Below are 56,132 nucleotides of genomic sequence, written 5' to 3'. Positions count from 1 at the left end.
GGTGGAAAGGGCAAGGTGCCGCTGATGCCCGTCCACTCGATGGTCGATCGCCGCCGCAAGCTTCACGCCGAGGCGCTGGAACGTCACCCCGACTGGCCGGTGATCCCGATGGCCAGCGTGGTCGAGACCATGGCTGCGCGCCGCGCGCCGGTCGGCGCCTTTGCGAGCCGCACAACCGGCGGCAAGGCCTTCGCCGAACTCTGGCAAGCGATCGAGAAGCGCCTCGCCAAACCGCGGAAAACGGCGTCAAAGAAGACATGACCCGCCCCACGCCCCGTTCGGCCGATCTCGATCCCGATCTGGTGCTGCGCGCCTATGCGATGGGCGTATTCCCGATGGCCGAGCATCGCGACGAGGCCAGCGTCTTCTGGGTCGAGCCGCGCCAGCGCGCGATCATGCCGCTCGACGGCTTTCACCTCTCGCGCTCGCTGCGCAAGACGATCGCCGGCGACCGGTTCCGCGTCACCGCCGATGCGGCATTCGAGCAGGTGATCGCGCTCTGCGCCGAATCCGCGCCCGACCGGCCCGACACCTGGATCAACCCGGCGATCGAGAAGGTCTTTGCCGAACTGCACCGTCGCGGCTTCGCGCATTCGATCGAGACCTGGGACGGTGACCGGCTGGTCGGCGGTCTCTACGGCCTCGCGCTCGGCCGGGCCTTTTTCGGCGAATCGATGTTCAGCCGTGAGCGCGACGCGTCGAAGGTCGCGATCGCGGCGCTGGTTGCCCGGCTGCGCGTAGGTGAATTCGAACTGCTCGACTGCCAGTTCATGACGGACCACCTCGCGTCACTCGGCGCGGTGGAGGTGCCCCGCGAGACCTATCTCTCGATGCTCTCGGTCGCACTCGGCGAAGGCGCTGCAGGGCTCGCTTCGGGCGTGGCGGGGGTTTCGGCCGATTTCGGCGCGCTCGACGCCTTGGGTGCGGCGCCAGACGCGCCAGCGCCCACTTCCTCACCGCCCGTTTCCGGGAAAGTCATCGCGCAGCTCTTGACCCAGACGTCATAGACGGGGTGCTGCACGACATTGAGGGCCGGGCGCTCCTTGTAGAGCCAGCCGGAGAAGGCGCGCTTCCACTTGCCGTCGCTCTCGCGCACGTCCACCTGCGCGAAGGCGCCGGTATAGGGTTCGCTCTCCCACGGCGCGGTCTTCTCGCACGCGCGCAGCCGCAGGATCACATCGCCCGCGCGGACCGCCTGTCCCGGCTTGAGGGTGATGTCGCGAGCTTGTCCGTTGCGCTTATTGAGCAGCCCCAGCACCGCGACCCGCTCCGCCATCGGCGTCGCGCCAGCGGTCAGCGCGGCAGCATTGGTCGCGTCAGTGGTCACCACCTCTTCGCCCGGTCCGGCCTTGGGCGCGACCTCGACCGTGTCGGCGGCGGCAGTCTTGTTCTGTGGCGCGTCCCCTCCGAACCAGCCGCATCCAGCCAGCGCGAGCGGCGCCAGCGCTAGAACGGCGGGACGGAACGAGGTCATCAGGCGCCGGGCGTCCAGGCTTCGTAATCGCCGGTTGCGCCGATCCGCTTGCCGCCTACTTCCAGTGCACCCGCAGGGCGATACGCCTGGGCAGTGCCGGTCAGGTTCGGAACCGCGGGCTTCTCCCACTGACGCACCGGCGGCAATGCGCGATCGGGCACATCGTCGATCTGGTGGTGCAGCCAGCTGAACCATTCGGGCGGGACGCGGCTCGAATCGTTCGATCCCTTATAGATCACCCAGCGGCGGGTCATGCCGTGCATGTTCTGGCCGCCTTCATAATAGACATTGCCCAGCGCGTCCTCGCCGACCTGTTGCTTGCCGCGCAGGCCAACCCAGGTGCCGAAGGTGGAGCCGTTCCACCAGGTGAAGATGTTCGCGAAGATACCCATGCCCCGCGCTTTACGCGCCCAGCGCGGCGGCGGCAACGGGGGATGGAGCAGAACGAGCCATGAACATGGCAGTTGCTAGCGGCTGAGGATCAACCGAACGCCGGCATGTGCGGCGTAGCGTCCATCCCAAATAAGCGTGTACCAAGTCGCAGCGACACCTTTTTCCCATTCTGGAGAATGCCTGTCGCTACCTTTGATCACGACGCGATCGCGCGTGCGCGTGCGACGCGCCACGTCGTCGTCAGGATAGCGCTGAAGCCATTGTTCTCCCGATATGATATCGGCAGTGAGTTCCATCACGTTGCCCATGAGGTCGTGAATCCCCCAGCCGTTCGGCGGAAAGAGCCCGACGCGTACACCCCGCGGACGCGCCCAAAAGTCGTGAATGTCGGGAATCGCAATCTCGTCCGCACGCCCGACGCTGCTCCCCGCCAGCGCTTCCCGCTTAGGATCCACAGCGCTCCCCCAAGGGAAACGCGCCGACGCGTCCCCGGCTCGTGCGAACCACTCCCACTCCTTTGCGGATGGAAGCGACACGCGATAGTCTGTTCGTTCCTCCAGCCATCCAATATAGCATCGGATATCCTCGACCCCCAAGATGACGATCGGCCAATCCACGCGAAACTTGTCCAAATTGGCAGCGATAACAGCGTCGGAACGTTTCATATCTTCAGAGTCGAAACCGCCTCGATATGGCTTGGGGAGTGAACAGCGGCCAGCATCCACCGCCACAAGGTAGTTTCTCCAGGTCAGCTCGTATTTGGACACCGCCTCGATCCGCCGCATTCCGGCCGGCGCAGCAGGGACGGGGACAAAGACTGGACAATCCTTGCACGCCTGGAGCTCGGCTTCGATCCGCCGTTCCGGCCTTCCCTCCTGCGCAGCCGCAGACAAATGAAGGCTGGCTAGCAGCAACGGAAACGCAATGACGCCTTTCATGTAGCCTCACGACGAATGTAGATTTCAGCAGTCCGATAGCGAAACCGGCAACCACCATAGCGCATGGTCCACAGCCTAACGCCAGCTCACCTTATCCCCCGGCGAGATTCCCAGTTCCGCGGCCTTGCCGCCCAACACCTCCAGCACCGCTGCGACCGGCTCGCCCGATCGGACCTGCGCTTCGGACAGCGGTACCGTGTTCTCGCCGATATGCGCGATCGTGCCGTCGGCGCGGATGAAGATGATGTCGAGCGAGGTCGGCGTGTTCTTCATCCAGAAGCTCGCCTCGCGCGGGGCACCGCCGCCGGCTGGATAGGGCGCGAACAACATCCCGCCATCGGCGGGAATATCGGTGCGGTACATCAGTCCTTGCTGCTGCTCCGCCGGGGTCCGCGCGACATCGACCGTGAAGACATGCTTTGCGCTGCCGCTCTCGATGGTGACGACCGCTTTCGTACCCACCTCAACGGCAGCGGAAGCGTTATCCGCCTCGCCGCTCTTGCATCCCGGAACCAGTGCCAACGCCGTCAGCGCCAGCAACAGCGGCGCCTTACTCCACCGCTTCCACGACGACCGCAAGCGGCCCCTTGTCGCCATCGACGATGCGGGCACGAAGCGGCTGATCGGGTTCAACGTCATAAATCTCCGCCCGGCGCAGGGTTTCCATATGCACAAAGATATCGGCCGAATCACCGTCGCGCACCAGGAAACCATATCCCTTCAGCCGGTTGAACCATTTGACCGTGACCGGTTCGAACGGTCCGGCCGATTCGATCAGTTGCATCCGATCGGCCCGGTCGCCGCCGCTGTTGCGCGGCTTGGGCGGCTCCACCGCGTCGGTCAGGTCGATCGACAGAATCTCCAGCGCCTGCAACCCGCGCTCGCGGCGAAGCACGGTGCATTCGACTCGCGCGCCTTCGGGCAGGCTGCGGCGGCCATGCGGCTGAAGCACAGAGAAATGGATCAGGATATCACCCGCTGACGGGTCGTCGGCGACGAGGAAGCCGAAGCCCCGCGTCACATCGAACCATTTGACCGTTCCCGAATATTGCTCCCCCGAACAATGTTCATCGTCTGCGCCATCAGCAATCGGCAACACCGCGCCTGCCGGCACGGGTACAAATTCGCTCGACGCTCGCTGCGGGTCGATACGCATTCAGACATTCCCCCTGACCCGCAACATTAACACAGCATTTCCGGCAGATGCGAATCCTTTGTTACCAATCGGTTTCAAGCAACGGGTCCACGCATTCCCCCGGATTCATGCGTGCGATTTTCCATGCCAGATCGGGCGAATGGCCCGCCCGCACCATCGCCGCGACCTGCTTGGCAAGCTTGTCGCGGTCGGCCTGCGTCTCGGCGAAAGGACCGATCCGTCGCTTGCGGGCGAAGGCAAGCGCGGTTTCGTTCGTCCGCTCGGTGACCTGCGACGCAATGGCCTCCGCGTCCCGTTCCCGAACACCCGCGTGGCGCAGGGCATCGTTCACGCGCCGCGCACCCAGGCCGCGACGCGCCATCGCGGAAGCCTTTGATTCGGCGTAGATCCGATCGTTGACATATCCCAATTCGGCGAAGCGTTCCGCAATCGCGACAGGGTCCGCCGGCTCGCCTTCCCACCCCCGCTCTCTCACCTTCCGCGTCAGGTAACTGGCCAGTTTTCCGCGGGTCGTCGCAAACCGCTCGACATAGCGTAGCGCCAGCCGCTCGAGCGCAGCGACGTCTAGAGGGCGCGGAGGGCGGCGTTCGGGGCGCATGCGCCTTGTTTGTGCCACAGTGGCAACCGAATTTGAACGCCAGTGCGTAGCAGAGCCGCCCGCATTTCTTGATGTGGGGCCAATGTTGTCTAGATGACGGGCGGCCGCCGCGATCAGGGGCACGGATTTAGGATATGGTTTTGAACGTCAAGGATATGGTCGACGGGAACGGCGCGGTGCTGCTGCCGACCCCGACCGAAGATGCGCTTCCCCGCCGCCTCGCGGATTTCGCGACGCTGGGCGATGCGCTGGACTATGCCGCGCAGGGACTGCGCGGGCTGAATTTTCACGATGCGCGTGGCACGCTCACGCGTCCCTATCCGTTCAGCGAAATGCGCCAGGATGCGCTGGCGCAGGCGCGGCGTCTGATCGCGGCCGGTGTGAAGCCCGAGGATCGGATCGCGATGATCGCGGAGACCGGCCCCGATTTCGCGTCGCTCTTCTTCGGCGTCATCTATGCCGGCGCCTGGCCGGTGCCGCTGCCTCTGCCCACGAGCTTCGGCGGCAGCCAGCATTATATCGACCAACTCTCGGTGCAGCTCGACAGCTGCGACCCCACGATGCTGTTCTACCCAGTCGAACTCGCCGCGATGGCCGGCGAGGCCGCACGCCTCAAGGGCGTCGAAGGTATCGATTGGGAAAGCTTCGCGACTCGTGAAGCGCCCGAGGCGGAGCTGCCCCAGGCCAAGACCGACGACATCGCCTATCTTCAATACAGCAGCGGCTCGACCCGCTTCCCGCACGGTGTCGCGATCACGCACCACGCGCTGCTCAACAACCTATCGGCGCACAGCCACGGCATGAATATCCAGGATAGCGACCGCTGTGTCTCCTGGCTGCCCTGGTATCATGACATGGGTCTGGTCGGCTGCTTCCTGTCGGTCGTCGCGAACCAGGTTTCGACCGATTATCTCAAGACCGAGGATTTCGCGCGCCGCCCGCTGGCGTGGCTCGATCTCATCACCCGCAACCAGGGGACGACCCTCTCCTATTCGCCGACCTTCGGCTACGATATCTGCTCGCGCCGCATGTCGAGCCAGACCAAGGCGGCAGAGCGGTTCGACCTCTCGCGCTGGCGGGTCGCGGGCAATGGCGCGGACATGATCCGGCCAGACGTGATGCAAGCGTTCGTCGATGCCTTTGCAGATGCTGGCTTCAAGGCCTCGGCCTTCCTCCCCAGCTATGGTCTGGCCGAAGCGACGCTCGCCGTGTCGATCATGCCGCCGGGTGAAGGCATCGTCGTCGAACTGGTCGAGGAAACCCAGCTGTCGGGCGGCAACCATGGCGAGACCAGTTCATCGCGTCGTCCGCAGCGCTTCCGTGCCATCGTCAATTGCGGCAAGGCCGCAAAAGACATGAAGATCGAGATTCGCGAGGAGGACGGCACGCCGCTGCCCGAACGCGCGATCGGCAAGGTGTGGTGCAGCGGCCCGAGCCTCATGGTCGGCTATTTCCGCGATCCTGAATCGACCGCCGCCTGTCTGCAGGACGGTTGGCTCGACACCGGCGACATGGGCTATCTTTCGGACGGCTATATCTACATCGTCGGCCGGGCGAAGGACATGATCATCGTCAATGGCCGAAACCACTGGCCGCAGGACATCGAATGGGCGGTCGAACAATTGCCCGCCTTCAAGCAGGGTGACGTCGCCGCCTTCGCGATCACCACGCCGGGCGGTGAGGAAACCCCCGCCGTGCTCGTCCAGTGCCGCACCAGCGACGAGGCGGAGCGTCTCAAGCTGCGCGAGGAAATTCGCGAACGCGTACGCACCGTCACCGGCATGAACTGCGTAATCGAACTGGTGCCGCCGCGCACCTTGCCACGCACCAGCTCGGGCAAGCTCAGCCGCGCCAAGGCGCGCAATCTCTATCTCAACGGCGAGATCAAGCCCTACAGCATCGCCGCCTGAGCCTTCGAAACGGCGGCGTTGGTCGTTTTCTGCCCGATCGGGTACGAAAACGGCCAGCCCTGACCTTCACTCGCTGGCTACCCGAACCGGTAGAAAAATTTCGTGCCCCGGTTGATCACCTAACCTCTCGCTAACCCAATTTGGGTTATTTGCGACGACGTGACGAGCCAGACAACATCCCAGTTCGCCAGACCGCGCATCGATGTACGCGCGCTGCTCGGCCTGTATGACCCTGCGGACACCACCGACTGGGGTCCGATTCGCGCCGCCCAGATGAATGCAGGCAGTCAGCTCGCCCTGTTCATGCTGGCCGCGAATGTCGTCGGTGCCGCACTGATGACGCTCAATTTCGCGCCCATTTTCCCACTGTGGAAGCTCGCAAGCTGGAGCGCGCTGGTCGCGGCGGTCGGCGTCACCGTCGCCTTTCGCCGCCTCGCGGTCCGCCACCGGACGGAGCGAACGGCGACCCTCAAGGACGTCCGCGAAACCGTGCTTGACGGCATTTCGCTGGGCGCGGTCTGGTCGATCGCCCCATTGTTCTTCGGTCCCTCCGCCAATGCCGATCAAGCCGCGGCGATGTGGATCGTGCTGTCGATCCTGATGGCCGCTTCCGCGGTCGCGATGGCCGCGCTGCCACTGGCGACAATTTCCTTCCTGGCCGTTCTAGGCGGATCCGCTGCGGTCTCGCTCGCGCTTACCACCGCCCCGGCACTGGGCGCCGCCTCCCTGTTGTTCACCGTTCTGCTGATCATTGCCTGCTTCTCGCGCGGCAAGGCGCTGGTCGTGATCCGCGCCAACGAGATCGCGCTGGCCGAGCGGGACGAGACCGTCAGCCTGCTGCTGCGTGAGTTCGAGGACAAGTCCGCCGACTGGCTGTGGGAAACCGATGCGCAGCGCCGCGTTGTGCGCGCCAACCCGCGGTTCGCTGTTTCGTTGGGCGTCGACCCCAAGGCGATCAACGGCATGCCGTTCCTTCAGGTGCTCGCCGGCACCGCCTGGGAAAGCGGCAATTTCTCCCAAGGACTCCGCGAACTAGCCGAGCGGATCAAGCAGCGCGAACCGTTCCGAGACCTGCTACTCCCCGTCTACATTGACGGCGTCGAGCGGTGGTGGGAAATGACGGGATCGCCCCGCTTCAACGAGGAAGGCGGCTATGTCGGCTTCCGTGGGGTCGGCTCCGACGTCACCGAGGCGCGCGAATCGGCGAACAAGATCAGCCGCATGGCACGCTACGATCCGCTGACCGGGCTGCCCAACCGTCTGCTGATCAATGAAGCGCTGGGCACGGCGATGACCGAAGCCGAAAAATGGGGCTCGCGCTGCGCCTTCATGATGATCGATCTCGACCGGTTCAAGGCGGTTAACGACACACTTGGCCACCCGGTCGGCGACCGGCTGCTGAGCCGCGTGTCGGAGCGGCTCAAGCAGTTGATGACCGCCAATGACGTGATCGGACGGCTGGGCGGCGACGAGTTCGCCGTGGTGGTTCGCGACGCAACCGACAGCGCCGCAGTGGAACGGCTCGCGCAATCGATCATCACCGTGCTGTCGCAGCCCTATGAGGTCGATCAGCACACGCTCTTCATCGGCGCTAGCGTCGGCCTCGCAATCGGACCGCGCGACGGGCGAACCGCAGAGATGCTGATCCGCTCGGCCGATCTTGCGCTCTACCGATCCAAGGACGCGGGCGGCGGCGTCTTCCATGCCTATGAGCCCGAACTTCACGTCCAAGCCGAGGAGCGCCGTGTGCTCGAAATGGCGCTGCGCGCCGCGCTCGAGAACGATCAGTTCCACCTTCTCTATCAACCAGTGGTGCAGAGTGGCAGCGGCAAACTAACAGGGTTTGAGGCATTGCTACGCTGGACTCATCCGGAACTGGGCGCGATCTCTCCCGCCAAGTTCGTGCCGCTGGCCGAGGAAGCGCGGCTGATCGCGCCGATCGGCGAATGGGTGCTGCGCGCGGCGTGCATCGAAGCCGCGACCTGGGACGATCCGATCCGTGTCGCCGTCAACGTCAGCCCTGATCAGCTTCATAATCCGGCCTTCGCCTCCTTCGTCGCCGCCGCACTGCGCGACAGCGGGCTGCGGCCCGACCGGCTCGAGCTCGAAGTGACTGAAAGCGTCTTTATGCGCGAAGGTACTGCCGCTGTGCGCACGCTGGAGACGATCCTAGACATGGGCGTCCGCCTCAGCCTCGACGATTTCGGCACCGGCTATTCCTCACTCGGCTATTTGAGCCGCACCCGCTTCTCGTCGATCAAGGTCGACCGCAGCTTTGTCCAGGGCGCGTCCACGGGAAGCAAGGAGGCGATCGCGATCATCCGCGCCGTCGTCGCGCTCGCCGACAGCCTGGGCATGGCCACTACCGCCGAAGGTGTGGAAACCGAGGACGAGCACCGGCTGGTCCAGGCACTGGGCTGCACCAAGGTGCAGGGCTATTATTTCGGTCGCCCGCTCCCAGTGATCGAGGCACGTGGCTTGGCTATCCGCGGCTCAGACGGCACCAGCGTCGCCGCCTGATCACAGCCACAGAATATGTGGTGAAACGTCCCAAGCATCTCTCTCGGCCCGGGCCGTGTACTAGCATCTGCCTGAACACTGTGGACGCCTTAGGTGCTCTCGCGCCTGAGAGGATCGTTGCGATCTCTGACCGGTCGCTGGCTACGCGGCCGCAGAGCGAGCGGGTAGCGTCGCGCCTCGCCCGGGCATCTCGGGAGAGAGTATCCCCGCCCATTCTTTGACCCATCCGGCGGGATCGGTACAGGGCGCCGCCCGGCGTGCGATCACGCCGCGCTTGTAGCGACCGATCGACGCCGGAACGCCGACCAGATAGCCCTGGATCTTGTCGCATCCCTCGGCCAGCAGCAATTGCATCTGTGCCTCGGTCTCCACCCCTTCGGCGATGATCGACATGCCCAGCCCCTTGCCCAGCCCGATCACCGCGCGGACGATCGCGAGCGATTCGCGACTGGTCGTAAGATGTTCGATGAACGATCGGTCGATCTTTACTTCGTCGAACGGAAAAGCGCGGAAATAGGCGAGCGAGGAATAGCCCGTACCAAAATCGTCCATCGCGACACCGACGCCCAACGCCTTGATCGTGCGGAGCGCTGCCAGCGTCCCATCAGGATCGCCGACCAGCAGCCCTTCGGTCACTTCCAGATCGAGCCGCCGCGGGCTGAGCTTCGCGTCGGACAGCGCGGATACGATCATGTCCGTTATATCGGTCTGCGCGATCTGCGCGGGCGAAAGGTTGACCGAGATCTTCAACGGCTGCCGCCACCGGCCCGCCTCGCGGCACGCGCTGCGCAGCACCCATTCGCCGATCGGGGCGATCATCCCACCATCTTCCGCCAGCGGGATGAATTCCGCTGGCGGAATTTCACCATGTTCAGGATGGGTCCAGCGCAGCAACGCCTCGAAGCCAATAATCGCGCCCGTCACCAGGCAAGCGATCGGTTGATAGACTAGGCTGAGTTCGCCTCGCTGCAGCGCGAACTGCAGATCATGCTGAAGCTCAAGCCGCCGGACCAGCTGCTCGTCCATATTCGCGTCGAAAAAGCGCATCGTGCCGCGCCCCTGCGCCTTGGCGCGATACAATGCGAGGTCGGCCTTGGTGTGCAGTTCCTCCACGGAGATCGCATTCTCGGGATGAATCGCGATACCGATGCTCGCTCCGGTCCTAATCGATCGGCCCGCCACCTGCATCGGCACCGCCAATGCGTCCAGGATCGCACGCGCGAGCGATGCCGCGCGGTGCGGCTGGTCTCCACCGGGCTGGACGATCGCAAACTCATCGCCGCCCAGTCGCGCCAGCGCCTCATGCCCGGTCATGCACTCACGAATACGTCGCGTCACCTCGACCAACAGCGCGTCGCCAGTCGCATGACCGTGAACATCGTTCACCGTCTTGAACCGGTCGAGATCCAGACACAGCAAGGCAACCGGCGCCTGCTCATTTGATCGCGTCAAGGCATCGGCAAGCAGGTGGTTGAGGCTCAGCCGGTTGGCGGCGCCGGTCAAAGGGTCGTGCGCGGCCAGATGCGCGATCCGCGCCGCCGCCGCGGTCTGTTCAGACACGTCGCGGAGCACCACGAAATCGCGGTCAACACCAAGCAGCTGCCCGCGTCGGAACGCCATCTCGACATCGATCCGCTCGCCATCCCGCGCCCGCAGCTGCGTGTTGAAGAAGCCCGGCCCCAGCCGCTGAGGCGTATCGGCCGGCACTTCGGGCAACAGCGACGAAAGCTCCAACCCTTCAGGCGGGTGCACTGGATCATAGCCCGCCAGCCCCCAGAAGGTGGTGTTGGCGTCGACGACCACGTCATTCTCGAGAATCGCGAGAGCCTCCAGCGCGCTTTCGCTAAAGCTCTTGAGCCGGTCCGCCTCGTGCCGGGCGTGCCGTGCAATCCGGGCTTCGGCCAATGCGGTCACCAGCCCCACCGCCAGGATTGCCGCCGCCAGCGTCGCGATCAGCAGCGCCACCGTCTCCGATTCGATCGTGCTCGGATCGATCGTCAGCCCCGATTCAGGGTAAATCGTCACCGCCGCCATCGATCCGAAATGGATCGCGACAATCGCCGACACGAGAGCCAGCGCTGGAAGCAGCGGGACGCGTCGCCAGCGCCGTTCCGCCCAGTGGAAACCCAAATAGCTCAACACCACCCCGACCGCGACTGATCCGGCGATCAACGTGCCATCATAGGTAATCCGCCCCGTGGTCTGGAGCGCCGTCATCCCAGTCTTGTGCATCGCGGCCACACCGACGGCGAAGATCGCGGGAGCCGCCATGCGCCAAATGACGCTCTTGGCGAAGAAGGCACGCCACGCCGCCGTCGATGCAGCGACCCCGACGCCGATCGACAAAGCCGTGCGCAATGGATCATAGGCTGTGGGCAGTTGCGGCTGGTAGGCGAGCATCGCGATGAAATGGGTCGCCCAGATACCACCGCCGGAAACAAAGCCCAGCGCCGCAAGCCAGCGCACACGCCGCCGGGCGCGCATCTCGCCGATCTGGGCCGCGAGCATGAAGGCAGTCACCATCGAGAGCAGGCAGACCACCGCAGCCACGACGACAAGTCCGAAGTCATGCTCCGTCGTCAAGCAGGAAAGTACGCGCAGCACGGCCCCTCCCTAAAGAAGATTAGAGGTTAGTATCATGTCCTTATCAAGCGATGAAGACTTGAACCTACCCGATCTATTAATTGAATCCGTCGATTTCGGGCGAATCGATAGTAAAATCTGAGGAAACCAATCACACATCACAGCTTCCGCGCTCGCCGAACGAAAGGCGAAAACTTTCCGAACACTGGGTACCGGAACGTGTTCAGACGCCTGGAAAACGAATGAAAGTCGCTCGTCGAAGGCCCGTTGCTTTTGCCGAATGAGCTTGCCACGCTCGATTTCCCATTCGTGGAGATGTTATGCGCCTTGCTCTGATCGCCGTCCTGCTCGCGTCCACCGCCCCGGCCTTGGCACATGACGATCCGGCGCCGGCTCAGGCATCGAATCCAATCCCCAAGGAAGAACTGCTGAAGCCGCCCGCCGACGCGGTTCACTATGTGGTCGTGTCCGAAGCGGGCAAGCATGGCGATCAGTGGCGTTGGCAGCTTCCGGATGGCCGTACCGCCTATCGCTGGTCGCAGGAACTGCGCGGCTGGATCACCGAGATGGACCAGGTGAGCAGCATCGCTCCCGACGGCTCGATCACTGCGCTGACAGTCCGCGGTGTGACGATGTCGGGTGACGCCGCCGAAACCTTCAGGGTTCAGAATGGCCGCGCGACCTGGAAAACCGTGTCCGATTCGGGCGACGCGCCGGCAACCGGCTGGTACGTACCAGCGGGCGGCGTCGGTATCGCCGGCGCGCCGATGATCGAGAAGCTGGCAGCGGCGGGGGACGCCGGCCTTGCCTTCCTGCCCAGCGGCAAGGGCCACATGGTCTTTGGTCAGACGGTGACCATTGCCGGCCCTGCCGGGCCGAAGAGAGTCCAGCTCGCCTTCATCAAGGGCCTCTTGCCGTCGCCCGTCCCGGTCTGGCTGGACGAGAACAAGCGCTTTTTCGCAGATATCGGCCATATCTCGGTGATGCCGGCCGGCTACGAAGGCGCGCTCAGGCAGCTTCGCGACGCGCAGGAGGCGGCGACAGCGGCCGAACTCAAGGGTATTGCACAGCGCTTCCTGACATCGGCGGCAAGGGCGCCTGTGCTGTTCGACAATGTCCGGCTGTTCGACGCCGACAAGGGCGTATTCTTAACCAACCGCGCGGTGCTCGCGCGCGATGGCAAGATCGCTGCAATCGGCGCGTCAGGATCGATCAAGGCCCCCGCCGGCACACGCACCATTGATGGGCGTGGCAAGACACTCGTTCCCGGAATCTGGGACAGCCATCTGCATATCGGCGACGATTGGGATGTGCTCGCCAATGTCGCCAACGGCATCACCAGCTTCCGCAGCCCTGGCACCACTTTCGACCGTGCGGTTGACGCAACCAAGCGCCGCTCCGCCGGCACGCTCTTGATGGGCGAGCCGTTCATCTCCGCGATCATCGACAAGAAGGACCCTCTCGCGGCGCAGGGCGCCGAAGTGGTGAGCAGCGAGGCCGAAGCGATCGCCGCGGTCCGCAAGATCAAGGCGGCTGGCCTTTGGGGCGTCAAATTCTACACCTCGATGAATCCCGCCTGGATCGCTCCGGCCGCAGCCGAAGCGCACAAGCTCGGCCTTCACGTTCATGGTCATGTCCCGGCGACGATGAAGCCGAGCGAAGCCGTGGCTGCGGGCTATGACGAGCTGACTCACCTCAACTTCGTCGTAATGGAATCGATGCCGAGGGAAGTGATCGACAAGGCCAATACCCGCCAGCGGATGGAAGGGCCGGCGCGCTATTTCAAGGACGTCGATCTCGACGCGCCACTGATGACCAACTTCGTCGCCGATCTCGCCAGGCGCAAGACCATCGTCGACCCGACGATCGTCATTTTCGAAGGTTTCCTGACACAGGATGGCGGCAAGCCGCACCCAGCCTACGCACCCTATATGGGCATCATCTCGCCCGTCGTCGAACGCTCCGCCTTCACTCGCAGCGGCTATCCGCTGGTCGAGGGGCTGACGCGCGACGACTATCGCAAGAGCTATGCGAAGATGGTCCAGCTTGTCGGCAAGCTGCACAAGGCCGGCGTGCCGATCGTTGCCGGGACCGACGGCTGGGGGATCGAGTTGATCCGCGAGCTCGAAATCTATCAGCAAGCCGGCTTCACACCCGCCCAGGCGCTGCAGAGCGCGACCATCCTGCCTGCTCGTGTGGTCGGTGCCGACAAGCGCACCGGCTCGATCGCGGTCGGCAAGGAAGCTGACATGGTGCTGGTTGATGGCGATCCCTCGACCGAGATCGGTGCACTCCGCCGCGTCGTGACCGTGGTGAGCGACGGCTATGTGATGGATGGCGACGCGCTACGCCAAGCAGCGGGGTATAGCGGGCGCCCCAAGTAGGGGCCCGTACGGGCTATTGCAGGGTCTGATCCGCAAGGTTGTTCGCGTAGCGGCTCGACACCGGAAGCCGGCGGCCGCCGACCAGTGCGACCTCGACGACAGCCTTCCGGTCGCGGACGAGCACATCGATGTTTCGCCATGGGACCAGGTAGGAGCGATGGACCCGGACGAAGCCAACCTTGCGCAGCACGCGTTCCGCATTCCGCATCGTCTGGCGCCACACGACAGTGCGTTGCTCGGTGTAGAGTTCGACATAGTTTCCGGCCGCACAGGCGAACAGAATGTCAGCGGGCGGGACCGGCGGAACATCGCCCGCCGGCGCCAGATCATGCGATGCTTCCGCCGGAACCCAGACCGGATAGAGCGCCGCTCCGAGCAGCGCGACGCCGAACAGCGGCAGCCGGCTGAAAAAAGCGCGCTCCGCGCCTGATCCCAGCCAAAGCGCCGCCGCACCGCTCGCTGCATAGGCGGCGAAGGCAAGGCCCAGGCCCAGCAGGATCAACTGCGACCGCTTCCGTGCGAACCGAGCGCCATGCTCGAACATCATCGCGGCCGCGACCCACGGCCCCAACGTCGCGGCCGCCCAGCTCAGGCTCTCGATCAGTCCCGATCGCTCCTCGCTGAAGAGCATCTCTGAGAGCATGCAATAGACCGCACCCACCGGGATCAGCGCCAGCGGCAACAGCCGCCGCGCCGCCTCGCGCCACGATTCCGGGAAACGGGCAATGGTTCCGGTCATCGTCCAATCATCCTCTTCCAGGTCTATAGCATCTCAGAGCTTTGTGGTGAGGAGCAAGCGCCAATGCTGCCCGGTCACCGGCACAAGCGATCCATAGGGCGTCGCATAATAGCCCTTGCGGTCAAACATGTTCACCAGCTGTGCCCGCAAAGACACCTCGGCCCCGCCCAGCCTCAAATCATATCGCGTCCCGAGATAGCCGAAAGGCACCGCCGCCAATTCCGCCTCACTCCGGTTGTCGCGGCGCCGCGCGCCTTCGTAGAGAATATAGGTGTCGATGCTCCATCGATCGGTCAGCTTCTGCTCGAACGCGATCGTCGCGTTGAAGGCGGACACGCCGGGAGCTTCGGGCCTTACCAACCCCGCCTCCACCTGCTCCCCCGAAATCCGGGCTTGGACGATGTTGGCGCCTAGCACGACTGTCGTTGTCTTGGTTAGCTGGCCGGTCAGCGATGCCTCGATCCCGCGGTGGCGGACCGTGCCGACCGGGGCATAGACCGAGTCGGAACGCAGCCCGTAGATCGGCTTGCGGATGTCGAATCCCGCCAGAATGAAGCCCAGCCGCGACGTCACGTCGAACCGCGCACCCACCTCGTACTGCCGCGCCTCGACCGGCGGCAGCACCGCCCCGCGGTTGATCGCCGCATCGGGCGCCACCCCCGATTCCTCAAGTCCCGCGACATAGCTCGCAAAGAAATGCAGCCGCGATGTCGCGTTCCAGAGCCCCGAAGCGCTGAACAGCACCGACTTGTCACGCTGGGTCGACTGCGCCCCGCGCGTGTCGCGGAAGCTCTTCTCGTACCGGTTGCGATGCGCCCCCAGCCGCAGCTCGAGATCGTCGTCGACCGACAGCTCGTAGGTGGCGCTGAGGATGCTCTGGTCGACCTCATCCCGGCTGAGCGGCACGGTGCCGGGGAAATTCGGCCGGGCGACGGCAACCGGGTCATCCCACACGTTGAAGCTCCCGGCGGGAACCGCGATGGCGTCGGCCCGGCGCGTGACCGAATGGCGGTTGCGAAACGCCAGCCCGACACGATGCGTCGCCCCGGCCAGCGTGAAGGTCCTGAACGCCTTCACCTCAACCGAGTCCGACCGGGCATCGGCCTCGGGCGTGTGATAGAGGGTGCTCCTCACCCGCCCCGCGCCGTCGATCGACAGCACCGTCGTGTCGGTACGGGAAGCATCGCGCGTCGACCGCACCGCCGAGGCGCCGAGCAGCCACCCGCCCGAGCGATGTTCGACCAGCGCGCCGAAATTGCCGCTGGTCGAGCGCGACTCCGCCCATTCGGCGCTGTAATTGTGCCGCGTCCGCAGCGGTGGCGGCGTCGCCGCCCCATCGGGCAGAACCGCAAGATCGCCATTGTTGGTCTGCCGGCTGATCCCGCCAAAGACGCGCACCCGCGTTCCCGGCGCGAGCGACCAGCGCGCCACCGCCCCGGCCTCGTACCGCGCGCCTTCCTGCCCGGTCGACCAATTCTCCTCCGGGCTGATGAAGGTATGCGCGACAAGGCCCAGCCTGCCATCGTCGGTCACCAGGCTTCCCAGCGCCTCGACGCTGGGCGAGCCGAACCCGCGCGTTCCGGCGGTAACCGACAGCGAGCTCTTCTGCCCAGGGTCGCGCAGCCGATAGCCGACCACGCCCGTCGGCAGCGGCAGGTCGAGCGCCGTCGCGGCGATACCGACATTGATCGACGATCCCGACACCAGCGATTCCGACGGCAGCGCGGCGGGGTGAAAGTAGAAGCCGTCGATCCGCGTCGCCCCACCCGATGAGACCAGGTCGAAACCGCGCGTCTGATAGGGGCTGTAGAGGCCGACCTGGTTGATCCCGACGCTGGCGCCGAACGCGTCCTCGGCCGATGTCGCGGCGGTATCCCCGCTCGCGCGGGTTTCACCGGGAGCCTCCGCCTCCTGCGCCGCCGCGGGGGCTGATGCGGCGGCAAACAGGGTGAAGGCAATCCCGGTGAAACAAGCCTGGATGGAAGATGACATGGATGAAGCGCCTCATTGGATCTGGTGCCGGGCAGCGCTGGCGCAACGCGCTCCCCGACCGCAATCGCGGAGGTGCGGTGGGACGAATCTTGTGACGAAGGGACGAAATCGCGGCCCCGCGACGCCCCCTGAAACCCACTTGCAATGTTGGAATGCGTTTCGGAACACTGGCGGATGGGCCGTCCGTTCAACCGACGTCAGGCAAAAGAGAATGATGCCTTCCTCGCCGCGCTTCGCCGCACCGGCAATGCGCGGGAAGCGGCGCGCAGCCTAGGCCTCAACCGCACGACGATGATCAGGCGCCGCAACTGCGACGCCGCCTTGGCCGCCGAATGGGATGCGGCGCTCGCGCTGGCTCATGCCAACCTCAACGCCGCCGAGCCGGTCGAAAATCCGGACCGCGAACCCCATATCGTCCGCGCCGCTTCCGGCCACCTGCAGCTGCGTCGCGCCCAACGGCGGCGGCTGGACCGGGAGGCGGAACAGACTTTCCTCGCCGCGCTCAGCGCCACCGCCAACGTCCGCCTGTCGGCCGCGGCGACAGGGTTCACCCATTCGGCCTTCTACCATCGCCGCAAAGAGAGCCCCGCCTTCGCCCGCGAGATGCGGCTCGCGCTGGAGATGGGCTATGAACGGCTGGAACTGGCAATGCTCGAAGCCGCCGACCCCGAAAGCTATCGCGACGACGGCTGGCGCCACAACGAACCCCCGCCGATCCCGCAGCTCACCCCGAGCGAGGCCCTCCAGCTCCTTTACCTCCATCAGAAGGAAGTGCGCCTTCAGGCCGAACCGGATCACATCAAACGCCGCCGTGGCGAGAGCAGCGAAGCGCGGAGCTTCCGCCTCGGCGCGATGTACGAGGCGCAACAGCAGCGCGGCCGGGAAGCGTTCAACATCGCCGAAGCCGAACGCCGCGCGCGGGGGATACCCCATCTCTTCGGACCCAAGATCCTTCCCCCGCCCGCACTCGATCAGGTCAAGGGGTGGAGCAAGGCCGATCCGGCAAAACGACCGCAGGATCGCGAGCGGCCGATGTTCGGCGGCTGGCGGATCGGGGACTGGAAGGGGAAATGAACCGGCTGGATTCAGTCCGGCAGGACAAAGGGAGGCAGTGTCGTCGCGGCCGCGCAGTTCCCGTCCAGTCCGCGCGTGGTCCCCGTGAGAAACAGCTTCCGCCCCAGGTCGTTCACGCAGTCGTTGGTCGGGGTATGGGTGCCCGGAAGCACGATATGGATGCCATTCGGGAAATAGCGCAACGCGATCTCCCCCCAGCTCGGCGGCGTCACCGGATCGAGGTTCCCCGACACGAGGATCGCGGGGACGCGCGAGCGCAGCGGACGATAGTAATCTTGCGGGACATCCCCCTTCGGCCACACCGAACACGCGGCCATCTGGCTGCGCACGCGCTGGGCGCCGATGAAGCTCCCCGCCGTCTCCTTCGCAACCTCCTCGGGCCGAATTCTCGAGACATCCTCGGCACAGGTGAAGGAGAGCAGCAAGCCGGCGCGGATGCTCTGGGTGAACCCCCTGCTGCTCCGTAGTGCCGCCTCGGCGAACGGAACAAGGTCGCCTGCGCGCGCGCGACGCAGGAGAAGCGGCACGCGTCGTCCCGAATCGACCGAGTACAGCATCACGCGCAGCGCATCCGCGAAACCCGAAGCCCCGAGGCGAACCTCGGTCGGGAGCGCGGTCACCGGATGGGGAACACGCACACGGGCCGGTTCGGCACGCAACCGCTCAAGCACGGCCTGAAGGTCGCCGTTGATGTCGGGATAGGCCGCGCGACACCCGGCATCCGCCCGGCATTGCTCGACGAGCTGGGTAAAGGCGCGTTGCGCCGCCGCGGCATGATAGAGCGGCGCGCGGTTCTCGATGGGAACGAGGCTGAAGAGCAGAGCGGCGTGGACGCGCCGCGGGAACATCCGGATATAGGTGATGGCCGCACGCGTCCCGTACGAGCCGCCCTCCAGGTTGATCTTGCGATAGCCCAACGCCTGCCGCAGTTCGTCCAGATCCCGCATCGCGCTCATGGTCGTGTACTGGCGCAGATCGGCATGCCGCTGGAGCGCATCGCGACAGGCGGCATAACCCGCGCCGTCGGCCAGATAGCCGTTGAGATAGCCCTGAAGATCGTTGTCCGAGCCGCCAAGGTTGCAATCGAGCGCCGTCCCCTCGCCGGTTCCGCGCAGGTCCAGCAGCACGACCTCATGATTCTCGGACTGCCACCCGCCATGATAATATTGCGCCTGATCGGTTGCCGGCTGACCCGGCCCCCCGGAGAGTATGAATACCGGATCGCGCGGGCGGCTCGAGCGAGAGGGCAGGATCACCAGCCGCAGCGGGAGCATGCGCGAGCGCGCGACACCTCGGTTCTCGGGCACCAGGAAGGTGCCACAGCGCGCCTCGACCTCCACCCGCTTTCCCGATCCCGCGTCCTTGGCGATCCGGCAGGGCGCCAGCGTCAGCCGATCGGTAAATGCCGCTCCTTCGCGTCGCGGCGCCCCGGACGCCGCCGCCTGCGCCGTGCCGGTGACCAGAAGGCTGACGATCCAAACCAGCAGATGCCGCCGCATACGCCTCTCCCGTCGATTCGCAGGGTCTGAACCATGCCACAGTTTTGCAATCGCCGCGCTCGCACGGGCACCGTTCCTCACGATCGCACTTCCAGCACTCGATCAGGTCAAGGGCTGGAGCACGGGCGCCGCGGAGAAGCACAGGCAGGATCGCCAGCGTCCGATATCCGGGGGTGGCGGATCGAGATTGGAAGAAGGACTGGGGTCGCGGGGGCCGAAGCGGCTAGGCGAAGGCCGCGTCCGCTGTTCTGGCATATGACGGCGGCATCGGCGCAGGAACTCTCCGCAGATAGTGGTTCGCCGCCGGGGATCGCAGATGGCGTTCAAGCAATGCGAGAATTCTTGAACCGTTCTCGGCATCGAACTTGCGGGCGAAGAGGTCGGGGCTGCGTTGCAGCTTACCAAAGTCCCCTTCGTCATAGTCGCGGGGACGCAGCTTGATATCCCCATCCGGAACCCAATCGATCATCCGCAAGTCATCGTTCATAACGATGCCCGGATCGTCGCTGTTCATGATCACGGTCTGGAAGAACGCCTCGTCCGCAATGAAGCTGTTGCGATAAAAGGTCTTGAACCGCTCGACCCGAGGATCGTGGCAGACATACTCACAGAAGCTGCGGGTGACGGCCTTCCACTGCGTGCCGATAAAGGGGGTATCACCAGGCAGATACGGTCGTGCCACTCCCGTGGCGGTCATCGCGCCGTTCTCCTCGACGAAGAGGTGGCTGATACGGTTTAGCGTGTCCGGCCGTTCCTTGCGTTGATCGAGGGCGCGAATGAATTGCTTGCCTGGATTGGCGGCGAAGAATTCACGGACATAATTCTGGCTTTTGAGCGGGAAATCCTGACCGGACAGATTGATGTAGTGGGACCAACGGTTATCCATCTCAAGCAGGCGCGCCATGCCGCGCAATTCTGCTTCGACGAGACTATATCCGCCCCATAGCGCATCCTGCGGCTCCAGCAGATCGACCCCCTGATAGGGCTTGAGAAACGTTGAAACTTCGTCCGCCAAGGCCTTGCCGGAACTCTTGTCCACATGAACCACATATTGGTTGCCCGGCAGATAGATCGCCTTGAAGAGCTGCTTGAACTGGGCGGGGTAGCGATGAACCAGAAGGAAGTAGGCGATCATGGGGTACGTCTCTCCACATCGCCCCATCCGGCTGTCTAGGCCCGGACGCGGCGATTGCGTTTCCTGCCTCAGGAAAGCCAATCAAATGAATTTCTGATCGTAAAGAGACAACGCCGGACAGAATTCTCACTCATATGAGTAAAGCGGCGTAATTCTCATATGAGAATCACTATCGCGAATTTCAACGAGCAGAACTGCAAAACATTAGCTTCACGCCGAGATCGATCCATAGCTGACCGACTGAACAGGGGCTAATGTCGACCCCCGTTCACTCGTTGCAAAAGGACCGGCGATCGACACACTGGCCTCGACCTTCAATTTCACGAAGCCAAGACCTCACAAGATCTCAAGCGCCTGCTATTCACCCGCCCCAAGCGTCGCGATAGACCCTCAGGAAATTACCCCCGAACAGCTTCTCCAGCCGGGTCGTTGACCAGCCGCGCCGCTCCAGCGCCACGGCGAGGCGGCGGTAGCGATCGACGCTGTTATACTCGGCAACGATCGGAAACACATCCGGCCCCTCCCCCGGCGCCGCGATGCCCGCCTTGCTCCGCTCCATCGCCCAGCGGCGATTACGCTCCTTGGCCGCTTCGTCGACGAGCTGGGGCAGCACGCCGTTATCGGTGCCGATCCCGACATGGTCCTCGCCCGCGACATTGGCGACATGCTCGATATGGCGGATCAGGTCGGCACCCTTGGGCTGGCTGTCGAGCGTCAGGAACGGCATGAAATAGACGCCGACCACGCCCCCCTTGTTCGCGACCGCGCGGATCGTCTCGTCCGCCGTGTTGCGCGGATGGTCCGTCAGCGCGCGTGCGCCGCTATGGCTGATGACCGGCGGCCGTTTGGCGTGCGCCGCGGCCTCAGCCATCGTCCGCGCGCCGCCATGGCTGAGGTCGAGCAGCAATTTCTCCGCCTCGATCCGCTCGATCGTCGCGCGGCCAAGCTTGGACAGACCGGCATTGTCCGGCTCCAGCGACCCGTCCCCGCTCAAATTGCGGTTGTTGTAGGTCAGCTGGACGGTCATCACCCCGTCCTTCTTCAGCTGCGCGAAACGGTCGAGTTGCGGCCCCACCATGGTCGTATCCTGCGTCCCCAGCAGGATACCGAACTTGCCGTCGCGCTTCGCCTTCACAATATCCGCCGCGCTCCGCACGAGCAGCAGGCGATCGGGATTGGCGGCGAGATACGCCTTCTTGCCCTCGATGCTCTTTGCGTAGTCAGCCCAGGCGTCGACGACATTGCCGACGGGGAAGACGGTGTCGCGTACCATCGTCACGCCGCTGGCCAACGTCTCGGCCCATCCCCGGTCGCTCATGCGCAACACGTCGTCGGGGGCATAGGGGTCACCCATCCCGCCGAGCGCATCGATGACGATGGCACGGTCGTACCAACCGCCTGCGCGGCCTTGTGCCCGGGCTTGCCCCGCCACCGCCACAGCCGCCGCACCCAGAATCAGTGTCCGCCGATCGACCCGCATATCGCCTCCCCCGTGAATCATTCACCTGCGACATGACTAGGACCCCAGCAACGGTGTCGCCACCCCCGCACGCACCGAGCTGGCCCAAATTCTGATCGCCGAAAGCAAGAAGGCCGGAGCTTTCGCCCCGGCCTCCCGTAATCCTGCGATGTCGCGGCGCTTACTTCGAGCGCTCGACCTGGTCGAAGTCCAGCTCGACCGGGGTTGCGCGACCGAAGATCGACACGCTGACCTTGACCTTCGACTTGTCGAAGTCGAGTTCCTCGACCACGCCGTTGAAGCTCGCGAACGGGCCTTCCAGCACCTTGACCGCATCGCCGATCTCGTAATCGACCTTGATCTGCGTCTTGGGCGCGGCGGCGGCTTCCTCCTTGGTGTTGAGGATGCGCGCGGCCTCGGCCTCGCTGATCGGCTGGGGCTTGCCCGAGCTGCCGAGGAAGCCTGTCACCTTCGGCGTGTTCTTGACGAGGTGATAGACGTCATCGTTCATCGCCAACTTGGCGAGGACGTAGCCGGGGAAGAACTTGCGCTCCGACTGCACCTTCTTGCCGCGGCGAACCTCGGTCACGGTCTCGACCGGAACCTCGACCGCCTCGACCAGCGCGTCGAGGCCCAGCCGCGTCGCGTCGGACAGGATCTGATCCCGCACCTTGTTCTCGAAGCCCGAATAGGCGTGAATGATGTACCAGCGCGCCATTGGTTATCCCGTTATTGGCTCAGTTGCGTTCAGCGAGGCTGAGCAGGAAGCGGACGATCGCGTCGAACGCGCTGTCCACACCGAAGAAGAACAGGCCGAGCAGCGTCGCCATGATCAGCACCATCACGGCGGTCATCACGGTTTCCTTGCGGGTCGGCCAGACGACCTTCTTGGTCTCTGCCTGTACCTGGCGCATGAATTCGAGCGGACTGGTCTTAGCCACCTGTTGCCTCGCAAATTGGTTGCCCGGCTTCGGGACAGGGTCCGCCGCCCGGCCCCTCTTGAGAGACCCGGCGAACACCCATCACGCTGTCGGATTGGGGCTGGTATCTAGCGACTTGGGTGCGGCGGGGCAAGACCCGTGATATCCGCCTCGCAACGGCCCCCGCGACACGCAGACGAAAGCGGGCGCCCGCACGAAGGGGCGCCCGCTGCGGGCCGTTGCCGGGGAAAGGGAAACTAGGGGCTGTCCGGCGAATCGTCGCCGCTCGCCAGTTCGACAATGCCCCAGATCATGAGTCCCGCGACGATCGCGCTGATCACATAAATGCCGGCCCCGGCCCCGCTTTGGGCGTTGCTCGGCCCCGCGGTCGTCGATGCGCGATCGATCTGTGGCGAATTGGCAAGGCTGAGCGATTGCGCGGGCGCGGCGTGCACGGCGACCGCTGTTACCAGCGAAAGCGACGCTAGCAGCGTCGATAGAGATTTGAGCATGTCCTTCCTCCACTTCGATGCGCGAGGATCCGGATACCGGATCGCCTTCAGGCGCGATCAGACAGGCAGAGGTTGAACCGGCCGCGCCCACGCACGTTCCATTGCGGCAATCCGGACAGGACGAACCGGCGGGGAGATAGGGTGAAGCGTTCGCCTGTGCAGCATATTCAGTGCTGCAAAGCAAAAAAAATGGCGGCCGGAGCCGCCATTTTCCTCGACCGTGACGATCGACAACAACCTTAGTTGCTGTCCGAGTCACCGAAGATGTTGATCGCGCCGGTGATCTCGAGGATCGCGACGACAGCGATGATGCCACCGACGATGAACAGCGGGCTGATACCTTCGCCCTGAGCGTTCGACTTCGAGGCGTCGGTCGAAGCGCGGACCGGCACGTTCTTGAGGCTGAGCGACTGAGCCGCCGAAGCGTGAGCAACACCGCTCATCGCCATCGTCGAAGCTGCCACAGCAAGAGCAATCTTCTTAAACACGTTACTTCCCCTTCGGTTTGCGCAAAGGCAAGCGGCAGATAGGCGGGCGTTGAAAATTTCGCAAGCGCAATATTTCCTGTTGCGCTACCTAAAGCGCAGAAATTGTAACCAAATAATCACAAACTGGGTAGTTCATCCCTGAATCCGCTCGCCTCGTCCGCCAGTGCGGCGAATGCCGGGAGTGAAAAACTAAATCAAAGCAACCACCGCGAATCCACCAATCAGCGCCGCGAGAACGATCCAGCCGATCAGGTTCAGCCGTTCCTCAAGCACCTTCTGCACGGGTTCTCCATATTTCTTGAGCAGAAACGCGACGACGAAGAAGCGGGCGCCCCGGGTGATGGTGCAGAGGAGGATGAAGATACCAAGGGGATAATGCGACAGGCCGCTGGCGATCGTCACCAGTTTGAACGGAATCGGCGTCAGCCCCTTCACCAGGATCAGCGCCGCGCCGTACTTCTGATAGGCGGCGGTGAAATCCTCGAACGCGCCATGGCGGAAGAATTCGAGCACCTGGTGCGCGAATCCGGTCAGGAAATAGCCGATCGCATAGCCGAACAACCCGCCCAGCACCGACGCGATCGTACAGATCGTCGCGATTCGGTACGCCTGATCGCGGCGCGCCAGCACCATCGGCACCAGCATCACGTCAGGGGGAATGGGAAAAAAGCTCGATTCGGCGAACGATACCGTCGCGAGATAGCGATCGGCGTGGCGATGACCGGCAAGCCTGAGCGTCCAGTCGTACAGCGCACGGAACATGTAGGGGAGATCCTTGAAAAGGATGGCAGGGGAGCTCGGATTCGAACCGAGGGCCTTCGGTTTTGGAGACCGACGCTCTAACCAGCTGAGCTACACCCCTGTGCGGCGTTTGCCCCTAAAGTTTGATCGACGGGAAGGCAAGGGGCGTACGAACGAATCGCTGCCGCCCCATGTCATGCTGGTCCAATTCCAACATGTATCCAACAATCGGCCGCGCTCTTGCCTTTGAGGCCCCGTGGCGCTATGCGCGCCGCCTTCCAGAGCGACAGCATTGGAATTTGCGGGAGAGTGCCTCGGCATTCGTCTGTACCGCTAAACTTGAACCGGCCGGGGCGACCTGGCCAGCTAGAGAGTGAAACATGGCTAAGAAGATTACGGGCTATATCAAGCTCCAGGTGCCTGCGGGCTCCGCCAACCCCTCGCCGCCGATCGGCCCTGCCCTGGGTCAGCGCGGCGTGAACATCATGGAATTCTGCAAGGCGTTCAACGCGGCGACCGGCGAAGTGGAAAAGGGCACGCCCCTCCCCACCGTCATCACCGTCTATGCCGACCGCAGCTTCAGCTTCGAGACGAAGCAGCCGCCCGCGACCTACCTGATCAAGAAGGCCGTCGGCCTGAAGTCGGGTTCGAAGGAGCCGGGCAAGATTTCGGCAGGCAAGATCAAGCGCTCGCAGCTCGCGGAAATCGCGACCGCGAAGATGAAGGATCTGAACGCGAACGACATCGACGCCGCAACGAAGATCATCGAAGGCTCCGCTCGCGCGATGGGCCTCGAAGTGGTGGAGGGCTGATCACATGGCAAAGCTGACGAAGAAGGCGAAGGCCATGGCGACCGCGGTTGACCGCGAGAAGCTGTACGGCGTCGACGAAGCAATCGCGCTGGCGCAGAAGAACGCCACCGCCAAGTTCGACGAGACGATCGAAGTCGCGCTGAACCTGGGCGTCGACCCGCGTCACGCCGACCAGATGGTCCGTGGCGTCGTCACCCTGCCCGCCGGCACCGGCAAGACCGTGCGCGTGGGCGTGTTCGCCAAGGGCGCAAAGGCTGACGAAGCCCGCGAAGCCGGTGCGGACGTGGTCGGCGCGGAAGACCTGCTCGAGATCGTTCAGGGCGGCAAGATCGAGTTCGATCGCTGCATCGCGACCCCGGACATGATGGGCCTGGTCGGCCGTCTCGGTAAGGTGCTGGGTCCGAAGGGCCTGATGCCGAACCCGAAGCTCGGCACCGTCACCATGAACGTCGCCGAAGCCGTCAAGGCCGCCAAGGGCGGCCAGGTCGAGTATCGCGTCGAGAAGGCCGGCATCATCCATTCGGGCATCGGCAAGGCGTCGTTCTCGGCCGCAGATCTGCGTTCGAACTTCGACGCGCTGGTCGACGCGGTGGTCAAGGCCAAGCCGTCGGGCGCCAAGGGCAAGTATCTGCGCAAGGTCGCGGTCTCGTCCTCGATGGGCCCGGGCGTGAAGATCGACGTCGCCGAGGTTTCGGCGGTCTGATCTTCGCCACCAGCGAAACACGAAGAGGGCCGGGGGAAACCCCGGCCCTTTTTCTTTGCCCGCACGCGCGTGATCAACGATTCCTCACGCACCGCTCATGACGCTCATGGAACGTCGCCCCCATCCGAAGCCCGGTTCAACATCGGAGGTTCGGCCCCTTGCGCATCCTGCTCGTCAACATCCCGCATCCCGCCATCGGCAGCCGCATCCCAAGGGAACAGCTACCGCCGCTGGGCCTGCTTTCGATCGGCGGCCCGCTGATCGACGACGGCCATGTGGTCGACCTGATCGATGGCGAGTTCGGCCCGATGCCATTGCCCGAACTGGTCGAACGGATCATCGCTCACGCGCCCGAGGCGATCCTGTTCGGTCATTCCGGCTCCTCTTCCGCCCAGCCGATCATCCGCCGGGTCGCGGCCGATGTCGCCGCCGCGCTGCCTGACGCGCACATCATCTATGGCGGCGTTCACCCCACCTATTTCTGGCGCGAGATCCTGCGCGACGAACCCCATGTCGATGCCATCGTTCGCGGTGAGGGCGAGGAGACGGCGCATCGCCTGATCCGCGCGCTGGCTGAAGGGGCCCCGCTCGACGACATCCCCGGCATCGCGTTTCGCCGCGACGGCACGCCGATCGGCACGCCACCCGCGCCGGTCATCGTCGATCTCGACGCCTACCGCGTCGGCTGGGAACTGATCGACCACCACCGCTACAGCTATTGGGGCGGCAAGCGCGCGGTGGTCATCCAGTTCTCCCGCGGCTGTCCGCATCTCTGCAACTATTGCGGCCAACGCGGCTTCTGGACCCGCTGGCGTCACCGCGACCCGGTATTGCTGGCAAGGGAGATCGCCCGGCTTCACCGCGAGCACGGCGTCGAGGTGTTCAACTTCGCCGACGAGAATCCGAGCGCCGGGCGCAAACCCTGGCAGGCGTTCCTCGAGGCGCTGATCGCCGAGAGAGTATCGGTCACCCTGGTCGGCTCCACCCGTGCCGACGACATCGTGCGCGATGCCGACATCCTCCACCTCTACAAGCAGGCAGGCTTCGAACGCTTCCTCCTGGGCATGGAGAATACGGACGAGGCGACGCTGAAGCTGATCCGCAAAGGCGGATCGACCACCGCCGATCGCGAGGCGATCCGGCTGCTGCGGCGCCATGGCATCCTGTCGATGACAACCTGGGTCGCCGGATTCGACAACGAGACCAATGCCAGCATGTGGCGCGGCCTGCGCCAGATCGTCTCCTATGACCCCGATCAGATCCAGTCGCTCTATGTCACGCCGCATCGCTGGACACCCTATTATCGCCTCGCCCGCGACCGGCCGGTCATCCAGACGGACGCGACCAAATGGGACTATAAGCACCCTGTGCTCGGCGTGGCGGGGATGGCGCCGTGGCGGCTGTTCCTGTGGGTAAAGGCGATCGAGGCGATCGCCCAGCTTCGCCCGCGCGCTTTACTCCGCTGGGCTTGGCACCCGGACCCGAAGATACGGCACGCGATCCGCTGGTATTACCGCATGGGGCGGCGCGTCTGGCTGCACGAGATGATCGGCTTCCTGTTCCGTGACCGCTATCGCGCCGACGGGCGCACCGTCGCCGATCACTTCGGCGACACGCAGGATCATGAGGAGGAGGCATCGCGCCCGGCACGGTTGCGTCCGCGCGTGCCAGCCTGAACGGCCTTTCGTCCACGCCCACCGACCGTACATCCCGGCGAACTGGACAGGAACATTGAAGTCAGTGTTAACTCTCGTTCCAATCAATATTCAGGATCTTCATCGATTTGTACAAGTATGAACAGCTCATTTTCGTTCCGATTCTGCAACCGTTTCCGAACAGAAACCATAAAAATCTATCATCGATCTATCGACTCCAGCGCGTCATCCTGACATAACTCATCTTGCTCGCGATTGGAGTCGCTAGAGCATTTCAATTATGAGCCTGACGTTGCGTTCGCGTGAAACCTATATTCTGCGGAGCAAAAATATGGACAGGATGAAGCAAAGCAGCGCCGCGCTGTTGGGTGTGGCAGCATTTGTCGCAATCGGCGCGATCCCGATATTCGCCGGCAACGCCCAGGACCGGACCGTCGCAAAGGGCGTGCAGCTCAAACAGGTACAGCTGACCGAATCCCCCTTCTACGCCAGCCGCCTCACCCGGGCGTCGCCGCAGATCAAGGCGCAGGTCAGCCAGCTTCGGCAGGCCGCCGTCGCCGAGAGATGGACCTTCAACATCGGCTATACCACCGCGCTCGACCGGCCGATCGAGCAACTCACCGGCTTGAAGCTGCCCGAGCCGGCCGAACTGGAGGCAAAGGCAACGGCGCAGAACCGGTTCGCGGTCGATGCCATCGAACTCGACAACCGGTATCTGTCCGCAAAGAATATCCGGCTCGCGCTGCTGCCCTGCACCGCCGGATCGGCAACCTGCAGCTATCAGGCAAAAATGCCGCCGGTTCGCAATCAGGGCGGTTGCGGAAGCTGCTGGGCCTTCACCGCGCTGGGCGCCTATGAGGGCACCTATAATCTCCGTTTCAACGCACTGATCGACTCTTCCGAACAGCATGTCGTTTCATGTGCCGGATCGGGCAGTTGCGCGGGCGGCTGGTGGGACCCGGTCTTCAACTGGATGCTGGGTAACAAGGTCCGCAGCGAAGCGCAGACCCCCTATACGGCATCCAACGGCGTGTGCACGCCCGCCCCCACCGGCCTCTACAAGGCCGCGGCATGGGGTTTCGTCACCGTCAAGGCAGAGGTACCGAGCGTCGCCCAGCTCAAGGGCGCGCTCGTGACCCACGGCCCGCTCGCGGTCGCCGTCCGGGTCACCCCCGCCTTCCAGGCCTATACGTCGGGCGTCTTCAACCAGAACGATACAGGCTGGATTAACCACGGCGTCGTTATCGTCGGTTGGGACGATTCCAAGGGCGCCTGGCGCATTCGCAACTCCTGGGGAACCGGCTGGGGCGAAAGCGGCTATATGTGGATCAAATATGGCGCGAACAGCATCGGATATGCCGCCGCCTGGGTACGTCCCGCGCCGCAACAGCTGGTCATCAATCCGGCGCTTCTCGAGTTGGTCCGGCGCCGGCAGATTCTGATCGCGCCGACACGGTAACGGTATCGGAGAGATGATATGCATGGCACGATCGCAAGGACAGGGCGAACGCTGCTGGCGCTGGCGCCCGCTGCGTTGCTGCTCGCCACGCCGGCCTGCGCCGTGAACGGAACGGGCACGGACTCCGCGGAGAGCCAGTCGGCGGTCGTGCTGACCGAGGGCGAGGACGGCGCAACCCGCGCCGTCCCGCTTGGCGGCTCCGTCGAGATCCGCCTCAAGGCCCAGCTCGGCACGGGCTATGCGTGGACGCTCGTCAAGGCCGGGCCGGTCAGGCAACTCGGCGATCCGGTGACCAGCGGCGGCAGCCTTCCCGGCGGATGGGAGACCCAGAGTTTCCGGCTGAAGCCGACCGCCAAGGGCAAGCATATTGTCAGCTTCGCCTATGCCCGGCCGTTCGATCGCGGTGTCGCACCCGCGAAGACGGTGCGATTCACGCTGGATGTGACCTAGGCTATTCCTGCAATCGTGAAACGGAAGGGGCCGGGTACGATCCCGGCCCCTTCCGTTGGGCGCTCCCCACATGACGAATCCACGCAATATCGCTAGGGCGCGGTGGAAAGCGCCTCTCAGGACCAGAATTTCAGTGACCCACCCCGTTCATCCGATCCGCGTCGTCGCGCTGTACCAGTTCACCCCCTTTGCGGACCTTGAGCGGATCAAGGCGCCGCTGGCGCGGACCTGCCGCGCGCTGGGCGTCAAGGGCACGTTGCTGCTGGCCCGCGAGGGCATCAACGGCACGATCGCCGGGACCGACGACGGGATCGAGCAGGTTCTGGCCCATATCCGCGCCCTGCCCGGCTGCGCCGAGATCGAGATCAAGGAATCGCGCGCGCCGGAAATGCCGTTCCACCGGATGAAGGTCCGGCTGAAGCAGGAGATCGTGACGATGGGTCAGCCGGACATCGATCCGCTCGATACCGGCCATTATGTCGCGCCCGCCGACTGGAACGCGCTGATCGACCGGCCCGACACGATCGTGATCGATACGCGCAACGACTATGAAGTCGCGCTGGGCAGCTTTACCGGCGCGATCGACCCGCGCACGCGCACCTTCCGCGACTTTCCCGAATGGTTCCAGGCGAACCGGGAGAGGCTGCTGGACGGCGAGACGCAGCCGAAGATCGCGATGTTCTGCACCGGTGGCATTCGCTGCGAGAAATCGACCGCGTTCCTGAAGGCGGAGGGACTGGACGAGGTCTATCACCTGAAGGGCGGTATCCTGGCCTATCTGGAGACCGTGCCGGCCGAAGACAGCCGGTGGGAGGGCGAGTGTTTCGTCTTTGACGAGCGGGTGTCGGTCGGCCACGGGCTGGCACCGGGCGACAACCAGCTTTGCCGTGCCTGCCGCATGCCGGTGACGCCCGAGCAGCGCGGCTCGCCACTATTCGTCGAAGGTGTCAGTTGCCCCGCCTGTCACGACCAACGCACCGACGAGCAGCGCGCGCGCTATGCCGAGCGTCACCGCCAGACGATGCTGGCCGAAGCGCGCGGCGAAACCCATGTCGGCGCGGTCCACGACCAGGGCTGAGCCGTCGCGCGGCCCCTTACCGCTCGAGTTCAGGAGCGGATCTGCACCAGGGATTCCGCGCGCGCGTCCATCGCGCCGGGGTCGCCATCGCCGGTCAGCGCATAGGACATGTCGTTGCGCCGCCAATAGGCCACCGATTGCAGCCCTTCACGCACCGCGCTGGGGCGTTTGGGCGCATCGCTGCGCGACTTGAGCGCGAAGAGCGACAAACGCAGGCCGTCGCCCGTGGTCACCGCGACCTGAAGCGCCGGCCCCTCATCGGTGGGGAAGAGCTGGACATCGGTTACGCGCCAGTCGGCGGGCAGCACGGGCAGGTCGATGCTGGTGCGACTCTCGATCTCCCGGGCGTCGAGCGTCGGCGCTTCGATCTGCGAGGGCATGTTGGCGCGCATCATCGCGATCCGGTGCGAGCTGACGGCATAATCGACATAGCCGGGCGTCCCCGCAGGCCATGCCAGCACCATCGACGCGGCGGCCGCCAGCGAGAGTCCGCCGAAGATCGCGCCACGGCGGATGAACCGCTTCGACGATGTCATGCCGAGCCGCGACACCCGCTCGATCGCCGCGGGCGCGACCGGGCGCGGATCGTCGGCGAGCAGCTGTAGTGCGGTGCGATTGCTCAGCTCCCCCATCACCCAGGCCGCACGATCGGGATCCTGCGCCAGCCGCGATTCGACCGCGAAACGTCGCGTGGGATCGAGTTGGCCGTCGACATAGGCGTGGAGTTCGAACTCCGAAGACTGCTCAGCCATTTCCCCCTCCGACGATACGCAAGGGAGACGGCCCCTGTTCCAGTTGCTTCAATGACTCGCGCGCACGCGACAGTCGCGACATCACCGTCCCGACCGGTATGTCGAGTACGTCCGCCACTTCCTGATAGCTCAGCCCTTCCACCGCGATCAGGTGAAGCACCGCGCGGTGATGCTCGGGCAGGCCCGCATAGGCGCTGGCGATCCGCGAGAGGCGGACACGCTGCTCCTGCTCGAGGTCGGGATTGCGTTCCAGCGTCTCGGCGAAGCGATCGTTGCGGCGCGCCTCGGCCGCTTCGCGCCGCTTGCTCGAGATGAAGACGTTATGGACGATCGCCAACAGCCAGCGGCGGCGGCTGAATTCCGGCTTGAAGCTGCGCTCACGCTCGATCGCGCGCAGGATCGCGTCCTGCACGACATCGTCGGCATCCTGTTCGTCACGCGTGAGTGCGCGCGCATAGCGGCGCATCGCGATCAGGTCGCCGGGGATGTCGGCATCCGGGTTCACGCCGCCAGTTCCTGCAGCAACCGGGGGTCCGCGTCCATAGTGGCGCCGCCAAGCGCGCGGCAGCGGCGATAGTCCGCCGCGACCCCCGCCAGCACATCGTCCCAGCGATAGCGCGACGCTTCCTTGCTCGCCGCCGTGCCGATCGCGCGACGAAGCGGCGCCTCCTGCATCAGCATCCGGGCGGCGCGCGCATAGGCGGCGGGTTTGTGTGCTTCGACCAGCCAGCCGGTGCGCCCGTCCGCGATCAATGACGATGCGCTGGGTACATCGGCGGACACCACCGCGAGGCCGCTCGCCATCGCCTCCAGGTTCACATTGCCGAACGCTTCGGTCACGCTGGGGTTGATCAGGATATCGGCGCTGGCCACCGCACGCCCCAGGGCCGCGCCTTCGAGATGGCCAGCGAACACCGCGTCGGGCACCCGCTTTTCGAACCAGCCGCGCGCAGGCCCTTCGCCGACGATCAGCGGGCGCACCATCTGGCCCGATGCGCGCAAGGCATCGATCGTGTCGGCGAACACGCCCAACCCCTTTTCCTGAACGAGCCGCCCGAAGAAGAGCGGGACGACGTCGTCGGCCGCATAGCCGAATGCCGCCCGGGTCGTCTCGTCGCGCAGCGAGGGGTGGAAGGCCGCCGGATCGATCCCGCGGCTCCACACCGATACGCGGCCCGCGCCATGCTTGGCCGCAAGCTCGTTGGCGATCGGCAGGGTCGGGGCGAGGATCAGGTCGCAATCGCCGTAGAAGCGGTCGAGATAGCGTTCGAGCATCGGGCGGAGGAAGCCCATGCCGTAATAAGCAGGATAGGTTTCGAACCGCGTATGCAGGCTCGCGACCACCGGAATCCCCTTTGCCCTCGCCCATTTCTGCGCCTGGCGCCCGAGCAGGTCGGGCGCGGAGAGGTGGACGATGTCCGGCGCGAAGGTTTCAAGCTCCGCTCTCGTCGCGCGGGTCAGGCCCAGCGCCAGCCGGTATTCGGGCCGCCCCGGCAAGGCGAGCGAGCGGACCGCGCGAACATCGCCCGCGGAGGCAAAGGCCGGCTTCGGCGCGCGCGGGGAAAAGACGCGTACCTCCGCCCCTTCCTTGTCGAGGAGATGCGCGACCAGCCGGTTGAGCGCGCGGTTGGCACCGTCGCGGACACAATCATAATTGCCGGAGAACAAGGCCACGCGGATCGGGCGCGCGGAGGACCGGGCACGCGAGGCGCCGGTGGGGAAAAGCGGGGACGCGGAGACAGACATGCACGGCATACGCGCGCCGGAGGTGGTTTATTCCCTTCGCGGATTCAGCGCGCCGAAACGCGGTGCTGTCGCCGCCTGCGCAGCCACAGCATCCAGCCGGTCACGACCAATGCGGCGGTGACGATTCCGGAAACGAAAACCAGCCAACGTCCCACGGCGCCAAACGCCTTCCCCGAATGGAGCGGATATTGCCAGGCGAAGAACTGGTCGCCCGCGCTCTCCCCATTGTCATGCCGCGTCGCGAGGATGCGGCCATCGGTCATCGCGACATAGGTCCATAGCCGCCCCTGATCGTCGCGATCGCGCGGGTCGAAGGTGCGCACGGCATAGGCGGCATGATCGGGCAGGACCCGCAAGCTGTGCACCTGCGAACGATCGGGCGTCACTCTCGCCATCGCCGCCTCCAGTCCGACCGGACTCGCGGGCGGCTCGACATCGGGCCAATGCTCATGGAGCCGCTCGTTGATCGGCGATATCACCGCCACCGCGCTGCGGCTGTCGTCGGGCCAGGCGAGCGTCACGCCGGTCAGCGCAAGCACGAAAGTGACGGGCCAGGCCCACATGCCCGGCGCACGGTGCCAGTCGAACAACCGGCGCAGGCTGCCCGGCTTGCCGGCGACCGCGAAGGCGCTGCGCCACTTCGTCAGCGCCGGCATCGCCAGCCACAGCGCGATGGCGTGATCGATCAGCCAGGCAAGCGACACCAGCCCGAAGAACCAGGTCATCCACGCGCCCGCGAGCAGATCGACATGCAGCCCGTAGAGCACGTCCATCACATGCCGCCGGTCGAGCGACACCTTGCCGCTCTCCCGCCAGCCGAGCACCCGCCCGTCGCGCGGGTCGGCGAAGAGCTGGACGGGGCGCGGTTTCCCCTCCCCCACCGGCGCGCGGCCGAGCATCCAGATCGTGCCGCGCGGATGCGACGGCATCAGGATGTTGTTGGGCGCGAACCCCGGCAGCGCCGCCTGTGCCCGGGTGACGGCAAGGTCGATCGAGGCGTGCTGCAGCGCCGCTACCGGGATCGTCCGCAGATCCGGGTTCAGCCAGCTGTCGAGCTCGTCATAGAAGGTCACCGCCGATCCGGTGACGGCCAGCAGCAACAGCCACAGCCCGCCAAGAATCCCGAACCAGCGGTGCCAGATCCGCGCGAACGGCCGCCACCGGCGCTTCGCGGCAGGTGGCGACAAGGTCATCAGTAGCGGAACGAGACGCTGAGGCGGATGTTGCGGCCCGGCTCGGGCAGGCCGCGCACGATCTCATACCCCGCCACGCCGATCTGGCTGTAGTCGCCGACGCTGGCATGCGCGCGATATTGTTTGTCGAGCAGATTGTAGACCGCCGCCTGCAGCTCGATCATGTCGGTGCCGAACGGGCGCCACGTGCCCGAGATGTCGACCACCGCATAGCCCGGCTTGTCGATGAAGTAGGTCTTGTTGACGAAGCCGAGCTGTTTCTCACGGAACAGCACCTCGATATCGTTGAGGTCCTCATAGCGGGTCACGGTGGCGCGCAGGCTGAGGTCGGACGAGGGTTCGAACGCGGCGGTCACCGCCCAATTGTCGCCGACCGAATTGCCGAGCGCAATCTGCTCATACCCCTCGATCCGCTTGCCGTTGAGGCGCGAATCATAGTGGTTGTAATAGCCCTCGATCGAGAAGGGGCCGGTGCGATAGCCGGCACGCAGCTCGAAGCCCTCGGCTTTGAAGCTGCCGACATTCTCGTAATAGACCGCGTCCTGGATCGTGCCGGGGGTGCGGACCGCGCCGAGCTGGTCGAGTACGACGTCGCGGATCTTGGTGCGGTAATAGACCGCCGATGCGGTGATGCCGTTGCGATCGTATTTCACGCCGCCTTCGATATTCTCGACGCGCTCGGGCTTTAGGCCCGGCGCGAGCGAGATGCGGCCGGGACGCTTCTCCAGCGTGAAGCCGTCGCCGATCTCCTTGCCGCGAAACGCCTCGGCATAGCCGGCGTTGAGTGACAGACCCGGCAGCACGTCGAGCGTCGCGCCCGCGTTGAAGCTGACACCATCGCTGTCGATGCCCTTGCGATAGGTCACCTGGTCGAGATCATAGGCGTCGTAGCGCGCGCCGAAGCTGAGCAGCAGCGGCTCGAACACGCGCCAGCGATCCTGGATATAGACGCCCATCAGCGCGCCCTTCTCCTCGAACCGGCCGACCGCCGGATCCCAGGCCCAGCCCTGCCACTGGGCGGGCGCGCCGAGATAGCGGCCAACGACACGGTCGGAGCGGTGTTCGAAGCCGACGGTCACGTCATGCCCGCCGCGACGGATCCGCGCGCGCGCATCGAAGCCCCAGCTGTCGATATTCGCGCCGTAGAGGCCCCAGCGATCGGAGCGGTTCTGGGTGAATTCGGTGCGAGTCCAGTAACCAGTCGCCTCCAGGTCGATCCCCACGGCGGTGTCGAAACCATAGTTGGCGATCGCGGTCTTGCGCGTGCCCTCGACCGCGAACAGCCGGTCATTCGCAAGCACCGGCCAGTTCGGGCGCACGCCGAAATCGCCCTCTTCCTTGCGCTGCTCATAGCTCAGCGTCAGGCGATGTCCGGCGCCGAGGTCGCCGCCGATCTTGACGAAGCCCAGCTGCTGCTTGGCGGCGGTGCCGCGCAGGGTGGTGCCGTTGCCGTCCTTGAAGTCCTCGCGGTCGACATGCACGTACGAAGCGAGGATGCCGATATCGCCGGTAAGGCGCGCATAGACGGTGCCCGACAGCTTATAGCCGTCATTGCTGAACCAGCCGCCCTTGGCCATCACGCCATAGTCGCGGCCGTCGCGCAGCAGGTCGGTGGGATCGACCGTACGGAAGCGGATCGCGCCGCCGATCGCGCCAAAGCCCGAATCCGCCTCGCCCGCGCCGGCCTGAACCTGGACGCTCTTGAGCAGTTCCGGCTCGATGCTGACGCGGCCGACATGGTGGAACAAGGTGCCGCGCTGCGGGGCGCCATCGATGGTCACGTTGAGCATCGAATCCTCGAGCCCGCGCACATAGATCTTCTGTGCGATGCCGATCGATCCGCCGACCGCCACCGAGGGCACGTTGCGGAACAGGTCGGACAGGTCGTTCGCCTGAATCGCCTGGATCGCCTTGCGATCCAGATCCACGTCGGTCAGCGCACCAACCACCACCACGACGTCGTCGCTCTCCTCGGCTGCGGGGGCTTCGACAGCCTCCTGCGCACGGGCCTGCGGGGCGATCGCAAGCATGGAGGCGCCGAGCAGCAACGCCGCGTAAGCGGTTTCAGTTTTCATTGGAGTTCCCTGGATCGTTTCGCGAGTGCGGTAAATGTTACTGCGACTTAATGTCAATAATAATTGGGCATATTTTGGTCTCTAGCGCCGTGGAACGCGCGCCCCTCGCCAAACCCTCCAATATGCGCTATGGGGCCGCGCTTACCCGCGCCTTGCCCATTGGCCCGCGCGACCATTGTGAGCTGCATGACCTTTACCCACCTCCCCACCAGCCTCGCCGAGGCGCTGGCCGCACGCGGCTATACCGCCCTCACCCCGGTCCAGGCCGCCGTCACCGAGGACGCCGCCAAGGGCCGCGACCTGCTGGTCTCCGCCCAGACCGGTTCGGGCAAGACCGTCGCCTTCGGCCTCGCCATGGCCGACGAGCTGCTCGACGACGGCAAGCTTCCCGCCCCCGGCCTTCCTCTTGCGCTGGTGATCGCGCCGACGCGCGAGCTGGCGCTTCAGGTCGCCAAGGAACTCACCTGGCTCTACGCCTCGGCCGGCGGGCGCATCGCCACCTGCGTCGGCGGCATGGACGCGTCGCGCGAACGCCGTACGCTTTCCTATGGCACGCACATCGTCGTCGGCACGCCGGGCCGCCTGCGCGACCATGTCGAGCGCGGCGCGCTCGACCTCAGCCAGGCGCGGATCGCCGTGCTCGACGAAGCGGACGAGATGCTCGACATGGGCTTCCGTGAGGAGCTGGAGGCGCTGCTCGACGCGACCCCGCCCGAGCGCCGCACGTTCCTGTTCTCCGCGACTTTGCCCAAGCCGATCGTCGCGCTCGCCCGGCGCTACCAGAATGACGCGCATCGCATCTCGACCGTGGGCGAGGATCGCGGGCATGGTGACATCACCTATCAGGCGATCGCCGTCGCTCCCGCCGACATCGAACATGCCGTGATCAACCTGCTCCGCTTCCACGAAGCGGAGACCGCGATCCTGTTCTGCGCCACGCGCGACAATGTCCGCCATCTCCATGCCGGGCTGACCGAGCGCGGGTTCGCCGCCGTGGCGCTGTCGGGCGAGCATAGCCAGAATGAACGCAACGCCGCGCTTCAGGCATTGCGCGACCGCCGCGCCCGCGTCTGCGTCGCCACCGACGTCGCCGCGCGCGGCATCGACCTGCCGACCGTGACGCTGGTCATCCATGTCGAGCTGCCGCGCGACGCCGAGACGCTTCAGCACCGTTCGGGCCGCACCGGTCGCGCGGGCAAGAAGGGCACCGCCGTCCTGATCGTCCCCTATCCGCGCCGCCGCCGTGTCGAGATGACGCTGAAACAGGCGAAGATCACCGCCGAATGGCTGCCCGTTCCCGGCGCCGAGGATATCCGTACCAAGGATCGCGAGCGGCTGATGACCAAGCTCATCGCCCCGATCGAGATCGAGGACGAAGATCGCGAGATCGCCGAGGCGTTGCTGGCCGAGAAGTCACCGCTCGAAATCGCCGCGGCGCTCGTCCAGGCGCACCGCGCCTCGATGCCCGCGCCCGAAGAGCTGATCGACCGTTCGCCCGCCGAACGGAGCGCACCGGTTCATCGCCCCGGCTTCGACGACGTCGCCTGGTTCCGCATGAACATCGGTCGCCGCCAGAACGCCGATCCGCGCTGGATCCTGCCGCTGATCTGCCGTCGTGGGCATATCACCAAGTCGGAAATCGGTGCGATCCGCATCGGCGCGGGCGAAACCCGCTTCCAGATCCCGAGCAAGCTCGCCGACCGCTTCGCCAAGGAGGTCGCCAAGACCGCCGCGCAGGATGAGGATGGCGTGCTGATCGAAATGGCCGACGGTCCGCCCCCTCCGGGCACGCGCGGGGATCACGCGCCGCGCCATCACAATCCGCGCAACCACGACCGCGCCGTGCACCGTGCCCGCCCGGCCAAGCCCCATCATCGCGGCAAGCCGCCGAAGAAGTAACGCGATCTCTCCGCGCCTACTCCCGTCATCCCGGCCTTGTGCCGGGATCCACCGGGAGGCGAGGGCTGGATAAGAAGCTCTTTCCCGGTATTCGGGGCGCCGTGAGCCCCGGCACAGGGCCGGGGTGACGGAGGAGTAGAGGGAAGACCATGACGCATCCCCTCCGCATCCTGGTCGATGCCGACGCCTGTCCGGTGAAGGACGAGGTGTACAAGGTCGCGTGGCGGCGCGCGGTGCCGGTCACCATCGTCGCCAACGCCGTTATCCGCATCCCCGACCATCCCCTGATCGCACGTGAAGTCGTATCGGATGGGTTCGACGCGGCGGACGACTGGATCGCCGAGCGCGCCGGGCCGAAGACGGTGGTGGTGACGGCGGACATCCTGCTCGCCGACCGCTGCCTCAAGGCCGGCGCGACCGTGCTCTCGCCCGCCGGCAAACCGTTCACCACCAGCTCGATCGGCGCGGCGATCGCGACGCGCGCGATCATGGCCGATCTGCGCGCGGGCGGCGACCAGATCGGCGGGCCGCCGCCGTTCCGCAAGGAGGATCGCTCGCGCTTTCTCTCCGCACTCGACGAGGCGCTGGTCAGGCTCGCCCGCCTCCCCTGAGCCAAGTTGCATGACAACATAGCGTTCGACGTCGTTGCGCACCCGTGATAATCTTCGGCCGACTTCTGACGGAGGCGCGCATGACCGAAGAACGGATCACCCACCCCGACGGCACCAGAATCAATCTGCATTCATGGCCCGCCAGCGGCAGTGCGAAAGGCGTGGTACTGCTCCAACACGGCTTCAATGCGCATGGCGCGCATCTGAGCTGGGCCGCGGAACAGCTGAACTCAGCGGGCTATGCCTGCTATGCGGTCGATCTGCGCGGACGTGGCAAGTCGGATGGCGAGCGCTTCTATGTCGATGATTTCGGCAAGTATCTCTCCGACCTCCAGCTTGCGTTCGACAGGGCGCGGGCCGAACATCCGGGCCTTCCGGTCTTCCTGATGGGCCACAGCGCGGGCGGGGTGATCGCCACCAGCTATGCATTGCGCCACCAGGGCGAGCTCAAGGGCCTGATCTGTCACAGCTTCGCCTTTCGTGTTCCGGCGCCGCGCGTCGTGCTCAACCTGCTGCAATGGCTGAGCGGGCCGCTTCCGCGCCTCAAGGTGCTCAAGCTCAATAATGCGGACTTTTCGCGCGACCCGGACTGGGTGGCGATGATGGACGCCGATCCGCTGATCCACGACGAGCGCCAGCCCGCCAAGACGGTGGGCGAGATGTGGAAGGCGGACAAGGTGCTGGAGGTCTCGTTCGCGAAGATCACCCTACCCGTTTTGATCATTCATGGGACCCAGGATCATGCGACGCTGCCCGCCGGCAGCCAGATGTTCTTCGACAATGCAGGATCGGCGGACAAGACGCTCAAACTGTACGAAGGCCATTATCACGACCTGCTCGCCGATACCGGCAAGGAAGGCGTGATGGCGGACGTTCGCGGCTGGATCGACGCGCGGGTCTGAACCCGACAGGTTAGCGCTAACTCTTGACGGACGAATGTTACGCGGCCAAATGCGCCGCGCAACGCCGCTCGTCCGCGACCGGCTCCATGCGCCGCCTCTTTCGGGTTTCCGGCCAGCGCATGATGTTTCGAGCCCGCGACAGACTGGAAGTCTCATGGCGTGGGTTATCCTCGGCATTGCCGTTGTTACTGAAATCATCTGGGCGCTCAGCCTCAAATGGGCGGCGAGCGCATCGACCTGGCACGCGTCGCTCGTTCCCGTGACGCTCAGCTTCGTCAATATGGCGCTACTCGGCCTAGCGATGCGCGACCTGCCCGCAGGCACCGCCTATGCGATCTGGACGGGCCTGGGCGCGGTCGGCGTGATTCTGATGGGCATCATGATCTTCGGCGACCGCGTGTCGCTGGTACAGGCCGGATTCATGGCGCTGATTGTTATCGGTGTCGCGGGAACAAAAGCCTTCTCTCCGGCTTGAGCATCCCGGGCTGGGGACGGGTGACTTTCACGGACGCGGCCTCTATCATTGGGCTTCGGTGAAAGGATAATGTTCCAGATGTTCGGACGATCGCGGTCGCATGGTGTTGCGGCACTGCCCTTGCTCGGTCTTGCCCTCGGCGCGCCTGCACTTGCGCAACAGGCGGCGCCACGCCCGCCCGCGGCCACAGCTACCCCGGCATCTCCGCAGGCGACCCCACAGCCCGCACCAGTCCAGATCACGCCGGTCCAGATCCCGCTTCCCGTGCTCAGCCCGGAGCAGGCGCAACAGGTGCGCCAGCTGATCGTGCAGGGTCGGATCGCGCAGGGGCTGCGCTATTCGACCGCCGAGGCCGAAGTGCTGCCCGCCGACGACCAGGGCCTGGTCCGCGCCGCGCTCGACTATGCTCGCGCGATCCATATCGGGCGCCTCGACAATGCCGATTTCCAGGAGGATTGGGCGCTTCGCCCCGCCGCATGGGACCCGCTTCCCGGCTTCGCCAAGGCCGTCGCCGACAACCGGATCAGCCAGTGGTTCGCGGGGCTGACCCCGCAGTACGAAGGCTATGACAATCTTCGCAAGGGTCTGGCCCGTTATCGCCGGATCGAGACCACGGGCGGCTGGAGCGCCATCGCCGCCGGCCCCGACCTGTCGGTCGGATCGAGCGGCCCGCGCGTCGCCGCGCTCCGCGCCCGCCTCGCGGTCGAGGACAGTGAAGTCGCGGGCAGCGGCGACAAGTTCGACGCCGCGCTCAAGGAAGCCGTGGTCCGTGCCCAGCGCCGTTACGGCCTCGCGCCGACCGGCACCGTCTCCACCGGCACGCTGACCGCGCTCAACGTCCCCGTCTCTAGCCGCGTCCGCCAGATCATGGCGAACATGGAACGCTGGCGGTGGATGCCCAAAGAGATGCCAGTCGACCGCATCCAGGTGAACATCGCCGCCGCCCAGGTCGCGGTGTTCGAGGGCGACCGTCCGGTGATGTCGATGCGCGGCGTGACCGGCAAGCCCGGCGGCGGCGAGACGCCGATGCTCCAGTCGAGCATCCATTCGGTCGTGCTCAACCCGCCATGGAACGTCCCCGCCGGCATCGCGCAGCGCGAGCTGTTCCCCAAGGGCGCGGCCTATCTGGCGCGCAACGGGTTCAAGGTGATCGGCACCGGTGCCAACCGCCGCCTGCAGCAGTCGCCGGCGCAATCGGCACTCGGCAGGTACAAGTTCGACTTTAGCAACCCGTTCGCGGTCTATCTGCACGACACGCCGAGCAAGGGCACCTTCTCGCGCTTCGACAGGCTCGCCTCGCATGGCTGCATCCGGCTTGAGCGGCCCGCCGACCTCGCGCGGCTGCTGCTTGAGGGCAGCACGCAATGGACGCCCGAAGCGATCGACGGCGCGCTGGAAAAGGGCGATACGGTGCGTGCCGCGCTGCCCAACCAGGTGGCCGTCTATCTGCTCTACTGGACCGCTTATGCGAGCGGCACCGGCACGATGAACTTCCGCGGCGACCCCTATGGTTGGGACAAGACGCTCGCGACCAAGATCGAGAAGCGGAGCGCCGCCCAGGCGCTCGCCGCGCGCTGAACCCAATCCCACGGAGAACTCAATGACCCGTCGCCTGCCCCTCGCCGCCGCGCTGCTCGCCGCCACCGCCCTCGCCGCCTGCTCGGGCGGTTCGGATGCGCCCGACACGCCCGTGAACAACGGCGACAATGAAGTCGAGGTGATCGACGATACGCCGGCACAGAATCTCGCTGAGCCGACCCCGACTCCGACTCCTTCATCGACCCCCGCGCCGGTCGTTCAGGACGATCGCGCGACCGACGAGCAGGTGCAGGACGATGCCGACGCGGTCGGCATGACGGCCCGTCTGCCGCGCGATCAGGGTGGAAACGAGACCGCCCCGGTGGAGTGACGCTACTCGTTCCGGTTAACCAGAATCTGGCCAATCCCGATTTGATACGCTAACGTTACACCAATTGAGTTGAGCGGAATCCGGGCCGCTCGGGGGAATTGGTGTGACGTTGACGGTGGCGCTCATTGCGATGGGCGCGAGTGTATCGATCGGTTTGAACGACCTGATCGCCGAATCGCGCGTTCCGCCCGGCCAGCAAGACGCCGTCGTCGCGCGTACCGTGGGCGGCATGATCAGCTACACCCGCTGGCCCGAACCGCGATCCGTGGTTCGGCTGTGCGTGAGCGGCGCGACCACGCACACCAAGGGCTTCGGACGCATCGGCCAGGGCGCCGGCCGGCAAGTCGTCACCCAGGTCGTCACGCCGGGCGGAATCACGCGCGGCTGCGATGTCCTCTATTTCGGCGCGCTCGGCGATGCCGACCGCCAGCGGATGCTGCGGTCGATCCGCAACCAGCCCGTGCTCTCGATCGCCGAGTCCGACCCCAATTGCCGCGGCGGTACCATCTTCTGCCTGCGCGTGCTTCCCGACCGGGTCAGCTTCGATCTGAGCATCGACGCCGTTTCGCGCAGTACGGTGCGGATCGATCCGCGCGTGCTGCGGATCGCGATGACGGACGGAGACGCGTCATGAACGACGTCAACCGCCTCCCCACGCTGCGCCGCATGCTCGCGCGGATGCATCTGCGCGTCACGCTGTTCGCGGTCGGCCTTACCGGCATCACCGTGTTGCTCGCCGGCTTTGCCGCGATCGGCGCCTATGCGGCGCAGAATCTTCACCTGATTGGTCGCTCCGCAGGCTATACCGCCGCGCCAGCGATCGTGTTCGACGATCCCGTCGCGGCGCAACAGAGCATCACCCCCCTGCTCGAACCCGGGGTCGCCGGGATCGCGCTGCTCAAGCCGGACGGAACCGTGCTCGCTTCGGTACAGCGGGAGGCCGAGGACACGTCGCTCGCGCGCTGGATCGCCGACCGGCTGTTCTTCGCCACGCCGGTCGAGGAACCGGTGGTCCATCTTGGCACCCGCATCGGATCGGTACGGGTCCATGGTGAGGGAAGCGCGGTCGCCTCCTATATCCGTGACGGCATCCTTGGCACCTTGGTCTGCCTGGTGCTGACCGGGCTGGCCGCATGGCTGCTTTCACGGCGCCTGCGCGCCGATATCGTCGCGCCGCTCAACGCGATCGCCGATGCCGCGCACAGCTTTCGACGCGACGAGACGCTGGATGCGCGCGTGCCGCCCGCATCGATCCGCGAGGTCGAGGCGCTGCGCACCGATTTCAACGCGCTGATCGCCGAGCTGGCCGACTGGCGGCAGCACCTGCGGCGCGAGAACGAGACGCTGAACCACAAGGCAAGCCACGACGCGCTGACCTCGCTGCCCAACCGCGCGCAGTTTGAGCGGCGGGCCGCGGAGATGATGGCGGAGGCCCGCGCCGGCGATGCCAGCTTCGTCCTCCTCTACGCGGATGCAGACGGCTTCAAGCCGATCAACGACCAGCACGGCCATGCCGCGGGCGATCTGGTGCTCGTCGAGACCGCCGCACGCATCCGCAGCTGCCTGCGCGCGCGCGATGTCGCGGCGCGGCTGGGTGGCGACGAATTCGCGGTTCTGCTCGCCGCCCCCAGCGGCGCGGACGCCGCGGAGCGTGTGACCAACGAGATCGCCGCGCGGCTGGCCCAGCCGATCCGGCTGCCGTCAGGGGCCGCGGTAACGATGACGTTGAGCATCGGCGCCGCAATCTATCCGGGCGACGGTCAGGATCTGACCACGCTCATCAATCGGGCGGACGCGGCGATGTATGCCGTGAAGAATAGCCTCCGCGTCCAGCAACAGGGAGTCTTGTGATGTCTTCGTTCGTGCGTACCAGCCTGCTTCTCGCGCTCGCCGCGCTGTTCCTCGGCGGCTGCCAGGTGTCGAAGGACAAGTCCCCCTGGACCCGCGCCCAGCGTGCGGTGTTCACCGAGGAAGGCTTCATGCCGACCGATCGCGGTTGGGAGTTCAGCATCAACGACCGGCTGTTGTTCGCAAGCGATGACAGCACCGTGCTTCCCGAACAGACCGGATCGATCCGGCGCATTGCCGGCCGCCTGCTTGGCGTCGATATCCGCAATGCCACGGTCGAGGGCCATGCCGACGGCTCTGGCGCCGCCGAGCATAACCAGCGCCTGTCCGAACGCCGCGCCGCCGCGGTGGCCGAGGTGCTGGTCGCCAGCGGCTTCGACAAGTCGGCGGTCGCTACCGTCGGCCTTGGCGACCGCTTCCCGATCGAGAGCAACGACACCGTCGAGGGCCGCCGCGAGAACCGCCGCGTCGTCATCTTGATCGCGACGCCCTGATCGCGATCGGCAACCTCCCGCACGGTTGACTTTCCCACCATAGCCGCTATTGGCGCGCCTTCGCGTGGCCGGCTTGCCGGTCATGCGTACCGTCCGAGACAGTGGGTGACCGGGATTTGCCGGTCTTAATTTCCCGCCAAGACGGGGACAGAGATTTTACCGGGTCCTTCCGTGCGATGGAGTCCGGGTCAGCCAGCCGGAGCCTATCCGTGCCCTGACGATCATGCCCCTCGGACGTGGGGGTTGGGCATCCGCCCTTCCCTCGGCGTAACCGGCTCCAGCCCTTTGGGTTGGGGTATTTTGAGGAGACCGGCATGGATCGTGCTCAGAAGACCGAAGCCGTTGCCGAGCTGAACCGCACCTTTAACGAGGTTGCCGTGGTGGTTGTCACCCGCAATCTCGGGATGTCCGTCAAGCAGTCGACGGATCTCCGCAACAAGGCGCGCGAAGCCGGAGCGAGCTACAAGGTCGCGAAGAACCGCCTTGCCAAGATCGCGATCGACGGCACCGATTATTCGGTGCTTGCGGACCTGCTCGTGGGTCCGACGGCGCTTTCCACTTCGACCGACCCGGTCGCCGCCGCCAAGGTGGTTGCCGAGTTCGCCAAGACGACCGACAAGATCGAGATCGTCGGCGGCGCGATGGGAAGCATGCTGCTCGACGCGGAAGGCGTGAAGGCGCTCGCATCGCTGCCTTCGCTGGACGAACTGCGTGCCAAGATCGTTGGTCTTATCGTCGCTCCGGCGACCAAGATCGCGACCATCACCCAGGCCCCGGCGGCGCAGATCGCGCGCGTGCTTTCGGCTTATGCGGAGAAGGAAGCCGCCTGAGGCGGTATTCTTTCGCGACGTTATTTCGAACCAATCTGACTGAAGGAATTATACATGGCTGACCTGAACAAGCTCGTCGACGCTCTCTCGGAGCTGACCGTCCTCGAAGCCGCTGAGCTCTCGAAGCTGCTCGAAGAGAAGTGGGGCGTTTCGGCTGCCGCCGCTGTTGCCGCTCCGGCCGCCGGTGGCGCCGGTGCCGCTGCTCCGGCCGCGGAAGAGAAGACCGAGTTCGACGTGATCCTCACCGGCGACGGTGGCAAGAAGATCAACGTCATCAAGGAAGTCCGCGCGATCACCAACCTCGGCCTGACCGAAGCGAAGGCTCTCGTCGAGGGCGCGCCGAAGGCCGTCAAGGAAGGCGTGTCGAAGGACGAAGCCGAGAAGCTCAAGAAGCAGCTCGAGGAAGCCGGCGCGACCGTCGAGATCAAGTAATCTCGAACGGCTGCACCCGCAGTCTTCAAGAAGGGGCGGTCCGGCAACGGGCCGCCCTTTTCTATTGGCGGTATAGCGACGGCGGCCTAGGCATCGGACGATGACGGATGCGGTCCCTGCGAGCCTCGGCCTCGCCAGCAACAGCGATGAGTTCGCCCTGATCGAGGAGATCGAGGCCGAGTTCGGCGTGACGATCGACTATGCCGACGCGCCGCAATGGCGCACTGTCGGCGACCTGTTCGGCTCACTGCTCACGCAATTGCCGGTCGGACAGGCGAACGACCCGGATATCTGGGATCGCTTCGCCGCCACCCTTGCCGGGGTGACCGACACCGATCTGGAAGCGATCACACCACAGACGCCGCTAGCCGATGAGGCTCAGGCGTGGCGCGGCCTCAATTCGCTGTCGTGGATGTTGCTGTTCCTGGCGATCGGCATGGCGCTGGTCGTGATCCTCGGCGCCGTCATCCTCACACGCTAAGGCTTGGGTACATAGCGTTTGGCCGCGAGACGCCCGAAGCCCTCGCCCGCCCGCTCCACCCAGAGCGGCCCGAGCCGGTCCCCGCCCGCCGCGGGTGCGGTGCCGACCATGAACGCGTCACGCAGCATGCGGATGCTGAGCCCCGCATACCATTTGAGTGAGACGGGTACGATCGGCACGAACATCGGCTTGCCCTGCACCGTCACGACCTTCACCTGATCGCCGGGCAGGCTGACCTGCGCACTGACCATCTGCACGGTACCGGGCGCGACGCTGAACGGCTCGGACCCCGCCGCCAGCCGTGCCGCACCATGAAACGCGGCGATCTGTGCGTCCTGCTCCTCGTTCGCGCCCAGAAATCCCAGCGAGGCGCGGATATTCTCCGCCGGTTCGGCCCCACGATTCTGGATGAACAGTTCCAGGTCCAGTGTCACCACCCCGTCGCTGATCGCCGCGCGTACCGGACGAATCTCGATCACCAGGGGGCCATCGGGCGGCGGGACCGGCGCCACGACCGGTGAAGCCGGAACGCTGGGCGCGGCGGGGGCAACCGGCGCGGCGGGAGCGACAGGCGCCACAGGCGGTGTCTTGCGAGCAAGCGGCGGCGGTCCCGGGGTCGGCGGCGACATTGCAACGGCTTCGGGAACGACCGGCTTATCGTCCATTGCGTCGTCCCGACGCCGGCGACGCAAAGCGAACGCGGCACCGCCGATCGCGAGGATCAGCGCGCCACCAAGCGCGGGCCAGAGCCAGGCAGGATAGCTCTGAACGGTCGCGGGTGCGGGAGCCGGCGTCGGGGCCGGCGCAGCCTGTGTCGGCACGTCCGCGGGAAGCGGCAATGGCGAAGCCACGGGCGACGGCGTCGCTTCGGCAACCGGTGCAACGGCGGTCGGCGCCGAATTGGGCAGCGCGGCGGGTGTACGCTCAGGCCGTGGCGTCGCGGTACGGGTCGCGGCGGGTGTCGGTGTGGGAATCGGGATCGGCTGCACGATCGGCGACGGCGCCGGGGTTGGTGCAGGCGTTGGTGTCGGCGTCTGACCCGAAGGCGGGAGATTGAAGTCGCGCACCGGCGGCGTGATCACGGTCGGCGCGGTGCTGCTCTGCGAGGCGGCAGGCGCGGCCAGGAACAGGAAGGGGATGAGCGCGGTCGTCGCGCGGAGAGAAAACGCAGTCACGCGGCGCGCGTTAGCATGATGCGGAGGCACCCGGGCACCAAAAAATGCGTACGACCGGGCGCAAAACAAGCCCGCCCCACCGCGCGATGGCGGTGAGGCGGGCCGCTCCCTCTGCTCAAACCTTGGCGGGGACGCTGTGCAGCCGGGCCTCGATATCGGCATACATCGCCGGATCATCCTGCACGGCGATCGGGACAAGATGTTCGCCGCCATTGACCCGGCCGATCGTGAAGGCGGCGGCGGTCCGCCCCTCGCTCCCGTCGGGCAGACGATAGCGGGCGTCAGCGACCAGTACCGGGGTGAAGCCGTCATCGCCGCCATGAGTCACGGCATCGACCTGCTCGCGCGGCAGCGTCACCGCTGCGTTGAGACGCGTGCCGTCACCCGGCTTGATCCGCTCGGCGGGAACGACCTGATCGACCGGCGGATGCATCAGCAGGCGCTCGATCTCGCTCGAAGCCGTCGCATTGCCGCCCAGCATGAACGCGCCGATGCGTACATCCTCCGCGGGCACGCCGCCAGCGTTGGCGACGGTCAGCTCGAACTCGACCATCGCGCCGCGGCGGCTCATTCCGGCCCGGGTTGGCCGCATCGCCAGCTCAAGCTGCGGGCGCCCGCCCTGCGGCTTGGCGCCGCCCAGTACCGCGGTGATATCGGCGGCGTCAGGCGTGACCAGCTCGGGATTTTCGAGCGAAGGCTGCGGCTGGTCATTCTCGGCCGCGACCGGTGCGGCGACACGCTCGATCTCCGGCTCATGACGCGGCGCAACAAAGATCGGAGCGGCAGCGGCCGGGTCGGCGACGCGGGGGGCGGGCGCGATCACCGGCTCAGGCTGAACGGCGACCGGCTCGGACTCGGTGCGATAGGATTCATAGACCACATCGTCATCCCGACGGCGGCGGAACAGCAGCAGGGCGGCGATTGCCGCAGCGGCAAGGCCAACGGCCGCGAGGATCAGCCACAAGCTCCCGCCGTCCGAGCCGGTCGCCTCCGGCGCAGTCGCGGTTTCGGCGGGCAGTGCCGCCACTTCCACGGGCGGCACTGCAACTTCGGCGGGCGGCGCCGTCTCCGGAGCAGCGGCGACCGGTGCGACCGGTTCGGGGGCGGCCACGGGTGCCGGCGCCGGGCGTGCCGGGGCTTCGGCACGCGCCGTCGGACGTGCCGCACGCTGTGGTTGCTGGCGGGCTGTCGCACGCTCGGCTCGAGCGGCGGCGGCACGTTCGCGCTCTTCCTGCTCGACCTGCGCGAGCGCGCTGGGCGCGATCCGGGCACGCGATTCGGCCGACGGCGCCTGCGCCACCGGAGCGGGGACCGGCGCCGGAGCCGGTGCGGGCGCCTGCTGAGCAGGCACCAGCACAGTCGGCGGGGTCACCGTCTCCTGAGCGAATGCGGTTGCGGGAAGGGCAACGGCCGCAAGAAGCACGGCGATCGCCCGGCGGTGCGCATGGTGCGCTGGGTTGATGTGCTGGGTCATAACGGGGGTTCAATGAATGGAACCCGCGATTCGCCGCGTGCCTGGCTCATAATTGCGGCGAGCCGTGAACCGTCATCGGCCAAATGAAAAACGGGGGCGGTATCGTACCGCCCCCGTTTCATTTCAATTCACTTCCTGAATATTCGTTCAGGGAACGGTAACGGTCTTGAACTCGACCCCCTTCAACTCAGGCAATTCCTGAAGCTGAGGGGTAACAACCTTCAAGTCCCCCACAACCACCAATGTCAACTTGTCGATCGGGAAGTTCTTCGCCGCCTCGCTGATCTGCGCCGGGGTCACCGCGAGCGCGGCGGGGACATACTTGTCCATCCAGTCGCGCGGCAGCCCAAGCGAGTCCCGCGTCGCCAGCGAGTTGACCAACGCAGCGGGGGTCGAGTTCTGGATCACGAACAGGCCCGCCATATACTGGCGCATGCCCGCCGCTTCCTCATCGCTCGGCGGGGTCGCCTGCAGCGTGCGGATCTCGTGGAACACTTCCTTGAGCGCCGGGCCGGTCACCGTGGTGGTCACGTCCGCGTTGAACGTCCACACCGCGTTGGTCGGGTAGAAGGCCAGGCTCGATCCCGGCGAATAGGTATAGCCCTTCGCCTCGCGGATGTTGCGCGTGATGCGCGAGCTGAACGCCCCGCCCAGCAGCGCGTTCGACACGCGCATCGGGATGTCGCCCTGCGTCCCCGCATTCGGCGCCGGATAGGCGATGCTGAAGGTCGATTGCGGCGCACCGGGCCGGTCGATCAGCAGCACCTGCGGTCCCGGCTTCGGACTCGGCGGCAGCGACAGCCGCTCCGGCCCCGCGGCCCAGCCGCCGAACGCCTTCTCGACCGCCGCCTTCACCGCCGCCGCGTCGAACTTGCCGGCGATATAGAGGTGCGAGCGCTTCGCCCCGAAGTTCGCCGCGTGCCACGCCTTGAGCTGCGCGGTGGTGTACGCCCCGAACTGCTGCGGTGTCGGCAGCACCCGGCCATAGGGATGGTCGGTACCGTAATAGGCGCGGTCGAGCGCCGCGTCCGCGAGCGTCCCCGGTTGGCTCAGCGCCACCGCCAGGCGACGGTTCCAGTTGGCCTTGACCCGCGCCAGCTCGCTGTCCGGATAGCCCGGCTTCTGCGCGACATTCGCGACCAGCGCGATGGCGTCCGCCGCACGCTCGGACAGGACGTTGAGCGTCACCGACGAGCTTTCGAGCGTCGAGTTGGTGGCGAGCCCGCCGCCCATATCGGCGGCCTTCTGCGCGATCTGCGCGCCGGTCATCCCGGCCGCGCCTTCCTTCATCATGTCGACGGCGAGCAGCGCCAACCAGGTATTCTCACCCTCGTTGAGCGACCCGGCATAGGTCTGCAGCGACACCACCATTTTGGGGGCGACGCCATAGGGGACCAGGGTCACCTTCATTCCATTGGCGAGGGCGAAGGTCTCCGATGCCGGAACCGTGAACGCCTTGGGCGCCGGGATCGGCGGCGGGGTGGTCGGAAGCTCCTGCGCGGCGAGCGGGCCGGCGAGCAGCGAGGCAGCCATCAGGCTGGCGATCATGCGGCGCATCTTACTTGGCTCCCGCGGGCTTGGCAGCGGCGGGCGCCGCGCCGGGGTCGATCGCGTAGATCGAGCGGTTGGTGGAACGCAGATACTCCTGCGCGGTCTTCTGGATCAGCGCCGGCGTCACCTTGGCGAAGCCGTCCTCGATCGAATTGACCTTCTTCGGATCATTGTCGAACAGCGCATAGACCGCGAGCAGATCGATCAGGCCAATCCGCCCGGTCCCGTCGATCGTCGAATAGAGCGACGAGCGCATCTTGGTCCGCGCCCGCGCCAGTTCCTCGGCCGAGACCGGCTTGGTACGCAGATCCTCGATCACGCTGTCCACCGCCGCCTTGATCTCGTCGCGGCTGCGGTTGGCGTCATGCGTGAAGTTGAAGCTCCACAGCATCGGCCCCTGATAGTTGAACATGTTGCCCAGCGGGAAGTTGATCCCCCCGCCCACTTCGCCGGCGATGCCGGTCTCGGCCACCAGCTTGCGGTAGAGGCGGCTGTCCTGGCCCTTGACCAGCATCTGGTCGATCAGGCCCATCGCATACCATTCGGGGGTGCCCCGTGCTGGGACGTGATAGCCCGCCGCCCAGCCCGGCTTGGGCGCGAGGCGATCGACGCGGCTCTTGAACTTCTCCGCGGTCTGGCGCGGCTCGCTGATGTCGGGCAGCTTGACCGCTGGCGCCTTGGCCATCCAGCCGAAATATTTGTCGACCATTGCGCGCGTCGCCGCATAGTCGATGTCGCCGGCGACGACGAGAACAGCGTTGCTCGGCTTGTAGAAGGCGTCGTGGAACTGGGTGGCATCGGCCACCGTCGCCGCCTCGATCTCCTTCAGCTCACCGTAGAAATTGTGGCTGTTGTACCAGTTGGTGTTGGCCAGCATCGGCAGGTCGATCCACGGCCAGGTGCTGTAGGGCTGGTTGAGGACGTTGACCTTCACCTCGTTGCCGACGACGCCCTGTTGGTTCTTCAGCACCTCATCGTTGATCACCGGGCTCGCCATGCGGTCGGCCTCAAGCCACAGCATCCGCTCGAGCGCGTTCGAGGGGACCACCTCGAAATAGTTGGTGAAATCGAACCGGGTCGATCCGTTGAGGATGCCGCCGGCGTTGCTGATCGTGCTGATATGCACGCCCTTGGGCGCGTTCTTCGATCCCTGGAACAGCAGATGCTCGAACAGATGCGCGAAGCCGGTGCGTTCCTTGGGCTCGATACGGAAACCGATGCCGTAATAGACGCCGACCGTGACGGTGGGGGAGATCGTGTCCTTGGCCAGCACCACGCGCAGGCCATTCGGCAGCGTGTAATATTGCATGTCGACCGACAGCTTCTGCTGCGCCTGAGCCGCCGCGGGCGTCGCCGCCAGGCCAAGCGGCAATGCCGCCCCGGCCAGCGCAAGCGCCGCCACCCATCGCTTCATCTTCATGAGACCCCCCTAACTGATATCGTGTATTACGATATCAGCACAGCACGTCACGTAAAGGGGGCTAGATACCCCCTTTGACGACCTCGTAACCCGCCGCCGATAGCCGAACGCCCAGCTCGTCGGCGCACGCGTCGACCAGCGCGGGATCGGTCGCGCGGACGACGAAATTCGCGCCCGTCCGGCCTTCTCGGAAGAAGGGATAGCTGCCGATGGCGACGCCCTCGAACGCCTTCTCGGTATCGCCCAACAGCCCGGCGATCTCGCTCTCCGCCGCCCAGCTGCCGATCGTCGCGCTCACCACCGGGCGGCCGCCTTCGAGCGTGCCGGTCAGCGCGTCGAGCATCCCCGCCGTGATGTGGGGTACCCCCGCCAGGATGAAGAGATTGCCGACGCGGATGCCCGGCGCGCCCGACATCCGGTTGGGGATCAGGTCCGCGCCCTCGGGCACGCGCGCCATGCGCAGCCGCGCCTCGGTCAGCCCGCCGCGTGTCTCGTAATAGCGCTCCATCAGCGCGCGGGCTTCGGGATGGACCACCACCGGCACGCCCAGCGCCATCGCGATCGCATCGACCGTGATGTCGTCATGCGTTGGCCCGATCCCGCCGGTGGTGAAGCAATAGTCGTATCCCGCGCGGATCGCATTCACCGCCTCGACGATGCGGTCCTGCACATCGGGCACCACGCGCACCTCGGCCAGCTGGATGCCCTGGACGTTGAGCCAGATCGCGATCTGCGCGACATTCTTGTCCTGCGTTCGGCCCGAGAGAATCTCGTCGCCGATCACCACAAGTCCCGCAGTCCAGATACGCTCGCTCATGCCCCCGGCATAGACGCGCTCGGCCCTCGCGCCTAGCGTCGTCATCATGCTTTCCACCCTTGCCGCGCTCGCCCTCGCCGCCACCGCCAGCTGCCAGACCGAGCTGGTCGTGCTCGGCACGTCGCAGGATGCGGGCACGCCCCAGATCGGCCGCAACACCGACCCGGCGTGGCGCGATCCGAAACTTCGTGCCTGGGCCGCTTCGCTCGCCCTGATCGATCACGACAGCGGCCGCCGCTATCTGTTCGATGCGACCCCGAACCTGACCGACCAGCTCCACTGGCTCGACACGCATCACCCGAAGCGGACGCCCGGCATCGGCATCGACGGCATCTTCCTGACTCACGCGCATATGGGCCATTATGCGGGCCTGATGTTCCTCGGCCGGGAAGCGGCGAACACGCGCGGCGTGCCCGTCTACGCGATGCCGCGCATGGCCGGATTCCTCAAGGACAACGGCCCGTGGAGCCAGCTCGTCGCACTCGACAATATCGCGCTCCGCCCACTCGCCGCGAACACCGCCACGGGATTGCCCGGCAACATCTTGGTCACGCCCTATCTGGTGCCCCATCGCGACGAATTCTCGGAAACCGTCGGCTTCGTCATCAAGGGCGCCGGCCGCAGCGCGCTCTACCTCCCGGACCTCGACAGCTGGGAGAAATGGGACAAGCGACTGGAGGACGTGCTGGCCGAGGTCGATATCGCCTATGTCGACGGCACCTTCTTCGACGACAATGAGCTTGGCGATCCGATGCGGATGAAGAGCGTCCCCCACCCGCGCGTCGCAGACACCGCCGCGCGCCTCGCTCGACTCCGTCCCGATCTCGCCGCCAAGGTTCGCTTCATCCATTTGAACCACAGCAATCCCGCCCGCTTCGCCGGTTCGAAGCAGCGCCGCGCGATCGAGCGCGATGGCCTCGGCTTCGCCCGGCTCGGGGAGCGCTACTGCCTCTCGCAACCGCGCGCCAAAACGCCTATATCGCGGCGATGACCGAATATGTTGCCGTAACCGCCGACACGAATTTCGCCCGCGACGGGTCGATCAAGCTCTATGGTCCCGACGGGTTCGCCGGGATGCGCGCCGCCGGCCGGCTGGCCGCGGAGATCCTCGACGCGCTGGTGCCGCATGTCGTGCCCGGCGTGACGACCCAGGAGCTGGACGACATCGTCCGCAAGATGACGATCGACGGCGGCGCTGTGCCCGCGACGCTCGGCTATCGCGGCTACACGCACAGCTGCTGCATCAGCATCAACCATGTCGTCTGCCACGGCATCCCAAGCCCGAAGACGCTCAAGGACGGCGACATCGTCAATATCGACGTGACGCCGTTGCTCGACGGCTGGCATGGCGACACCAGCCGCATGTATCTGGTCGGCGACGTGCCCTTGAAGGCAAAGCGCCTGGTCGACGTCACCTATGAGTGCTTGATGATCGGGATCGAGATGGCCAAGCCCGGCAACACGATGGGCGATATCGGCCACGCCATCCAGAAATATGCCGAAAAGCACCGCTATGGCGTGGTCCGCGATTTCTGCGGCCATGGCCTTGGCCGCGTCTTCCACGACGCGCCCGAAGTGGTCCATGTCGGCCGTCCCGGCACCGGCCCGGAACTCCGCCCCGGCATGTTCTTCACGATCGAACCGATGATCAACATCGGCCGTCCCGACGTGAAGCTGCTCGACGACGGCTGGACGGCGGTGACGCGTGACCGCTCGCTCTCGGCGCAGTTCGAGCATTCGATCGGCATCACCGAGGACGGGTGCGAGATCTTCACGCAGAGCCAGCGCGGCCTGCACCAGCCGCCGTACGCATAATGGCTGAGGGAAAATTCGAGCGGCACCGCCAGCCCTGGCGTACCGACGAAGTGCAGAAGCTGCACACGCTCGCCAAGAAAGGCATGGCACTCAAGGCGATCGCCAAGGCGCTGACCCGCAGCGAGGAATCGGTCAAGGACCGCGCCAAGGCCGACGGCCTGTCGATCGCGAAGCTGCGTTAGGCCGCTTCCCCACACCCTTATGCCGTCACCCCGGCCTTGTGCCGGGGTCCACGGTGCCGCAAGCATTGAACAAGAGGCTCACTTCCACCGCTCGCCTCCCGGTGGATCCCGGCACAAGGCCGGGATGACGAAGGAAGCGACGTGACCACCCAACCAGCCACCTACGACGCCATCATCCTCGGCGCCGGCGCCGCCGGCCTGATGTGCGCGCTTACGGCCGGCCAGCGTGGCCGCCGCGTGCTGCTGATCGACCATGCCGATCAGGTCGGGAAGAAGATCCTGATCTCGGGCGGTGGGCGGTGCAATTTCACCAATCTCGGAATCGCGCCCGACCGCTATCTCTCCGCCAACCCGCATTTCGCCAAGTCGGCGCTGCGCCGCTACACCCAGCATGACTTCATCGCCTTGGTCGATCGCTACGGCATCGCCTGGCATGAGAAGACGCTGGGCCAGCTCTTCTGCGACGGCAGCGCGAAACAGATCGTCGCGATGCTGCTCGCCGAATGCGAGGCCGGCGGGGTCGAGATCGCGCTGGGCCATGCGGTCCGCGACGTCAGCCATGCCGATGGCCAGTACCGCGTGACGGTCGGCGACCGCGAAGCCTCCGCGCCCACGCTCGTCATCGCCACCGGTGGACCTTCCATTCCAAAGATGGGCGCCACCGGCTTCGCCTACGACCTCGCCCGCAAATTCGGGCTCAAGGTGGTCGAGCCGCGTCCCGCGCTCGTGCCCTTGACGCTGGGCGGGGACGAAGTGCTGTTCCGCGAACTCTCAGGCGTCGCCGCCCCGGTCGAGGCGCGCGCGGGCAAGGCGAAGTTCCGCGAAGCGGCCCTGTTCACGCATCGCGGCCTCTCCGGCCCCGCGATCCTCCAGATCAGCTCCTACTGGCGCCATGGCGAGCCGGTCGAGATCGATTTCCTGCCCGGACGCGGCACCGGCTGGCTCACCGACGCGAAACGCGCCCAGCCGCGCACGACCTTGCGCAAGCTGCTCGGCGACGCCCTGCCCAACCGCCTCGCCGACACGCTCGCCGACCAGCTGTCACTCGATACCGAGCTTGCCAACAGCGCCGACAAGAAGCTGGGCGAGGCCGAGCGTCGCCTCGCCGCGTGGCGCTTCCACCCCAATGGGACCGAAGGCTATGCCAAGGCCGAGGTGACGATCGGCGGCATCAGCACCGCGGGCCTGTCATCCCAGACGATGGAAGCACGCGACGTCCCCGGCCTCTACGCGATCGGCGAAGCGGTCGACGTCACCGGCTGGCTCGGCGGCTATAATTTCCAATGGGCCTGGGCCAGCGGCTGGGCGGCGGGAATGGCGCTCTAAAGGCTTGCGGCACCGGCCCGCTCCCCCACCCGGCCACCCACAACGTACAATGG

54 protein-coding genes, 1 tRNA gene and 1 pseudogene (1 of these 56 only partly in view) are annotated in these 56,132 nt (G+C 65.7%); 28 read left to right on the top strand and 28 right to left on the bottom strand.

The window, feature by feature from the left end; all coding sequences use genetic code 11:
* On the top strand, positions 1–261 hold the end of the coding sequence (locus tag AC07M1_RS05480) for a ParA family protein (RefSeq protein ID WP_495161553.1). It extends 486 nt beyond the left edge of the window; only the last 261 of its 747 coding nucleotides appear in the window; the start codon falls outside the window, past its left edge; it ends in the stop codon at positions 259–261.
* Positions 258–1,007 (top strand): leucyl/phenylalanyl-tRNA--protein transferase, encoded by a 750-nt coding sequence (aat, locus tag AC07M1_RS05475; RefSeq protein ID WP_495161552.1) that lies wholly within the window; start codon positions 258–260, stop codon positions 1,005–1,007. The genes AC07M1_RS05480 and aat overlap by 4 nt, the downstream gene beginning before the upstream one ends.
* Before the next feature lie 35 nt (positions 1,008–1,042).
* Here aat and AC07M1_RS05470 read toward each other — a convergent pair.
* The 6 genes and pseudogenes from AC07M1_RS05470 to AC07M1_RS05445 form a co-directional block, all read right to left on the bottom strand.
* Positions 1,043–1,276 (bottom strand): annotated as a pseudogene (locus AC07M1_RS05470) (DUF2155 domain-containing protein); the annotation flags it as partial.
* A gap of 197 nt (positions 1,277–1,473) precedes the next feature.
* Positions 1,474–1,866 carry an NADH:ubiquinone oxidoreductase subunit NDUFA12 gene (locus AC07M1_RS05465; RefSeq protein ID WP_495161551.1) on the bottom strand — a complete coding sequence of 131 codons (393 nt, stop codon included), beginning with the start codon at positions 1,864–1,866 and terminating at the stop codon, positions 1,474–1,476.
* 75 nt (positions 1,867–1,941) lie between these two features.
* The gene (locus AC07M1_RS05460) at positions 1,942–2,805 is read right to left on the bottom strand and encodes a formylglycine-generating enzyme family protein (protein WP_495161550.1); all 864 of its coding nucleotides are present in this window, start codon (positions 2,803–2,805) and stop codon (positions 1,942–1,944) included.
* A 75-nt stretch (positions 2,806–2,880) separates the two neighbouring features.
* Positions 2,881–3,345 (bottom strand): DUF192 domain-containing protein, encoded by a 465-nt coding sequence (locus AC07M1_RS05455; RefSeq protein ID WP_495161549.1) that lies wholly within the window; start codon positions 3,343–3,345, stop codon positions 2,881–2,883.
* A gap of 10 nt (positions 3,346–3,355) precedes the next feature.
* On the bottom strand, positions 3,356–3,961 hold the full coding sequence (locus AC07M1_RS05450; RefSeq protein WP_495161548.1) for a cold-shock protein: 606 nt from the start codon (positions 3,959–3,961) through the stop codon (positions 3,356–3,358).
* A 61-nt stretch (positions 3,962–4,022) separates the two neighbouring features.
* Positions 4,023–4,559 carry a regulatory protein RecX gene (locus AC07M1_RS05445; protein WP_495161547.1) on the bottom strand — a complete coding sequence of 179 codons (537 nt, stop codon included), beginning with the start codon at positions 4,557–4,559 and terminating at the stop codon, positions 4,023–4,025.
* Positions 4,560–4,693: 134 nt separating this feature from the next.
* On the opposite strand from AC07M1_RS05445, the gene AC07M1_RS05440 reads away from it, so the two are divergent.
* Together AC07M1_RS05440 and AC07M1_RS05435 are read left to right on the top strand one after the other, a co-directional pair.
* On the top strand, positions 4,694–6,469 hold the full coding sequence (locus AC07M1_RS05440; protein WP_495161546.1) for a fatty acyl-AMP ligase: 1,776 nt from the start codon (positions 4,694–4,696) through the stop codon (positions 6,467–6,469).
* 159 nt (positions 6,470–6,628) lie between these two features.
* Positions 6,629–8,989, top strand: coding sequence for a putative bifunctional diguanylate cyclase/phosphodiesterase (locus AC07M1_RS05435; protein WP_495161545.1), 2,361 nt, complete (start codon positions 6,629–6,631; stop codon positions 8,987–8,989).
* Between the two features lie 141 nt (positions 8,990–9,130).
* Here the strand turns inward: AC07M1_RS05435 and AC07M1_RS05430 are convergent, their stop codons facing one another.
* Positions 9,131–11,593, bottom strand: a complete 2,463-nt coding sequence (locus AC07M1_RS05430) for a putative bifunctional diguanylate cyclase/phosphodiesterase (RefSeq protein WP_495161544.1) — start codon at positions 11,591–11,593, stop codon at positions 9,131–9,133.
* A gap of 299 nt (positions 11,594–11,892) precedes the next feature.
* Between AC07M1_RS05430 and AC07M1_RS05425 the strand changes: the two genes are divergently transcribed.
* The gene (locus AC07M1_RS05425) at positions 11,893–13,956 is read left to right on the top strand and encodes an amidohydrolase family protein (RefSeq protein WP_495161543.1); all 2,064 of its coding nucleotides are present in this window, start codon (positions 11,893–11,895) and stop codon (positions 13,954–13,956) included.
* 13 nt (positions 13,957–13,969) lie between these two features.
* Here AC07M1_RS05425 and AC07M1_RS05420 read toward each other — a convergent pair whose 3' ends face one another.
* The gene (locus tag AC07M1_RS05420) at positions 13,970–14,695 is read right to left on the bottom strand and encodes a LytTR family DNA-binding domain-containing protein (protein WP_495161542.1); all 726 of its coding nucleotides are present in this window, start codon (positions 14,693–14,695) and stop codon (positions 13,970–13,972) included.
* A gap of 33 nt (positions 14,696–14,728) precedes the next feature.
* Positions 14,729–16,687: a TonB-dependent receptor domain-containing protein gene (locus AC07M1_RS05415; RefSeq protein WP_495161541.1), complete on the bottom strand. Its 1,959-nt coding sequence runs from the start codon at positions 16,685–16,687 to the stop codon at positions 14,729–14,731.
* A gap of 174 nt (positions 16,688–16,861) precedes the next feature.
* Between AC07M1_RS05415 and AC07M1_RS05410 the strand changes: the two genes are divergently transcribed.
* Positions 16,862–17,761, top strand: a complete 900-nt coding sequence (locus AC07M1_RS05410) for a hypothetical protein (protein ID WP_495161540.1) — start codon at positions 16,862–16,864, stop codon at positions 17,759–17,761.
* Positions 17,762–17,772: 11 nt separating this feature from the next.
* Here the strand turns inward: AC07M1_RS05410 and AC07M1_RS05405 are convergent, their stop codons facing one another.
* The 9 genes from AC07M1_RS05405 to AC07M1_RS05365 all read right to left on the bottom strand — a co-directional run bounded on the left by AC07M1_RS05405 (position 17,773) and on the right by AC07M1_RS05365 (position 24,636).
* Entirely contained in the window at positions 17,773–19,260 is a 1,488-nt protein-coding gene (locus tag AC07M1_RS05405; RefSeq protein WP_495161539.1) for an alpha/beta fold hydrolase, read from the bottom strand.
* Positions 19,261–19,483: 223 nt separating this feature from the next.
* A complete protein-coding gene (locus AC07M1_RS05400; protein ID WP_495161538.1) occupies positions 19,484–20,395 on the bottom strand; it encodes a beta-1,6-N-acetylglucosaminyltransferase in 912 nt (303 codons plus the stop codon).
* Between the two features lie 361 nt (positions 20,396–20,756).
* Entirely contained in the window at positions 20,757–21,875 is a 1,119-nt protein-coding gene (locus AC07M1_RS05395) for a dipeptidase (RefSeq protein WP_495161537.1), read from the bottom strand.
* Positions 21,876–22,035: 160 nt separating this feature from the next.
* A complete protein-coding gene (nusG, locus tag AC07M1_RS05390) occupies positions 22,036–22,572 on the bottom strand; it encodes a transcription termination/antitermination protein NusG (RefSeq protein ID WP_066576721.1) in 537 nt (178 codons plus the stop codon).
* A gap of 19 nt (positions 22,573–22,591) precedes the next feature.
* Positions 22,592–22,795 carry a preprotein translocase subunit SecE gene (secE, locus tag AC07M1_RS05385; protein ID WP_495161536.1) on the bottom strand — a complete coding sequence of 68 codons (204 nt, stop codon included), beginning with the start codon at positions 22,793–22,795 and terminating at the stop codon, positions 22,592–22,594.
* Positions 22,796–23,031: 236 nt separating this feature from the next.
* The gene (locus AC07M1_RS05380; RefSeq protein WP_495161535.1) at positions 23,032–23,286 is read right to left on the bottom strand and encodes a hypothetical protein; all 255 of its coding nucleotides are present in this window, start codon (positions 23,284–23,286) and stop codon (positions 23,032–23,034) included.
* 239 nt (positions 23,287–23,525) lie between these two features.
* Positions 23,526–23,774, bottom strand: coding sequence for a hypothetical protein (locus tag AC07M1_RS05375; protein WP_495161534.1), 249 nt, complete (start codon positions 23,772–23,774; stop codon positions 23,526–23,528).
* 189 nt (positions 23,775–23,963) lie between these two features.
* Positions 23,964–24,536 (bottom strand): YqaA family protein, encoded by a 573-nt coding sequence (locus AC07M1_RS05370; protein WP_495161533.1) that lies wholly within the window; start codon positions 24,534–24,536, stop codon positions 23,964–23,966.
* A 23-nt stretch (positions 24,537–24,559) separates the two neighbouring features.
* Positions 24,560–24,636: transfer RNA gene (locus AC07M1_RS05365), tRNA-Trp, on the bottom strand.
* Between the two features lie 259 nt (positions 24,637–24,895).
* Between AC07M1_RS05365 and rplK the strand changes: the two genes are divergently transcribed.
* The 6 genes from rplK to trhO all read left to right on the top strand — a co-directional run bounded on the left by rplK (position 24,896) and on the right by trhO (position 30,672).
* A complete protein-coding gene (rplK, locus tag AC07M1_RS05360) occupies positions 24,896–25,327 on the top strand; it encodes a 50S ribosomal protein L11 (RefSeq protein WP_495161532.1) in 432 nt (143 codons plus the stop codon).
* 4 nt (positions 25,328–25,331) lie between these two features.
* Positions 25,332–26,030: a 50S ribosomal protein L1 gene (gene rplA / locus AC07M1_RS05355; protein WP_495161531.1), complete on the top strand. Its 699-nt coding sequence runs from the start codon at positions 25,332–25,334 to the stop codon at positions 26,028–26,030.
* A gap of 158 nt (positions 26,031–26,188) precedes the next feature.
* A complete protein-coding gene (bchE, locus tag AC07M1_RS05350) occupies positions 26,189–27,706 on the top strand; it encodes a magnesium-protoporphyrin IX monomethyl ester anaerobic oxidative cyclase (protein ID WP_495161530.1) in 1,518 nt (505 codons plus the stop codon).
* Between the two features lie 319 nt (positions 27,707–28,025).
* Positions 28,026–29,144, top strand: a complete 1,119-nt coding sequence (locus AC07M1_RS05345; protein ID WP_495161529.1) for a C1 family peptidase — start codon at positions 28,026–28,028, stop codon at positions 29,142–29,144.
* 18 nt (positions 29,145–29,162) lie between these two features.
* The gene (locus AC07M1_RS05340; RefSeq protein ID WP_495161528.1) at positions 29,163–29,594 is read left to right on the top strand and encodes a protease inhibitor I42 family protein; all 432 of its coding nucleotides are present in this window, start codon (positions 29,163–29,165) and stop codon (positions 29,592–29,594) included.
* A gap of 133 nt (positions 29,595–29,727) precedes the next feature.
* The gene (gene trhO, locus AC07M1_RS05335) at positions 29,728–30,672 is read left to right on the top strand and encodes an oxygen-dependent tRNA uridine(34) hydroxylase TrhO (RefSeq protein WP_495161527.1); all 945 of its coding nucleotides are present in this window, start codon (positions 29,728–29,730) and stop codon (positions 30,670–30,672) included.
* A gap of 29 nt (positions 30,673–30,701) precedes the next feature.
* Here the strand turns inward: trhO and AC07M1_RS05330 are convergent, their stop codons facing one another.
* From AC07M1_RS05330 to AC07M1_RS05310, 5 genes are read right to left on the bottom strand one after another with little or no spacing between them, the layout of a single operon-like run.
* Positions 30,702–31,424, bottom strand: a complete 723-nt coding sequence (locus tag AC07M1_RS05330) for an anti-sigma factor family protein (protein WP_495161526.1) — start codon at positions 31,422–31,424, stop codon at positions 30,702–30,704.
* Positions 31,417–31,929, bottom strand: coding sequence for a sigma-70 family RNA polymerase sigma factor (locus AC07M1_RS05325; protein WP_495161525.1), 513 nt, complete (start codon positions 31,927–31,929; stop codon positions 31,417–31,419). The genes AC07M1_RS05330 and AC07M1_RS05325 overlap by 8 nt, the downstream gene beginning before the upstream one ends.
* Positions 31,926–33,170 (bottom strand): glycosyltransferase family 4 protein, encoded by a 1,245-nt coding sequence (locus tag AC07M1_RS05320; RefSeq protein WP_495161524.1) that lies wholly within the window; start codon positions 33,168–33,170, stop codon positions 31,926–31,928. The genes AC07M1_RS05325 and AC07M1_RS05320 overlap by 4 nt, the downstream gene beginning before the upstream one ends.
* Before the next feature lie 44 nt (positions 33,171–33,214).
* Positions 33,215–34,363, bottom strand: coding sequence for a PepSY-associated TM helix domain-containing protein (locus tag AC07M1_RS05315; protein WP_495161523.1), 1,149 nt, complete (start codon positions 34,361–34,363; stop codon positions 33,215–33,217).
* Entirely contained in the window at positions 34,363–36,438 is a 2,076-nt protein-coding gene (locus AC07M1_RS05310; protein ID WP_495161522.1) for a TonB-dependent receptor domain-containing protein, read from the bottom strand. The genes AC07M1_RS05315 and AC07M1_RS05310 overlap by 1 nt, the downstream gene beginning before the upstream one ends.
* Before the next feature lie 186 nt (positions 36,439–36,624).
* Between AC07M1_RS05310 and AC07M1_RS05305 the strand changes: the two genes are divergently transcribed.
* From AC07M1_RS05305 to AC07M1_RS05250, 12 genes are all read left to right on the top strand, one after another.
* Entirely contained in the window at positions 36,625–38,337 is a 1,713-nt protein-coding gene (locus AC07M1_RS05305) for a DEAD/DEAH box helicase (RefSeq protein WP_495161521.1), read from the top strand.
* Positions 38,338–38,486: 149 nt separating this feature from the next.
* The gene (locus tag AC07M1_RS05300) at positions 38,487–38,948 is read left to right on the top strand and encodes a YaiI/YqxD family protein (RefSeq protein ID WP_495161520.1); all 462 of its coding nucleotides are present in this window, start codon (positions 38,487–38,489) and stop codon (positions 38,946–38,948) included.
* A gap of 80 nt (positions 38,949–39,028) precedes the next feature.
* Positions 39,029–39,850, top strand: coding sequence for an alpha/beta hydrolase (locus tag AC07M1_RS05295; RefSeq protein WP_495161519.1), 822 nt, complete (start codon positions 39,029–39,031; stop codon positions 39,848–39,850).
* A gap of 154 nt (positions 39,851–40,004) precedes the next feature.
* The gene (locus AC07M1_RS05290; RefSeq protein WP_495161518.1) at positions 40,005–40,325 is read left to right on the top strand and encodes a DMT family transporter; all 321 of its coding nucleotides are present in this window, start codon (positions 40,005–40,007) and stop codon (positions 40,323–40,325) included.
* A 69-nt stretch (positions 40,326–40,394) separates the two neighbouring features.
* A complete protein-coding gene (locus AC07M1_RS05285) occupies positions 40,395–41,903 on the top strand; it encodes a L,D-transpeptidase family protein (RefSeq protein WP_495161517.1) in 1,509 nt (502 codons plus the stop codon).
* A 22-nt stretch (positions 41,904–41,925) separates the two neighbouring features.
* A complete protein-coding gene (locus AC07M1_RS05280) occupies positions 41,926–42,234 on the top strand; it encodes a hypothetical protein (RefSeq protein WP_495161516.1) in 309 nt (102 codons plus the stop codon).
* A gap of 103 nt (positions 42,235–42,337) precedes the next feature.
* The gene (yfiR, locus tag AC07M1_RS05275) at positions 42,338–42,868 is read left to right on the top strand and encodes a regulatory sequestration protein YfiR (RefSeq protein WP_495161515.1); all 531 of its coding nucleotides are present in this window, start codon (positions 42,338–42,340) and stop codon (positions 42,866–42,868) included.
* Positions 42,865–44,085 carry a diguanylate cyclase DgcN/YfiN gene (gene dgcN / locus AC07M1_RS05270; protein WP_495161514.1) on the top strand — a complete coding sequence of 407 codons (1,221 nt, stop codon included), beginning with the start codon at positions 42,865–42,867 and terminating at the stop codon, positions 44,083–44,085. The genes yfiR and dgcN overlap by 4 nt, the downstream gene beginning before the upstream one ends.
* Positions 44,085–44,576 carry an outer membrane lipoprotein YfiB gene (gene yfiB / locus AC07M1_RS05265; RefSeq protein ID WP_495161513.1) on the top strand — a complete coding sequence of 164 codons (492 nt, stop codon included), beginning with the start codon at positions 44,085–44,087 and terminating at the stop codon, positions 44,574–44,576. The genes dgcN and yfiB overlap by 1 nt, the downstream gene beginning before the upstream one ends.
* 314 nt (positions 44,577–44,890) lie before the next feature.
* Complete coding sequence (gene rplJ, locus AC07M1_RS05260; protein WP_495161512.1) at positions 44,891–45,406, top strand: 50S ribosomal protein L10; 516 nt, start codon at positions 44,891–44,893, stop codon at positions 45,404–45,406.
* Between the two features lie 54 nt (positions 45,407–45,460).
* Positions 45,461–45,838: a 50S ribosomal protein L7/L12 gene (gene rplL / locus AC07M1_RS05255; protein ID WP_495161511.1), complete on the top strand. Its 378-nt coding sequence runs from the start codon at positions 45,461–45,463 to the stop codon at positions 45,836–45,838.
* A 100-nt stretch (positions 45,839–45,938) separates the two neighbouring features.
* The gene (locus AC07M1_RS05250) at positions 45,939–46,319 is read left to right on the top strand and encodes a hypothetical protein (protein ID WP_495161510.1); all 381 of its coding nucleotides are present in this window, start codon (positions 45,939–45,941) and stop codon (positions 46,317–46,319) included.
* Here AC07M1_RS05250 and AC07M1_RS05245 read toward each other — a convergent pair.
* The 5 genes from AC07M1_RS05245 to AC07M1_RS05225 form a co-directional block, all read right to left on the bottom strand.
* A complete protein-coding gene (locus AC07M1_RS05245; RefSeq protein ID WP_495161509.1) occupies positions 46,316–47,494 on the bottom strand; it encodes a hypothetical protein in 1,179 nt (392 codons plus the stop codon). The two genes, AC07M1_RS05250 and AC07M1_RS05245, sit on opposite strands and share 4 nt — an antisense overlap.
* A 115-nt stretch (positions 47,495–47,609) precedes the next feature.
* Positions 47,610–48,968 (bottom strand): LPXTG cell wall anchor domain-containing protein, encoded by a 1,359-nt coding sequence (locus tag AC07M1_RS05240; protein ID WP_495161508.1) that lies wholly within the window; start codon positions 48,966–48,968, stop codon positions 47,610–47,612.
* A gap of 147 nt (positions 48,969–49,115) precedes the next feature.
* Complete coding sequence (locus AC07M1_RS05235) at positions 49,116–50,525, bottom strand: M16 family metallopeptidase (protein WP_495161507.1); 1,410 nt, start codon at positions 50,523–50,525, stop codon at positions 49,116–49,118.
* Position 50,526: 1 nt separating this feature from the next.
* On the bottom strand, positions 50,527–51,939 hold the full coding sequence (locus AC07M1_RS05230; protein WP_495161506.1) for a M16 family metallopeptidase: 1,413 nt from the start codon (positions 51,937–51,939) through the stop codon (positions 50,527–50,529).
* A gap of 61 nt (positions 51,940–52,000) precedes the next feature.
* Positions 52,001–52,756, bottom strand: a complete 756-nt coding sequence (locus AC07M1_RS05225) for a competence/damage-inducible protein A (RefSeq protein ID WP_495162815.1) — start codon at positions 52,754–52,756, stop codon at positions 52,001–52,003.
* A gap of 46 nt (positions 52,757–52,802) precedes the next feature.
* Between AC07M1_RS05225 and AC07M1_RS05220 the strand changes: the two genes are divergently transcribed.
* From AC07M1_RS05220 to AC07M1_RS05205, 4 genes are all read left to right on the top strand, one after another.
* The gene (locus AC07M1_RS05220; RefSeq protein WP_495161505.1) at positions 52,803–53,747 is read left to right on the top strand and encodes an MBL fold metallo-hydrolase; all 945 of its coding nucleotides are present in this window, start codon (positions 52,803–52,805) and stop codon (positions 53,745–53,747) included.
* Complete coding sequence (map, locus tag AC07M1_RS05215; protein ID WP_495161504.1) at positions 53,744–54,571, top strand: type I methionyl aminopeptidase; 828 nt, start codon at positions 53,744–53,746, stop codon at positions 54,569–54,571. Before AC07M1_RS05220 ends, map begins: the two co-directional genes overlap by 4 nt.
* The gene (locus AC07M1_RS05210; protein ID WP_066576812.1) at positions 54,571–54,753 is read left to right on the top strand and encodes a hypothetical protein; all 183 of its coding nucleotides are present in this window, start codon (positions 54,571–54,573) and stop codon (positions 54,751–54,753) included. Before map ends, AC07M1_RS05210 begins: the two co-directional genes overlap by 1 nt.
* 141 nt (positions 54,754–54,894) lie before the next feature.
* Entirely contained in the window at positions 54,895–56,079 is a 1,185-nt protein-coding gene (locus AC07M1_RS05205; RefSeq protein WP_495161503.1) for a BaiN/RdsA family NAD(P)/FAD-dependent oxidoreductase, read from the top strand.
* Positions 56,080–56,132 lie beyond the last annotated feature (53 nt).

The sequence above is a fragment of the Sphingomonas sp. GW821-FHT10C01 genome (assembly GCF_059415525.1).
This window is presented reverse-complemented; position numbering and strand designations above follow the sequence as displayed.

What these genes read in the sequence shown, in the direction of transcription:
- aat (WP_495161552.1), top strand. Translation starts at nt 258, where the DNA reads ATGACCCGCCCCACGCCCCGTTCGGCCGATCTCGATCCCGATCTGGTG.
- AC07M1_RS05465 (WP_495161551.1), bottom strand. Translation starts at nt 1,866, where the DNA reads ATGGGTATCTTCGCGAACATCTTCACCTGGTGGAACGGCTCCACCTTC.
- AC07M1_RS05460 (WP_495161550.1), bottom strand. Translation starts at nt 2,805, where the DNA reads ATGAAAGGCGTCATTGCGTTTCCGTTGCTGCTAGCCAGCCTTCATTTG.
- AC07M1_RS05450 (WP_495161548.1), bottom strand. Translation starts at nt 3,961, where the DNA reads ATGCGTATCGACCCGCAGCGAGCGTCGAGCGAATTTGTACCCGTGCCG.
- AC07M1_RS05445 (WP_495161547.1), bottom strand. Translation starts at nt 4,559, where the DNA reads ATGCGCCCCGAACGCCGCCCTCCGCGCCCTCTAGACGTCGCTGCGCTC.
- AC07M1_RS05440 (WP_495161546.1), top strand. Translation starts at nt 4,694, where the DNA reads ATGGTTTTGAACGTCAAGGATATGGTCGACGGGAACGGCGCGGTGCTG.
- AC07M1_RS05425 (WP_495161543.1), top strand. Translation starts at nt 11,893, where the DNA reads ATGCGCCTTGCTCTGATCGCCGTCCTGCTCGCGTCCACCGCCCCGGCC.
- AC07M1_RS05420 (WP_495161542.1), bottom strand. Translation starts at nt 14,695, where the DNA reads ATGACCGGAACCATTGCCCGTTTCCCGGAATCGTGGCGCGAGGCGGCG.
- AC07M1_RS05415 (WP_495161541.1), bottom strand. Translation starts at nt 16,687, where the DNA reads ATGTCATCTTCCATCCAGGCTTGTTTCACCGGGATTGCCTTCACCCTG.
- AC07M1_RS05410 (WP_495161540.1), top strand. Translation starts at nt 16,862, where the DNA reads ATGGGCCGTCCGTTCAACCGACGTCAGGCAAAAGAGAATGATGCCTTC.
- AC07M1_RS05405 (WP_495161539.1), bottom strand. Translation starts at nt 19,260, where the DNA reads ATGCGGCGGCATCTGCTGGTTTGGATCGTCAGCCTTCTGGTCACCGGC.
- AC07M1_RS05400 (WP_495161538.1), bottom strand. Translation starts at nt 20,395, where the DNA reads ATGATCGCCTACTTCCTTCTGGTTCATCGCTACCCCGCCCAGTTCAAG.
- AC07M1_RS05395 (WP_495161537.1), bottom strand. Translation starts at nt 21,875, where the DNA reads ATGCGGGTCGATCGGCGGACACTGATTCTGGGTGCGGCGGCTGTGGCG.
- nusG (WP_066576721.1), bottom strand. Translation starts at nt 22,572, where the DNA reads ATGGCGCGCTGGTACATCATTCACGCCTATTCGGGCTTCGAGAACAAG.
- AC07M1_RS05380 (WP_495161535.1), bottom strand. Translation starts at nt 23,286, where the DNA reads ATGCTCAAATCTCTATCGACGCTGCTAGCGTCGCTTTCGCTGGTAACA.
- AC07M1_RS05370 (WP_495161533.1), bottom strand. Translation starts at nt 24,536, where the DNA reads ATGTTCCGTGCGCTGTACGACTGGACGCTCAGGCTTGCCGGTCATCGC.
- rplK (WP_495161532.1), top strand. Translation starts at nt 24,896, where the DNA reads ATGGCTAAGAAGATTACGGGCTATATCAAGCTCCAGGTGCCTGCGGGC.
- rplA (WP_495161531.1), top strand. Translation starts at nt 25,332, where the DNA reads ATGGCAAAGCTGACGAAGAAGGCGAAGGCCATGGCGACCGCGGTTGAC.
- AC07M1_RS05345 (WP_495161529.1), top strand. Translation starts at nt 28,026, where the DNA reads ATGAAGCAAAGCAGCGCCGCGCTGTTGGGTGTGGCAGCATTTGTCGCA.
- AC07M1_RS05340 (WP_495161528.1), top strand. Translation starts at nt 29,163, where the DNA reads ATGCATGGCACGATCGCAAGGACAGGGCGAACGCTGCTGGCGCTGGCG.
- AC07M1_RS05330 (WP_495161526.1), bottom strand. Translation starts at nt 31,424, where the DNA reads ATGGCTGAGCAGTCTTCGGAGTTCGAACTCCACGCCTATGTCGACGGC.
- AC07M1_RS05320 (WP_495161524.1), bottom strand. Translation starts at nt 33,170, where the DNA reads ATGTCTGTCTCCGCGTCCCCGCTTTTCCCCACCGGCGCCTCGCGTGCC.
- AC07M1_RS05315 (WP_495161523.1), bottom strand. Translation starts at nt 34,363, where the DNA reads ATGACCTTGTCGCCACCTGCCGCGAAGCGCCGGTGGCGGCCGTTCGCG.
- AC07M1_RS05310 (WP_495161522.1), bottom strand. Translation starts at nt 36,438, where the DNA reads ATGAAAACTGAAACCGCTTACGCGGCGTTGCTGCTCGGCGCCTCCATG.
- AC07M1_RS05305 (WP_495161521.1), top strand. Translation starts at nt 36,625, where the DNA reads ATGACCTTTACCCACCTCCCCACCAGCCTCGCCGAGGCGCTGGCCGCA.
- AC07M1_RS05300 (WP_495161520.1), top strand. Translation starts at nt 38,487, where the DNA reads ATGACGCATCCCCTCCGCATCCTGGTCGATGCCGACGCCTGTCCGGTG.
- AC07M1_RS05295 (WP_495161519.1), top strand. Translation starts at nt 39,029, where the DNA reads ATGACCGAAGAACGGATCACCCACCCCGACGGCACCAGAATCAATCTG.
- AC07M1_RS05290 (WP_495161518.1), top strand. Translation starts at nt 40,005, where the DNA reads ATGGCGTGGGTTATCCTCGGCATTGCCGTTGTTACTGAAATCATCTGG.
- AC07M1_RS05285 (WP_495161517.1), top strand. Translation starts at nt 40,395, where the DNA reads ATGTTCCAGATGTTCGGACGATCGCGGTCGCATGGTGTTGCGGCACTG.
- AC07M1_RS05280 (WP_495161516.1), top strand. Translation starts at nt 41,926, where the DNA reads ATGACCCGTCGCCTGCCCCTCGCCGCCGCGCTGCTCGCCGCCACCGCC.
- dgcN (WP_495161514.1), top strand. Translation starts at nt 42,865, where the DNA reads ATGAACGACGTCAACCGCCTCCCCACGCTGCGCCGCATGCTCGCGCGG.
- yfiB (WP_495161513.1), top strand. Translation starts at nt 44,085, where the DNA reads ATGTCTTCGTTCGTGCGTACCAGCCTGCTTCTCGCGCTCGCCGCGCTG.
- rplJ (WP_495161512.1), top strand. Translation starts at nt 44,891, where the DNA reads ATGGATCGTGCTCAGAAGACCGAAGCCGTTGCCGAGCTGAACCGCACC.
- rplL (WP_495161511.1), top strand. Translation starts at nt 45,461, where the DNA reads ATGGCTGACCTGAACAAGCTCGTCGACGCTCTCTCGGAGCTGACCGTC.
- AC07M1_RS05250 (WP_495161510.1), top strand. Translation starts at nt 45,939, where the DNA reads ATGACGGATGCGGTCCCTGCGAGCCTCGGCCTCGCCAGCAACAGCGAT.
- AC07M1_RS05240 (WP_495161508.1), bottom strand. Translation starts at nt 48,968, where the DNA reads ATGACCCAGCACATCAACCCAGCGCACCATGCGCACCGCCGGGCGATC.
- AC07M1_RS05235 (WP_495161507.1), bottom strand. Translation starts at nt 50,525, where the DNA reads ATGCGCCGCATGATCGCCAGCCTGATGGCTGCCTCGCTGCTCGCCGGC.
- AC07M1_RS05230 (WP_495161506.1), bottom strand. Translation starts at nt 51,939, where the DNA reads ATGAAGATGAAGCGATGGGTGGCGGCGCTTGCGCTGGCCGGGGCGGCA.
- AC07M1_RS05225 (WP_495162815.1), bottom strand. Translation starts at nt 52,756, where the DNA reads ATGAGCGAGCGTATCTGGACTGCGGGACTTGTGGTGATCGGCGACGAG.
- AC07M1_RS05220 (WP_495161505.1), top strand. Translation starts at nt 52,803, where the DNA reads ATGCTTTCCACCCTTGCCGCGCTCGCCCTCGCCGCCACCGCCAGCTGC.
- map (WP_495161504.1), top strand. Translation starts at nt 53,744, where the DNA reads ATGACCGAATATGTTGCCGTAACCGCCGACACGAATTTCGCCCGCGAC.
- AC07M1_RS05210 (WP_066576812.1), top strand. Translation starts at nt 54,571, where the DNA reads ATGGCTGAGGGAAAATTCGAGCGGCACCGCCAGCCCTGGCGTACCGAC.